Genomic DNA, 57671 nt, shown 5'->3' with positions numbered 1-57671 from the left:
TTGTTTTTTAGCTTCTCTTTCGATTGCGTCAATTTGAGCATCCATATCAATTTTTTTTCCTGTATAGCCTTCTATTTCAGTTTTGATATCAAACATCACTTCCATTAACTTGCCATGTTCTAGCTTATCAATATAGCGTTTAGCTTTTTCATAAAGCTTTTCAATCCTAACGATAAACGCAATATCATTTAGGTTAACATTGACGCCTTTTGCTTGAACTTCATAAGCATAACAAGGCATTGCTAACGCAGAACCCAGAATAGCCCCCGCAACAGTGCATAAAGTGAAATTGTGAAGCAGCCCAATAAAACGAATATTTCCCATTGTATTAATCTCATTGTTCTTTTGTTTCTTTCTTGTTTACATAACTCATAAATTTTAAAGCTTTGGCATCTAATTACCCATGCCATAAACCAAAGTAAAACCAGAAGCTCAACGCCTAAAGCAACATACCACATAAAAATCCTTTACTTACTTTATCCATTCGTTACCCTCACCTTCTCATGTTCATTGATATAATAGTCATTTGTTTTATAGCTTAAATAGCCTAGCCCATCGAAAAATCGGGCTTGATCCTGTTTACTAAATGTTTGACGGCGCTATCAATTAATATATTTGTGAGAGCATGGCCTAACTCATGATATTTAGCTAGAAAGTTTATAAAAACTCTATTCATTATAGCAGCTTAACTCAACAGAAAAGAGAAAAATAAAAGAAACTATTTCTCAGAAAGATTGAAGCTCACTTATCTCAAATTATCCAATCAAAGTTGATTGTTCATCGTTAAATTTTAGTGAAGCAATGCATGTTGCAGAACACCTTTTTTATGATGATATACAAGATGATGAGAAGCAACAATATGGGTTAAATATTACGTTTAAAATAAAAGATCACTTTAAAAAACAGTGGGATAGCAACTGGGAAAATGACGTTATCCTAGGAGATCTTTGCGAAATGCTTTGGCTTTATGATGAACGATATCTTTGCTATAAAAGAGCTTATGATAATTTAAAAGAACATCCAACTGAATTACTATTACTTCTATCAAACTGTAATAGAGCTCCCGGTATTCCGCCTATTACAGATGAGGAGTCTGAATTCTATTTAAGGTAAGCGGTGACATTGCCCCATAATTAGGTCCATTTTAAAATAGAACATTCCACTACCTATGCATTAATTGTTTTTAGCTCATAAGTCTTTCTAAATTCTTCCGGAGAAAGACCATCTAGCGCGCTATGAGGACGCCATTTATTATAGTCTTCTCTCCATCCTTTTGCTAAGTTTTGCGCTTCTTGCAAACTTATAAACCCATGCTGGTTTAAAAATTTATCTCTGACTCCTCCATTACAACTCTCTATTGCTCCATTTTGCATTGGTTTACCAGGTTCTATGTAATGCCATCCAATAGATGCTCCCTCCGATATTTTAAATAGCCTGCTTGTGAATTCAGTTCCATTATCAAGGTCATTTGTCTTAAGATATCCTCTATATTTAATGAACTCTTCCAACTTCCTTACCATTTCTAATCCCGAAAGAGAGGTATCTACATTCATTTTTAAATTCTCCCTAGTAAATTCATCTACAATATTGAGTCATCTGATTTTCTTTTCATTTGCAAGTCAATCCGACATAAAATCAAGGCTCCAAACTTCATTGACTTGGGAGCTTTTATTCGCGCAAGCCCTATCCCAACTCCTCGTCTTCGAGCTCCTCTTTTTAACTTTTAGCCCCATTTCCTGATAAAGCCTAAAAAGCTTCTTATGGTTAATCTTAAAGCCCCTTTTTTCAATATAAAATGAATGCGCCGATAACCAAATCGAGGTCTTTCAAGAGCCACTGCTTTAATGAGTGCTTTTACTAGTTCATCTCCTTGCCTTTTCGACAACTATCGTCCAACTGATCGATGGAATACCAACAATTTAAAAGCCTGTCTCTTTAAAAATCAAAGACAGGAATTCATCCCGGAATAAAGGTGGCAGTAGACACGGGTGATCAAGGCTTGCAAAAGGTACATACTCAAACAGTTTTACCCAAAAAGAAAAGTAAGAAAAATCCTCTGACCAAGGAAGATAAAAAGAGAAATACCGTTTTGGCTAAAGAACGTGTTCTTGTAGATAACGTGATAGAAATGTTAAAGCGGTTCAAAATTATCTCAGATTGTTATCGAAATAGGAGAAAAGATTTGGATTACGCTTTAATCTTTTAGCAGGATTATACAATGATGAACTTAAAAATTCTAAAAATGTAAGGGAATTGGAATGAGTGGAATTGGTATGTGTTTATTATTTTTACAGGAGAAAATTTTTAGCCCACTTTCGGACCTTAATCCGTTTCCTATTCGAGGTCAATTAAATTTTAACTTACAATAAATAGCTTTTTTTATTTGAATCTATTTTAGCAAAATCTTACTGAGAAAATTGACTGTGAGGGTGAGGAAGATGTTCTTGAATGATTGTTTTTATAGCTTCTATCCAAACGGGATGGCTGTTTAGACCCTCCACTAGATGCAGAGTATCCCCTCCCAAATGTTTAAATTCTTCAGCATATTCGATAGAAACTTCACACGTGGTTTCAAGACAATCACAAACAAAAGCGGGGCAAAAAACAAGGATTTTTTTTCTATTTTTTGCGAGACAATCTTTTAATAAATCACTTGTATAAGGCTGAATCCATGTCTCTTTTCCGAGTCTAGACTGAAAACAAACGGTATATTGCTCGAGTTTAATCCTAAGTTTTGAAGCAATGGCTTTTGCTGTTCTATAGCACTGGGCTTTGTAACAAAATGCATTGTCCGAGCAAATCACTTGACAACAGTTTTTTGTTAAACATTTACCTGTTGGATCTCCTTTTCGAATCTGCCTTTCCGGTAACCCGTGAAAGCTAAATAAAAAATAATCATAAATATTTAAATCGTATTGCTTTGCTCTTTCACAGAAAGCTTCTATTAAACCAGGATGGTCTGGGTAACTATTGATAAATGTCAGTCTTGGGATATTTTGCCACTGCTGTAAATGTTTCATAACTTCTTGATGTACAGAGCCTGTTGTGGCAGACGCATATTGAGGAAATAAAGGAAAAATCACAATTTCTTTTACATTTGCTAATTTTAAGCGTTCTAAGCCTTCTTCAATTGAGGGATTTTGATAACGCATCGCCAACTCAACTTGAAATGATTCACCTAAAATCATTTGCAGTTTGGATTGAACAGCTATTCCATGAACAAGAAGAGGAGATCCTTCAGCTGTCCATAGTTGTTGGTAGAGCATGCTTGATTGTTTATATCTAAAAGGAACAATAATGCTTCTTACTAAGAGCTGTCTTTTTAGCCAGGGTAAATCAATTACTCTCCCATCGGTTAAAAATTCATTCAAATAACGATAGACATCTTTAGGTCGAGGAGTTTTAGGTGTTCCAAGGTTAACAAGTAAAATTCCTGTTCTTTGATTCATTTTTTTCTCATTTACCGAGTTTATAAAATAGGCGTGTCGGGCAACAGTGCTATTGATTCATTAAAAACTTGTTGAATCAGTGAAGCATTTACTTGGATGTGCAATTGAGAATGGATAGTATCGATTTTTTGTTGTAAAACCGATTTAAAGGCATGAATAGCATAAAAATAAGATAATAGGTAAATTTTTTGCTCTTTTTCCTTCTTTCCCGTATATCTATTCTCTCTCTCTCTAATCGAACTATTTTGTGAAAATACTTTGGCAAGTTGATGTGTTAATCTAAAATAATTTTCTTTTAAGGACAATTGTTGTGAAATTAAAAATTTAATATTTTGAATTTCATCCTTTAATTTCTTTTCTTTTTTTTCTAACTCTTCTATGCGTCTCTTTAGGTTGATATAAGTTTCCATTTCTAAAGCAGTTTCTCTAATCGCTCTACTTTGACGAGAATTCATATGTTGAAGCTCTTGCTTAGCAAGTTCTAATTCAAGCAAAGTAAAGTCTTTGCTATAAACCCATCGACATTTACCAATTGCATCTTCCAGTAATTTAATAGCTTTTGCCGGTGCTCCAATATTTGGTAAATAATTTTGCCGCTTGGAAAGCTCTAAAACTTTTTCAACCGCTTCATCTTGAATAGGAATGTCGATAGCTGTACGGTTAATCAATTCTTGAATCATGTGTCGATTTTGATTTTCGTCATCTCCATCAACAATAATTTTGACAATTTTTCTTCTAAATGCCCCATCAGTATCGAGACTTTCTATTTGCTGTAATTTTTCAAAAGTTGTGGTTGCAATAAATAAAGGACTTGGGCGATCAGTCAAAAATCTTTTCTTAAAAGCTTTAAAAGCAGAATCATTGGTAGCTAATTGATCGAGTTCATCAAAATGGAATAGAATTTGATCTTCAAATCCGTCAATTTGATTTTTAATTTGATTAATCAATTCTGAATGTCCAAAACTATAATTCGAAATTAATAACCCGCAATCAACTTCATAGTTCGTTCTTTTAAGCAACTCTTGGGGTAATTTCTTTTCATGTTTGAGTTGGATAAGCCGTTGTGTAACAGCAGTTTTCCCATCTCCAGACTTTCCCACCAGAAGAATATTAGATCCTGTTAGCAATGCGGAAATGATTTGATTAACTGTTTTAGTCATGCCAACTTTAGGATCTATATTCCCTCTTTCAAACTGTTTATCTAAATTAGTACAATTCACAATTTCATCAGGTAAAGGCTTTAGCCACTTTTGATAGCAAGCGGCCAAAACCCCTCCACAGACGATAATCGCTGCTGCAATTGCATAGACTCTTACTGTCACCCCAACAATCGGCTGTAATACTTGTACCAAAAAAAAAGGAATAGCAAAAAACTTATAAACAATATCCAGTAATAAATATTTATCCCATAAAGTAGTAAATTTTTTATGCGAATCTAAAAAATTAAAGGCACCTAAAAAGAGATTGATTAAGTTTGGAAAAAAATAAATAGCAATAGGTCGAAAACGTTTCCATTCTCCGTAAAATTTATCAGCCATCGCTGTGGTATTACGTTGTGTACATAAGGAAGCTCTTAAAAAAGCGAATTCGAAAGCACTGCGAAATAGAGGAAGCTCTTCCTGTTGACTTTTAAAATGAGCAATTTCATTCATTAATTCTAAATCGATGACTTCAGAAAGAAAATTCAAGGCTTTTGGCAGGTCTTTTTGGACCATCCCAAAAACAATAGTTGACAAAAATCGATCGAAATTTTCTTTATCTTGTGAATGCTCACGTATAAATTGAGTAAGTTGTGTTTGCCATTTTTCCCATTTATCCATCCCCCATTCTTCAGACAACATCAATTCTGCTAAATCTTCAAGTGAACGCAAATTTTGTAAGGGAGAAGAAGGTGGACTAACTAAAGTTGAATGTGTGTTAAAAAGGATAAAAGAGGGTAAAATCGATATATTCCAAGGCATCATTTTCTCTTCTAATCAAGTTTAAGTATGGGAAATTACAAAAGTTTTTTAAATGTGATTTTCTATCATATCTATTGAAAAATTTTATCCAAAAGGAATTGTTTATTTTTTACTAAGCTTATTCTAGACAAATATGTATCAAAACTGATCAAAAATTTTATAATACTTATTTAAGTTTAGTAAAAAACCATTTCTTCAAAATAAAAATAATTTTTGTTTTTTATATAAAATAAAGAATAAAAATTTAGATCTTTTTTAGTTGTCACATCAACTAAAAAAGATCTAAGATTAATTAAATAGAACGTGTACGTTCTTTAAAACCAGCTGCTGAACTGGGTACTTTACTTGGGTGATTTGCACGATTTTTTTGCCCAAAAGTTTTTTTAAAGCCTTTATCATGCTCTTTTTTGAACCCGTTAGCTTTCCCAAATTTTTGTTGGGGTCGATTAGCTCGGCGACGCTCATCATTAAATTTGTCAGTGCGTTGCCCTCTCGTATCCCTTTCTTGACCTCTTGGCTCTACACCAATTCGATCTGGACCTTGAATAGTCTCTTGCTCCAAAACAAATGAAATAAACTTAGAGACCAAAGTTGAATGATCGACTTCTTTCATCAGTTCTAAAACTAATTCAGTTTCTTGATGAAGGGGTTGATTTTGAATTCGACTTACAAGTTTTTGTCTCTTTAACTTTTTTACATCTTCAAGAGTTGGAATAATTTCTCGATTAATAGGAGCACCAGTCACTTTTTCATATCTTTGAAATTCTCGCCATTCTCTAAGTGTGACGAAAGTACTCGCCACCCCTTTATTTCCCGCTCTACCTGTACGCCCAATTCTATGAACATAGCTGGCAGGATCAAAAGGGAGATGGTAATTAAAGACATGAGAAACGTCTGAAACACTTAAACCTCTAGCGGCCACGTCAGTTGCGACTAAAACACGAATTTGTTCAGAACGAAAATGGCGAATAACCTCTTCTCGTTGTGGTTGTTCCATATCACCATGTAAACCTCGAGCATGATAGCCATTAGCCACTAACGTTGTTGATAAACGATCAACATCTTTTTTTGTTCGGCAAAAAATAATTGATTTAGCAGGTTCTTCACTGTCTAATAAACGTAAAATTGCATCGTCGCGTTCATCTTCACGAATAACATAATAAACTTGCTTGATATCTTTATTTGTCGTCTCTTTTTGTGTGACGCTGATGAAAATAGGCTTTTTTAATATTTGATGAGCTAATTTTTGAATAGCTGAGGGCATTGTCGCCGAAAAAAGTAAAGTTTGTCTCTTTTCTGGCAAAAAAGTGAAGATTCTTTGGATTGCTTCTAAAAATCCCATGTCTAACATTTCATCCGCTTCATCTAAAACAACAATAGCGGGTCGAAAATCAGGTAAGCTATCAGATTCTAAAAGATCTTGTAATCGACCGGGTGTAGCCACAATAACTTGAACCCCACGCTGTAAAGCTTCAATTTGAGGTCTAAAGGATTTACCACCACAAATTGTTGCTGTACGAATTCCTAAATGCCTCCCTAAACGAAATAACTCATCACTTACTTGACTGGCTAATTCGCGCGTGGGGGTTAATACTAAAAGTTGAGAGCCTGGATTATCATGGATTAGGTGTAAAGCTGGCAAACCAAATGCAGCTGTTTTTCCTGTTCCTGTATGCGCCTGAGCAACTACATCATGCCCTGCTAATACGACGGGAATTGCTTGTTTTTGAATAGGGCTTGCTATTTTAAAACCAGCTTCTTGCAATGCTTGTAAAATGGGGGCTTTTAAACCAAATTGCTCAAAAGCTAAATCTTGCTCAATAATTGAATCTTGGGTCATATTTTTCCTATTATATTCTTTAAAAAAGAATAAAGTGATAACTAGCGTATTTCATTAATAAAATAAAAAGAGCCATCTAAGATCAAATCTTCAACGCTCTAAATTACTCAAATAAAATAGTCAAAAGTTGGGTTAATAAAATTATCAACGATTAGTTATCTGAAAAAATTGAAGGGGCTAAATCGCTTCAATAGCACCCAAACCGCAAGATTTTTGATAATCAATTTTGATTATTGCTCTTGAATTTCAGGTTAATATCTAATTAGACAAATGACTTTTCATTACACTGATCGTTATTTGTCCATGCGCGCCAATGGTGGGTAACTTAACATTTTAAGCTATGAAAGCTAAACAAGCTTTTGTAATTCAACGAGCTTTTTAAATCTTCTTTCATTTACCAGCTTAAAAGCGCCCTTAGAGGGTGCGATTAAGTTACTCCATCATTTAAAACTCGACCGATTTATCCTTAAATTAAAGGATAAAAGTTTTGGTGCAGTTAAAGAATGACAAGTTTCAAGCCTCTACCATATCAGGTAGATTTTTTAAAAACTTCTTAAGTATATTTAGCGTAAAAGGACAACATAAAACATTATAGCAATTAAATGATTTAAAAACAAACCATAAGTAAAAGATTTTAAATTATAAAATTTTTGATCTATATTTGAGTTTGAAGATAATTTGCCATGTAATCACAAAATGCTGAAAAAAATAACACTCCTTACCCTACACTTTATTAAGTCTAACGCAAGGAGTATACAGACAAAGATAGTAACTGACTAGCGAGAATGAGGAAGAGCAAAAACTTCTTTTTTCTCAATTCGATTAACTTCTTCTTGATCTTCTACTTCGCTATCATCTAGGGGAATAGCCAAAACATCTGTATCGTCAATTCCATTGCGGCGCATAATTTCGTATTTCGCATCAACTCTGGAATTGGAATCTGCCTGAGTAGATGAACTAGCGGGCTTTGAAACCGCTGCTTCAGCTGTTGTGACTAATGTAAACAAACTAAGTACGGTAAGTAGTTTCATTAATTTCTCTTTACTACACATATAAGTCTCCTAAAATTCAGTTCAAGAAAATGCATTTCAAAATAATGCTGGAAAATTCCCCTAACAAACTTTTTGGTTTGAGTCAAATCGCTAGTCCAAAGACTTTCTTCTTCATTTATTTATATATAGAATGCAAACTTTTTGTTCAATTTGTTCGAAAAAAAACTTTTTTTATAAAAATGTGATATTCAAACTAAACAATAGGTATTTTCTGCAGCAAAATCACCAAATAAAATCTTATTTAGATTGGAAATTCATGGAACTTTTTTATGTCCTAAGAGCGATACTGATCTCGGAGTTTATGTCATAAATTTGTGAAAGATATACGCAACTCTCTTTTAAAATTATCAAACCTATTTGCACATCATAGAAAAGCTTTATTTGCTTGAAAAGATAGTAAAATTGAAGAAACTTTAGTACTATCTAATAAATAATTTTGTCACTTTTAGCAAGCTCTATATAGTTAATTGAATTTAATCGTGCATGTATAAATACAGTTTGAGTTAAAAAATTATGGCACACTCCAAAAATTTAAGACAAAAAGCACTCAGCTATTTAGAAACTGGACATTCTGCAGAAGAAGTAAGACCAGTTTTCGGTATAGCATTAAGAACAGTGTTTAACTGGCTGAAACGTTAAAGAAATGGATGTTTAGAAGATAAACCAAGAAAAAGGCATCCAATTAAAATTGATAATGACTAACTAAAGAACTATATTAAAAAATATCCTGATAGTTATTTTAAAGAGATAGCAAAAGAATTCAATGTAGACCCTTCCTCTATATTCTATGCTTGTAAGAGGCTTAAAATCACTTTAAAAAAGGCCTTATTTTACAAAGAAAGAGAAAAAACGTAAGGAGTTAAAATTAGGAAAGATAGCAAAAGAAGATTGTGTTTATATTGATGAAAGTGAAATTAATGAATGTCTAGAACGTCATAATGGGTGAGTTTTAGAGGAGAGAAAGCTTATTCAGCAGTATCTGAGCATCGTCTTGCAAGAGAAAGCTTTATAGCAGCTAAATGCCAATCTAAATTTTTTGCTCCTTTTTGCTATATAGGAACGTGTCATACTACCTTGTTTAATACACAGTTAGAAAAAATATTAATTCCAGAGCTTAAAACTGGACAAGTGATTATTTTGGTTTTTTAGATGGATAATGCTACTTTTCATCAGTCTAAAAAACCAAATATCTGATTAAACAAGGCGGATGTAAAATTTTATTTTCTCCCTCTTATTCACTTGATTTAAATCTAATCGAAGCTTTCTGGGCAAATTTTAAACAATTAGCCCGGTTAAGTTTAAACAAATTATCAAGTCTTGCAAAAGCCATTGATTATTCTTTCTGTCAAATATGCACATAAGTGCACAATTAAATTCAATTAACTATAAATGCTCTGATGCGACTAAGGGTTTCAAATGCGCTAATCCAGCGTCCGTGAGATTAGGGCATCTATTTAGATCTAAACGCTATAAAACCACTAAGGAAGTCAAATGCGCTAATCCAGCGTCCGTGAGATTAGGGCACCAACCCAGATTTAAATGTTGTAAAGCCACTAAAGGTTTCAAATGCGCTAATCCAACGTCGGTGAGATTAGAGCATGCAGTTAGATCTAAATGCTGTAAAGTGACTAAGGGCATCAAATGCGCTAATCCAGCATCCGTGAGCTTATCGCACCCAGCCAGATTTAAATAATGCAAAGCCACTAAGGGCGTCAAATGCACTAATCCAGCATCCGTGAGCTTATCGCACCAACTCAGATTTAAATGCTGTAAAGCTATTAAGGAAGTCAAATGCACTAATCCAGCATCCGTGAGCTTATCGCACCAACTCAGATTTAAATGTTGTAAAGCCACTAAAGGTTTCAAATGCGCTAATCCAACGCCCGTGAGATTAGGGCATCCATTTAGATCTAAATGCTGTAGAGCGACTAAGGGTGTCAAATGCGCTAGCCCAGCGTCCGTGAGCTTACGGCACCCAGCCAGATTCAAATGCTGCAGAGCCACTAAGGATGTCAAATGCGCTAACCCAGCGTCCGTGAGCATGTAGCAATCTTGGAGGTGAAGCTCTTTTAAATTTTTACAATTTTTCAACGCTAAGAGATGGGTGTCAGTCAGACTATCCTTCTCTGAAAAATTGAGTCCTTCTATTTCATTTGAGAAGTGGCTTAAAATTTTTTCAAATTCGGTTAAATAAAAAGCCTGCTTTAATAATGAACTTACAACTGTGAGTTCTAAATAATTTTTTAAAGCATTTAATTGGTATTGCTGCGTGAAATTTAAAAGTTCTTTTAATTTTACTAGGCTATCTTCGCTAGAGTTAAATATCTTAAATTTCTTGGATTTATATGCGTCAAGCAACTGTTGTTCTAAATTCTTCACAACTCCTGTCAGTTGATAATAATCGGCTAATTGAATAAAAAAAGGGATATCTTCTTCAGAAACTTTAAAATTAGCATCCATCAGGCAGTTAAGCAGATGAATAAACTCTTTTTGTGTCAAAGTGAGAGGATCTCGAAGAGTTTCTTGAAAATTTCCCGACCAAAGACTCTTAAAATAGAGCGATTTTTCCATTAACAAAGATAATTGAGAACTAGGGATAATTAAAGAAGTTCCATCTTGAAAGCTCAATTTAAATTCTTCTTGGGGAAAAGACGAAGGAGTGGAAGATTGAATTGTGGATACCTCAATTTCCTTTGGGAAAAGGTCGTTTAAAGTATTTAAGTTTGCTATGGCAGTTAAAGGATTTACTAAGGGTGTGTTTTCATTTCCAGGTTTATCATTAGGATTATCAATAGTTTTCTGAGTGTGAGTTTTAGTTAAAGAAGGAGAGGCAAAACTTAAATTTTGAGCCGAACTTGATAAAGATACGCTAGATTCTGGACGAGTTGTGACAACTTCTTTTCGCCCCAAAAAAATCTCTCTCCATTGAGACTGAAGCTGATCTCTATTGATATAGTTAAAGAATAGGTTCAAAAAGGACTGAAAAATTGTTTTGCATAATAAACTAATACGTTCAAAAAATTTTAAACGTTCATTTGATGGAGAGTAAAATTGAGTATCTGGATTGACAATGGGAGTGTGCTGATGAGAATTTGAATTATGGATATGCATAATTACCCTCCAAATTAGCTAAATAATTCTAAGTCATATCACACAATTCATATTAGTGAAATTAAATAGATAATATTAATGCAATAAAGAAGGAAAGCTGGTACCGAAAATAGAATTTGCCTGTTCTAAGAAAATAAAAGATGAAGTTTTATTAAAGTTTATTAAGTCTTATGCAGATGCCTATTTAAGAAAGCTCTCTGCTCATTTTGGCGTCAATGCATAAGCAGTTTTTATGTTTGTAAATGACAAAAAAATCCTCTTAAAAGAGAAGAAAGAAATAAAAGCAAAAGAGCAGATTTTCAAAAAAGTAGAAAATATCAATAAAAGAATGAAAGATAGATAGAAGCGAAGTCCATCCATACGTTTGTAAAACTTTTGCCAGGTCTCAATTAGCGAAACCTGTGCTCAAGGTAGCAGTATTAGGAAAACGAGATCAAAGAAAATGTTTCCTCGTTACAAAAGTTGATCCTAAATTCATGACTCTCTTTTGCTCACTCATAAATATAGACATTTAACTTGGTAATATAACTATAATCAACAAATTTAAACTAAGTTGATTTTATGCGAAATCATTCAATAAATAGATGTTATTAAATAGTTTTTTGTTTTATGTGTGCATTAATTAAATCCCAATCTGGGTTTAAACTTAACAAATGGAGAATATCGTTTAAGCGAAATTTTGGACAATGAGGGTAAAGATTTTCTAAGATTAATTTTATTAATTCGAAATCTTCTGGTGTATCGACTGTCCAACGATATAGATGGAGAGATGGATGATGTGCAATATTCTTTAATTTAAAAAGATTGGGGTTTTGATAAATAAAAGGAGTGACGTGTTCTTTTTGGATGAGACTTGTTGCCATTTTAAAAGCTGTTTGAAGCGCTTCAAACGTAAAAACTTCTACGTCAAGCCCTCTTGGAAAAGTTCTTTCGAAGCTATTAGAAATATAATCATATTGAAAAATTTCTTTTTTAAATAATCCAACTACTTGATCAATAATGTCTGGATCAATTAAAGGACAATCGGCAGTGATACGAACAACCACATCTACTTTGCGAATCAAGGCTGCCTGATAATAACGCTCTAATACATCGTTTTCAGATCCACGAAAACAAAAAATACCTAGTTGCTGGCAATAAGCTTCAATTACATCATCTTGTGAGTTAGTTGTGGATAATATGACTATCTCATCAACTTCTTTAACGTCTTTTAATCGTTCAAGAAGATAACCAAGTAGAGGTTTTCCTAAAACAGGTTTAAGAACTTTTCCAGGAAGCCTCGTTGATCCCATTCGAGCTTGAACAAATATTTCAGTACGCATTTTCCTCGATTTTTTTTAATAGCGCATCGTTCAATTCTGCTAGGTGGCGAAGAGTAATAGAAGCATCATACTTTTCATCCACAACTATATCTTTGTAAGGACCTGTTAACATCCTGATTGTTTGAAATCCAAAAGGTTTGATGCCTACAAAATCTTTATTAGGATTATCAGCCACATAGACGACTTTTTTAGGGCTCACCTTTTCCCATTCACAAATTTTTTCAAAGCAATAGGGGGAAGGCTTGCTATATTTTAATCCGTAAGTATAAGTACATAAGCATTTTTTTACATAATGCTCTAAATGTAAGGCCAAAAATTTTCTTTTTTGAACTAACTTATTTCCATCTGTGACAACATAAATCGGATAAGAGCTTAAACGTTGAAGACAATCCAAAGCTTCAGGAAACAATTGAATTTGAGGAGAATGAGCCCGATAAATAGCTACACATTTTCTTACCAAGCTTTTGCTGTACAGACCGAACTTTTGTAGGAGTCGATCAAAAACATGTTCTCTTTTAATTTCGAACTCATTTATTAAAGCTTGATAAATGTCTGAAGATTGGCTTCTAAAAGTTGAACTTAAAAACTCCGAAACAATTTTAAATCCACTTAAAACAAACATTTTCTCTTCATAAAGTGTATCATCTAAGTCAAAGACGAAGACCATGGAATAATCCTGTCTGCTGGGTATCGAATTTGGCGAATTTCATGTTTGGATCTATTAAAAGGATAACTTTGCAAATTTCCGCCTAAACTTTCAAGGAAAAACCAAAAAAAAGAATCTAACCCGACTGCTAAACTAGCTGTCGATGCCCCTCCAAAGCGGGGATTACACTCAATCACGTGGAATTGACTAAATTCATCTACAATCACCTGAAAAATAGCATGGCCGCTGACATTCAATTGGTTTGCAATGTTTATACAATAATTTTCCAATTCAGGATAGTTGGTAGTTGTTGTAATCTGCGATTCCCCTCCTACTGTGTAATTTCTCAATCTAGCCACACAACCTTGTACTTTCCCTTCTGCTGAGCGATAAAGATCAATACTCCATTCTTTACCAATCATGTAAGGTTGAAAAATAGGATCATCCAATTTTAAGGCACCTTGCATCGCTTCATCTTTAGAGACTTTTAAAAGCATTTTTAAAGATCCAGCCCCCTTGCGTTCTTTGACTACATAATGCACAGAGTCAATATCATCTAGTTTTACACTGGTTAAAATGGGTTGAAAATGATGCTCTAATAAAAACTCAGCAAATTTTTTCTTGTCTTGACAAATCAAAACAGTGTCTAAAGAAGAACACATGATTTGAATTCCTTCGGCTTGCAAAAGTGATTTATATTGGGCAAAAAAAAGCAAATCTCCATCCCGCGTAGGAATGATCATTTTAATAAAATACTCTTTGCAATATGCGATAACTTCTTCAATCGTTAAATGAGAAAGAGAAGGACAATGCCAAAATTGATCTACACCATATTTGCCAATACAGTTAACATCTGCATCACAACCGTGAATAGATTTGATTTGCCCCGTCTTACGAGCTGCTTCGCGAACAGCTTCAATCAAAGGCATTTTCTTCGAAATACTCGTGATAAGTATCGAACACGTATCTTCGTGAAAAATAGGAGCTTCCCATTTCTGTTTCTCAAATTCAATTAATTTAGGGATGGCTTGCTCTAAACGGTTTTTGGGTCGCCATTTTATCCACTGTTCTAATCGATCAATATTGGCTTGCGAATGTTCGAAAAGAATGTTTTGGTGAGAAGATTGGACTTGAAGGTTGGGAAAATATTGATGAAGAAGGTCTAGGATAGTTTGAACCGAACGGGCTTCCCCAGATCCAACATTTACAACACCGCTATGCTCAGTTTGAGATAACTTCAATAAAGCTTCTGCAACATCATCAGAAAAAATATAATCAAACTGCCCTTCTGGACGATAGACAGTCAGAGGCTCTCCTCTTATCGCGGATCTAATCCATCGAGAAATAACGTCTTTAGATTGGTAGCCATAAACTCTAAAAATCCGAGCAGAAATAAACGAAGCCTGATGGCCAAGAAAATGATTTAAAAAGCGAAGTTCTAGCTCATGAAGAAGCTTCGCTCCCCCACAAATATTCCTGGGATATATTCGACTCTCTTCATTTAAGATTGAAACTTGTTCTTGTTTCGAAGTGAACTGATATTGCGTAGGATCATAAATTAAGTAACTAGAAGCAAAAATCACCTTTTTTAAAGATAATCCATCTTTGAGAAGATTGATTAAATAATGACTCAAACGAACGTTATGGTGAAAATTTTCCAAGAAAAAAGAATAAGTTTCCTCTGACCTTTCAAATGTTGCAGCAAGATGAAAAAAAATTTCAGGATCAAAATTTTGCAAAATTTCAGGGTGGATTGCATTTAAGTCTCCCTGCCAATATTTAAGCTTTCCCAACCATTCTTTTGGACAAGGTTTTAAATCTCCAACAAAAAGACTTACTTTTTCTTTTAATAGAGAGTTAACAAGGGCTGTTCCAATAACTCCAGCTCCACCGCTAATAAAAATCCGTTTATTATTCATGAATGACCTCATGAGCTAATAACCCATGCATCAATGAATCTATCCAGCGCTGTTTTTTATATATGTGCTCTCGCAGGATCCCCTCTTTTTTAAATCCAAAATTTTCTAAAACTTGCATGTGAATTAGCCTAAAAGCAAAGGTTTCTGTGTAAATACGATGAAAATTTAATTTTTTAAATGCAAACTGAGAGATGAGAGTAAGGAAATGCAAAAAATCTTGAATGTAGATCGTCTCAAAACTAGCTCTTTCTGTTTTTACTAAAAAGGATAGCTCTCCTTTTTTTGATTGCCAATCCACATTAACAAGCCCTCCATATCCAATACATTGACCTTGATAAAGATAACTAAACAAAATTTGATTGGGTTGATAAAGATCAAATAAAGGTTTGATAACCTTTTCAAAGTAAATAATTTGATCTTCTTTTGAAATAGGTTTTTGTTGCCGTAAAATGTCTATTTGTTCATTGCGCCAAAGACGGATTTGTTCCATATCTTGTTGTCTAATAGCAACAAGTTGGTAATGATTAAAAATTTGACTTTCTAACAAAGAATAAAGAGGCTTCATTTGCTCTCTTCCATTTTTGGATTCAACCACAAGGCTTGAATAATTTCTGGATCAGGCAGAGGTGTTAATTTAAATCCTTGTCTCTGACAAATCTTTAACATTCCCTCATTCTCAGCTAAAATATTTGCGTAAACTTGCTCAATATTTTCTTGATTGGCAATTTTAAGCAATTGTGTAATAAATTGAGTTCCTAGGCCTTGATAATGATAAGCATCAATAATTGCAAGCGTAAGCTGAGCATAAGTAGTTCCTGGGATGCGAGATAAACGGCCTACTCCAACAATCTGCTTTTGTTGAAAATTCACGACTTCAGCGACAAGTGCCCATTCTCTGTCATAATCATTAAAACAAATACGAATTAAACGTTCATGAGTGACTCGTTGATCTAAACTGATAAATTCTAAGTATCGCTGACGTACACTTTTCTCAGATAAATCATGATGAAATTGCACAATAAGGGGTTCGTCCTCAGGCCGGATAGGTCTTAAAATCACCTGTTTTTGATTATTTAATTCCGTTTTTAAAACGTAATTTGAAGGATAAGGACGGATGGCTAATTTAGGTAATTGTTGATCTTGAACATCGTTATCATGTAAAACGATACGTCCATCTAAAGCAATAATTTCATTGTCAGATACTAAAAGAGGATTAATATCACATTCCTTAATCCACTTATTGCCTACAATAAGTTGAGAAAACCGAATAAGAATTTCTTCTAAATGAGATAAATTAATTGCCTTTCTCCCCCTTACACCAAGCAATGCTTCATAGATTTTTGTTTTTTGCATAAGCTGTTGAGCAAGATTTCTATTAAGAGGAGGTAACGCTAAAGCACGATCTTTAAATACTTCAACAAGCTGTCCCCCAGTTCCAAACAATAAAACAGGTCCAAATTGAGGATCGGTTGAACTACCTAAAATCAATTCATAGCCTGATTGTTTAATCATACGTTGAACAGTGACTCCATTAAAATGCTGCACTCCTTTTATTTTTGATATAGATTGAAAAATTTCTTCGTAAGCAATTAAAACTTCCTGAGAAGTTTTTAAATTAAGCTTAACGCCTCCCACGTCGGTTTTGTGAGTAATTGTTTCAGAAAAAAGCTTGAGAACAACTGGATAACCAAATTGATCGGCTAATTTAACAGCTTCAGCTGCGTTTTTAGCAACTTCTGTTTGGACAATAGGAATTCCATATAAGCTCAATACTTGTTTAGATTCAAATTCAGTTAAAATTGTTCTTTTCTCTTCCTGAGCTTTTAAAATAATTTGATTAACCAGTGCTTGTGCTTGCTCATTCTCACCCCAGATCGATGAATCTGCCTGAGGCGTTTCGTAAAGAGTTTTTAAATTTTGGCTATAACGCCACATGGTTGCAAAAGTTTTTGCAGCATCATCCGGATAATTAAAAACAGGAATTTTAGCATGCGATAAAATATTTGCTCCTTCTATAACAGAATCTCCCCCCATCCAACTTGTTAAAAGTGGTTTTTCATTGAGGATCGCAAACTTAGTCAGTATTTCTGCTGTTCCTTTAGCATCTGTCATATCTTGAGGAGAAAGAATCACTAATAGTCCATCAGAATTTGCATCATTTACGATAATTTCAACCGTTTTCGCATACCGTTTAGCATCTGCATCTCCTAAAATGTCAATTGGATTGCTATGGCTCCAAGCTTGAGGTAAAAATTCGTTTAAACTATTGATAGTTAGAGGTGTTAATGGCGCCATTTCAGCATGATTTAATACAGTAGCATCCGTAGCCAGGACCGCAGGACCTCCAGCATTCGTAATAATTGACAGATTGGGGCCTTTAGGAAGGGGTTGACGTGCTAATACGGAAGCCATGCTAAAAAGTTCAGAAATATGATTAACACGTAAAACGCCTATTCTTTCTAAAGCTGCATCAAAAACTTCATCACTGCCTGCTAAGGAACCTGTATGAGAGGCTGCTGCATTAGCTGCTGCTTGACATCGTCCAGCTTTGATAACAATAATCGGTTTTTCTAAAGCAACTTCTCGGGCAGCTGTCATAAAAGATCGTGCATCGCCAATCGTTTCCATATAAAGTAAGAGGCTACTAGTATGAGGATCGCTTCCAAAATAGTCGATTAGAGTTCCCCAGTTAACATCTGCCATCGAACCGATAGAAACAAATGAGCTAAACCCTACTTTTTCTTGCCAACTCCAATCTAAAACAGCTGTACACATGGCTCCAGACTGACTAATAAAAGCGAGTTGACCCGGTAAAGCTAGCCCTTTTGCAAAGCTAGCGTTTAATCCAGTGTGAGGATTCATGATACCTAAACAGTTAGGACCAATAATTGATAAAGGGCCTTGTTTCGCATAAAAAAGGATTTCTTCTTCTAATTTTTTCCCTGCTTCTCCTAATTCTTTAAAGCCTGCTGAAATAATAATTGCCGATTTAACTTTAGCATTCACGCATTCCTTGATAATCTTCGGAACCGTTAACGCAGGAGTCACAATAATGGCCAAGTCCACAACTTCAGGCACAGAAGAAATTGAGGGGAAAGATATGAGATCTAAAATACGATCTCTTTTAGGATTAATAGGATAAATTTTTCCTTTGAATAATCCATTAGTCAAATTATTCATAATGGTTGCGCCAACGCTACCAAAATCGTCTTTTGCTCCTATCACAGCAATCGTTTTGGGATAAAAAATCGCATCTAAACGCTGAGGATAACGATGAATAAAATTTTGAGAAGGATCAGTTCGATGTAATACCCTTTCATTCATTGAATCTCTCCATTCCTTACATAATTATGCTTTGGCAGTTTCAAAAAATCATTTTCCCATTTCACTTGTGTATAAATCATCAACCACATTAAAAAACATAGAAAGATTAACATATCCATTCAATAGGATTTTTATGGCAATTCAAGAGCTCAAACCGACTTTTGACTTAACAGAAATCGCCAAAAAAACAATGCGCGAAAAAAATCTTCTGACGGAATTTTTACTGGATGTCCAAAAAGCGACAGAAAAAACTTTCGACCATGGTGCCATTTCCCCCGCTACAAAAAGAATGACAGATTTTCTTTGGTGTTCAATTGATAACGATGATTCAAAGTATCTAGATCAGTTAACATATGCGGAAAAATTGGATGATGAAACGTATAAAATCTATATTGCTATTGCTGAAGTCGATCACCTTGTTCCTCAAAATTCTGTCATTGATAGACATGCCCAATATAATACTGTCTCGATTTATACTCCTACAAAAGTTTTTCCAATGCTTCCTGAGAAACTATCGGCAGGTTTAACTTCTTTAAATGAAGGTGTAGATCGCTTAGCGATAGTGGTTGAAGTTGAAGTTAATGATAATGGAGCTTTAGGAAACTTCAACATTTATTCAGCTCTTGTACACAATCATGCTAAGCTCGCTTATAATAGTGTATCGACATGGTTAGAAGGAAATGGGCCTATCCCAGAAAAAGTTGCCAATGTAACAGGAATGGAAGCCCAATTGTATCTTCAAGATACTATTACTCAACTTTTAAAAGAGTTTCGACATCAAAAAGGAGCATTAGCCTTAGAGACGATTAAACCAAAAACTATCGTTGAAAAGGAATATGCTATTGATATTAAAATTTCTAAAAAAAATCGAGCCCGGGATTTAATTGAAAATTTTATGATTGTAGCCAACACAATCACAGCTCTTTATTTAAAATCTAAACAACTCCCTTCATTTCGCAAAATAGTCAGGGTACCAAAAAAGTGGGATCGTATTGTAGAAATTGCACGCGACCTTGGTGAAACATTGCCAGATCAACCAGACTCCAAAGCTTTAGATTTATTCTTAATTAAACAAAAATTATTAGACCCTGTCCATTTCCCTGATTTATCGCTGACAATTATTAAGCTTCTTGGAAATGGAGAATATATCGTTGAATATTATGATGATATGCCGATTGGTCATTTTGGATTAGCTCATGCTGATTATACACATTCTACAGCTCCTAATCGTCGATATCTCGATTTAATTACACAAAGAATCATCAAAGCTGCTTTAGAAAATAAAGAAATGCCTTACACTTTAAATGAACTTGAAAAATTGGCTAAACATTGCACAATTCAAGAAGTCGAAGCTGATAAAGTAGAGCGTAAAATGAGAAAATCAGCAGCCATGATGCTTTTATTTTCTAAATTTGGTGAAGTTTTTGATGCGATCATCACAGGAGCTGGAACTAAAGGAACTTGGGTACACATTTTTAATCCCTCAGTTGACGGGAAATTAGTTGGTGGATTTGAAAATAAGGATGTAGGCGATTTAATTTTAGTTAAGCTTATCCATTTAGATATTGAAAATGGGCATATTGATTTTACAAAAGTATAAGTTTTAGTCATTCGCTTGACTTTGTAAAATTTAAATTTTTTAGTTCACTTGTGAATAAAGTCCGCTCTGAATTAAAATAAGTGTACCATGCTTTTTTCTTATATTCCTATGTCAATTATCATCAAATTTTGAATTTATTTTTTTATATGACTTTGCTTTTAAGTTGCCAAGAACTCACCAAATCTTTTAGTTCTCGTCTTTTATTTAAAGATATGTCATTAGGCATATTTCGAGGTGATAAAATAGGTTTAATTGGACCCAATGGCTCAGGTAAATCAACCTTATTAAAAATTTTAGCAGGGCTTGAATCTCCAGATGAAGGTGAAGTGGCGCGTAATCGTTCTTTACGAATCGGTTATATTCCTCAAGAAACAATCTTTGAGCCCATTTCCATCCAAGATATTGTCAGTCATTCTTTAATAAATGATCATCGTTTAAGTGTTGAAGAAAAGCAAACCCAAGCTATTATCACATTAAGTAAATTGGGATTTACAAATTTTAATATTTTGGCAACTAATCTATCTGGTGGTTGGAAAAAAAGACTTGCTTTAGCAGTTGAATTGGTGAAATCTCCTGATATTCTTCTCCTTGATGAGCCGACTAATCACTTAGATCTTGAAGGAGTTATTTGGCTAGAGAAATTTCTTAAAAATTCCTCATTTGCTTATATTGTGATTAGCCATGACCGCTATTTTTTAGAGCATATCACAAATCGCATGATGGAGTTAAATAGAAGCTACCCTAAAGGTTTATTTGTCGCAGAAGGAACTTATAGTATCTTTTTAGAAAAAAGAGATGAGTTTTTAAGTGGACAAATGCAACAAGAACGATCTCTTGCTTCAAAAGTAAGACGGGAAGTGGAATGGTTAAAACAAAATCCTAAAGCGCGTACCACTAAATCTCAATCACGTATACAAGAAGCAGAACGATTAATTAATGAGTTAGATGAACTCAAAACACGTAATAAAGATAGCCAAACACAAATTGACTTTTCTGCAACGAAAAGAGATACGCAAAAACTCTTAGTTGCCACTAATTTAACAAAGTCACTTGGTGGCCGTCTTCTTTTTTCCGGAATTAATCTTACATTATCTCCTGGAACTCGACTAGGTATTGTCGGACTTAATGGAAGTGGAAAAACCACTTTATTAAAACTGCTTATGAATGAAGAAACACCAGATAAAGGAACCATTAAATTTGCTGATGGAATTAAAATTGTTTATTTTGACCAACATCGCACACAACTCCCCTCAGATATACCTTTAAGAAGAGCACTTGCCCCAGAGGGAGATACTGTATACTATCGCGGACAACCTATCCATGTCAATTCTTGGTGCCGAAGGTTTTTATTTAGCCCCGATCGATTAGATCTTCCTTTTGGCCAATTATCAGGTGGCGAAAAAGCACGCGTCCACTTAGCACGCCTTATGCTTAAACCTGCAGATATTCTACTTTTAGACGAACCTACAAATGACTTGGACATCCCTACCCTCGAAATTTTAGAAGAAAGTTTAACTGATTTTCCTGGAGCTATTGTATTAATTTCCCACGATCGATATTTACTAGATCAGATTTCTAATCTTATTTTAGGGTTAGGAACTAACAGCGATACCATTTTATTTGCGGATTATCGCCAGTGGGAAACCCATCAACTTCAACTTGAACAAACAACCTCGCAAAACAAAGAAAAAGAAAAAAAAGAGCTTCCTAAATCTGAGAACCGTTCAAAGAAAATGAGCTATTCAGAAAAACGTGAATGGGAACAGATGGAAGGTAAAATTTTGGACTTAGAAAAAGAAATTGGACAATTAGAAGCTGTAGTACAAGACTCTGTTCTAATTAATCAGCCTGATAAACATCAACAGGCATGCGAAACACTCAACCAAAAACACAAATCTTTAGAAGCCCTTTATTCTCGTTGGGAAGAATTAGAATCCAAAGCATAAATCACTACATGTAAAAAATGCTATACAGTGATATACTTGTGCGATTAATTCACATTAGATTTTAGGAAGCGCATTATATGGCCTTAGAACAAGAACAATTAGCCGAAGCTTGCGAAAAAAGGCGAACTTTCGCCATTATCAGCCACCCGGATGCAGGCAAAACAACTTTAACTGAAAAACTTCTTCTATATTCTGGAATGATTCATACAGCAGGAATGGTTCGAGGGCGTAAAGGACGCAAAGCTGCAGCTTCCGATTGGATGACAATGGAACAAGAACGAGGGATTTCTATTACAGCTTCAGCCATGCAATTTACGTATAATAACACGATTATTAACGTATTAGACACCCCTGGACATGAAGACTTTTCCGAAGATACTTACAGGACTTTGACAGCTGCTGATTGCGCGATCATGGTTATTGATGCTGCAAAAGGGGTTGAAAGACAAACGCGTAAATTATTTGAAGTTTGCCGATTACGTAAAATACCAGTTTTAACATTTATTAATAAAATGGATATGCCAGGCCAAGATCCTTTAGATTTAATGAATGAAGTTGAAAACGTTTTGCAAATTCACTCTTCTGCCTTTAATTGGCCTATTGGAACTGGTAAAGAGTTTTGTGGGGTACTCAATTGTGCCACCAAAGAATGTTTATTTTTCACAAAAATAGCAGCTGGTGGGGCTCAAAAAGCTGCAATAACGCGTATTCCCCTTTATAATGAAGAAACGAAAGAACGTCTTGGCAAAGAGTATTTTGAAAAGCTAATCCAGGAACTAGAACTTCTTGAAATGGCTGGGAATCCTTTTTCTCAAAAAGAATTTTTAGCAGGAAATGTCACCCCCATCTTCTTTGCCTCAGCTCTAACCAATTTTGGAATAGAACCTTTTTTTGATGCCTTTGTGAATTTAGCTCCAGCTCCACACACCCGAATGGCAAATAATGATAAAGGAGAAGAAATTGAAATTGACCCCGTCCAAACTCCATTTAGTGCTTACGTTTTTAAACTTCAGGCTAATATGGATAAAAGGCATCGAGATAGCATGGCTTTTTTACGCATTTGTTCGGGCCGCTTCGATCGGGATCTTGTCGTTAAACATCATAGACTCGGCAAAGAAGTTCGTCTTTCAAGGCCCCATGGAATGGTTGCAGGAGAAAGAACAACATTAGATATTGCTTATGCAGGTGATGTAATTGGAGTGATCAATCCTGGAGTTTTTGCCATTGGCGATACCATCTCACTCACAGGAGGATTTAACTTTAAACCTTTGCCTCAATTTCAGCCTGAAATTTTTGCTCGTGTACAACCAAAAGACGTCGGTAAAAGAAAGTCTTTCGATAAAGGTGTTTTGCAATTAACTGACGAAGGTGCGATTCAATTGCTCCGTCCTTATGATTTAAGTGGGGATTTAATTTTTGCTGCAGTAGGCCAACTTCAATTCGAAGTCATGCAATATCGTCTCAAAGATGAGTATAGTGTTGAAACAATTATTAATTCTCTTCCTTATCAATGCAGTGCTTGGCTGATAGGAGATAAAGAGACTTTCAAAAAGCCTACAACAGCGGTCATTGTTCAAGATCGTTTTGATCGACCGATTATTTTATTTGGAGAACAGTGGGAAAAACAATATGCCATCAAACAAAATCCTGATCACCAACTAGTAGATATTCTTTCTTAGTGCAAACACGACACGATTTATTAAATACCATATTTTAAAGTTTCTTGGACGCAATACAAAAAAACCGGTGTTTTATAAATGTCTTTAGCGTAGTAAATCTGAATGGGTTTCCAACCTGGGATGGCAAATGTATGTGACAAAACATATGTTCCCGCTCTTAGCTCTTGCTCAAATTTAATCTTTAACTTTTGCATGGCATTAGAATAAAGATAACAAATGATTATCCCAGAATCCTTAAAATTACATTTAAAAAAATCTTTCCTATATGTTTTTATTTTTTTTAGTCCTATTAAATAGAAAAAAAATTTGGAAGCATAATAAGGAATAGGGGATATTTCATAAGCGATAATTTCTTTTTCCGGGTAGCTCTGTGCTAAAGCTACAGTCAAATTACCCCAACCCGATCCCAACTCAACCACCTTTCCATTCAATTGTTTAGGCAGTAAAGCAACCATACTTTTTTGAACTTTAAGAGAAGTTGGTGTAGGAGTAATTCCGTAAAAATAGGAATACCAAAAAATATGAATGAGAATAAAGAACAAGCTAAACAAAAAACAAATGATTATCAAAAAAACTCTCATTTTAAGGCTAAAGTAGCCTGAATCATTTCAAGCCATTAGCAGCAAAATTTAGGTTATAAACTTGAGAATTAGCAAAAGACATCTCTGCTAATTCTCAATAATAATTGTTAAGCAGCTAAAGAAAATCTAAAAATATTTTCTTCCTCACCTTCAGTTTCGAAATCCTCATCGTCATCATCGTCGTCATAGTCTTCGTCATCATCATAGTCCTCGTCATCATCATCGTCATCATAGTCTTCGTCATCATCATAGTCCTCGTCATCATCATCGTCATCATCATCGTCGTCATAGTCTTCGTCATCATCGTCTTCGTCATCATCGTCATCTCCGTCGTAAATTTCTTCATTGTCATCTTCGTCAGAATTGAAGATTGATAAATACATATCAAGACAGAAATGTTCTTCAACGTCATCAAATATTACATGTTTTGCAATCATTTCAATAAAACCTATTTGGTAGAAGGAGATTTTAGGGTATGGCATAGAAGCTTGACGACATTTAGCCATGATTTCATTTCTTGAAAACATCCTAAACCTCACGTTAATGTTTAGTTAATGTTTATTGGAATTGAATGAGCAAACGATCTTGATAACTCATTGATAAGAAAATTTTTTATCAATGGACCAAGATATTAATTCAATACCAATCATTTTTAGCTTACGTCTTATTTTAGGGCATCTTGAGGATCACTCTTTTTCTACTTCATCAAACATAGATAAAAAAATTTATTCTCTCAACAACAATTGATAAACTTAGCTTATTTATACTATTTGTTATCATCCTAAAGCTGGTCGAGATGCAAATTTCGAGGTTTTTACCTTTAAAGAAAAGTTTTTATATGAAAAAATAAATTGGATGGACTTGCTATAACATAAAACGATACATAACATGAAAAAATTTAAGCAGTGATGGCTTAAAGAAAGGCGTCTTTTGAATTGAATAAAACTAAATATTTCTCAAACATGACGGTTGCCCTTCCCATGGGGAGATTATGAGTAAAAAGAGTTATTAAACAAAAACTGAGAAATTCATGAATTTACCTTTGGGTTTATCCTCTCTTGCCCTAACAGCTAAAGAAGCAGCTTTAGAAGCTGCGAAAATCTTAAAAAATGGCTTTAAACAGTCAATAAAAGTTTCAACAAAGCCAGGAAGACAAAATTATGTGACTGAATATGATAACCAATCAGAAAATTGTATTATTTCGTCTATAAAAAATCAGTTTCCAAGTCATCAGTTTTTAGCCGAAGAAAGTGGTCTTTCTTATCAGATTGAACCAGAAGAAGTGCTTTGGATTATCGATCCTTTAGATGGAACAACTAACTTTATTCATCATATTCCTATTTTTACAATTAGCATTGCTGCCATGATTAAACAGGAAATCGTTTGCGGTGTAATTTATCAACCTTTTACAAATGAGCTTTTTATTTCCGAAAAAAATCAAGGAGCTTACTTAAATGGAAAAAAATTACAAGTTAGTTCTACAAAATTTATTAAAGATGCTTTAATTAGTATCAATTTTCCTTACGATGTAAAAGATCACCCTATTTTTTCTATTGAACAACTTAGAGAATTTACCCTATTGGGCGCTTCTCTAAGAAATTTAGGATCCTCTTCTTTAGCTTTGGCTTATTTAGCAGCCGGTAAATTAGATGCTTTTTGGATGAACCATCTCTATCCTTGGGACTGGGCAGCCGGGAAGCTGATGATTGAAGAATCTCAAGGCAAACTGACTTTTTATCCTGAAAAAGAAAATCTTTTTACAACTTCAACTATTTTAGCCACTAATAGCCAACTTCATCCTAAACTTCTTAAATGCATTAAACATTAATAGTTTTCATGTTGATGGACAAAAAAATTTTATGTTAAAGTAATATAGTTAATTTCATTTTCATTTTTCCGAAATTTCACCCCATGGTTTATATGTTTAATCATTTAAAAAACACTTTTTACCGTTTTTACGGCTTAATATTTTTGCTTTTATTTGCAGTAATAATAACTCCTTGTGTCGCTATTGACCAAAATCAAGATAATTACATCCAAGCATTGGGCTCTTTAACTTTTCACACAAAAATCCAATCTCGTTTAGATGAAACAAATTTAGAAGAAAGCGTCATCTTTGACGAACAAGAAGCTCTTAAATTGTGGGAATTAGCTTTTCAAGCGCAAGCTTCTCTCAACAATCAGGTATCCAATGCATTTATTACGCAGCTTTATCAAGCTTATTCTTTTTACGAGGAAGGTAAAAGCAATCTTCAATTGTATCAACTGAAAGAAGCAGCTTTAAACTTTAAGCAATCTTTTAACTTACTTTGTTTTTTATGGGAAACAGCCATTGATCAGGAAGAAAAGCTTGATCTAAACAATGTAACTGCTTTAATTAGAACAAAACAAACTGTTATCAATCAAGATTTTGAGAAAAATAAAGCTATCCCACAGAAAGTAAGAAGAGCAATTGCTCCTTATCTTATTGCTGATAATCACCCTATGAAAAATGCACTTGATACAATTTTTTTAAAAAAACGTGTGACTGTAGATAAAAAAACTTTTCATGCTAATGGATTTAAAACGCTAAGAAAAGGTCCTCGTTCTTACGTTTATGTCGCAAGACACCCTAGTATAAATGGTTATTTAGTTAAAGCTTACATGGACAATGAATTGGACCAAAAACAAAACCATCCAAGCTGGTACTGGCTGACTAAACGTTGTGAAGGAGCCGAAAAAATTGCTAGAATTATAGCTAAACGAAAAATAAAACACTTTACAGTTGCTTCAAAATGGATTTATCCTCTTCCAGAGAATCCAGCGCCACCAAAAAATGCTTCACACACCCGTCATTATGCTTTACTGCTTGTTAATGATATGGATTTAGTTCCCCATGATGTGAATTTACAGGTTTGGCAATCGGGTATCACAAAAGAGCATTTGCATGAACTTTATGTCATTATTACCCACGCCAAAGGTTCAAGTTATCGGCCAGATAATATCGCCTATACGCATAAAGGACAATTTGCTTTCATTGATACAGAATATCCATCCAAAGGACCTGACTATGACCGCATTAGAAAATACTTAAGTCCTGAAATGAGGGCTTACTGGGATCGTTTAGTTAAAAATGGAGGGTGTTAAGCTTCCTCCTTACCTAAGAAAATTGCAAGAAAGAGATTTAATGGGACAATTATTCATCAATTCTACAGTTATGATTACTGGGGCAAGCTCTGGCTTTGGAGCCGAAACGGCCCGATTATTTGCTAAAGAAGGGGCTCGTTTGATTTTGCTCGCAAGGCGAAAAGATCGATTGGTAGAGTTGCAAAATGAGTTGAAAGAAAAATTTCAAACAAAAAGTTACTGTATCACTGCTGATATTGGAAATTTTGAGCTTTTAGAAGAACAAATATCCAATCTTGACAAGAATTTTGAACGACCAAACATTTTGATTAATAATGCAGGAATGGTTAAGGGATTGGATAAACTGTGGGAAGTTAAACCTCAAGATTGGAACACGATGATTGATACAAATATCAAAGGTGTTCTTAATGCAACAAGACTCATTGTCCCATCCATGTTAAAAGCTGATCAAGGACATATTATTAATGTAGGAAGTACCTCTGGTCACGGAATTTATTCTGGAGGTGGGGTTTATTGTGCTACAAAGTTTGCTTTAAGAGCTTTGACAGATACTCTCAGGACAGAACTTATTTCGACTTCTATTCGCGTATCCCTTATTTCCCCAGGAATAGCAAAGACAGAATTTAGTCTGGTTCGTTTTGCAGGAGATAAGCAAAAAGCTGATAAAGTTTATGAAGGATTAGAAGCTTTAAATGCGACAGATATTGCCGAAGCAATTTTGTTCATTGCATCGCGTCCTGCCCATGTTAACATTGCTGATATGGTGATCTATCCAAAAAGTCAAGCCTCTTCTTCGATCATTCATCGAGCATAAAACAAGGAAAAGTTTTTTTTATGAAGTAAACCTTTGATCTGATATTACTTATTGAAAGTGAATCAGATATAAGAAGGTTCAATTTATTAAATTTCTCCCATTAAAATTAAAGCAATTAGGACTAAGAAAACAGCTCCCATCGTGCCGCTTAGGCCGTATCCTCTTTCCCCAACCAAGCACTATAAGGCCAGATAAGCAAAATATCTGGAAGGATTAAACTTAATAAAATCAATGGGGTAGTACTCAATATACCAACTCCCTTGTGAACAATTAACGAAATTTAAATAAAAAATTTTTATCCGAATATACGTCACTTATTATTGAACTACTACAATTAAATGTATTAAATATGCCACATTCAATTACAACGATAATTAGACGTCTAAGCTTACAAAATTTTAATTGGCTTCCATCCAATCTTCTTGGTAGTTTTCCAAAGCAAAAGATAAAAAACTTTGGGCATTTACCGTCTGGTGAGTAAGAATTTTTTGTTTTTTTTCTCTTAATTTACTATTAAATTTAAATAAAAAACTCATTAATTGTTTTAACTTATTAAGCTGTCCTTTGACAGACATTTCTTTTAAATCTTCAGTAAAAACGTCGATATAGCGGCTAAATACATCCCATTTTTTTTCAAAGGGTTGAGCGGAAAAATGACTTTTAATTTCATGAAAAATAAAAGGATTAATCACACTCCCCCTTCCAATCATTAAACCATCACATTTTGTCTGCTTAAGCATGTTCAATGCATCTTGGACAGTTAAAATATCGCCGTTTCCCACAACAGGAATTTTTAAGAGTTGCTTAGCTTGTGCTATTAATTCCCATTTCGCAGGAGGTCCATATCCATCAACTTTTGTTCTAGGATGCAGTGTCAAATATTTGATGCCGCTGGCTTGCGCTGCAAGGAGATTATCATGAAATAAAGAGGTGTCTGTAAAACCTGAACGAAGCTTTGCTGTTACAGGTACATTTACAGCCTCTACCATTGATTTAGCAACTTTATATAAATGATCAGGTTCTTTGAGTAGACTAGATCCAGCCCCTCTTCCGGTTACTGTATTAGAGGGACAACCACAATTTAAATCAATACGCTGAGCTCCTCGCCTTTCTACAGCTCTTGCCATTTCTGCCATAAGCTCTGGATCCGAACCCATCAATTGCGCAGCTTGGGGAATGGGAAAAGTTTCATTCGCTTCATAACGATTGGCTAAACTAGGAACATGAGCATTACTGGGCACTCGCATAAATTCTGTGCAAGCTTCGTCAAATCCCCCCACTGATGCCATAGCTTTTCTAAAACTGCGATCTCCGACTCCTTCCATAGGGGCAAGGATCAAATAAGGACAACCAAAAGAATTTTTAGGAAGAAAAGTCATCATTACATCATAAAACGAGTGTTGAATTAAAAAATAAAAAAAACGCAATATTCAGGATAATATCAATGTTTAGCTCCAAATGTGAATGCATATACCTTAATTCCTTGAGGAATTGTGAGTATTAATTCGTGTCTTCCTAATCTACTTTTTAAATCTAAAAGTTGATAAAGACGCTCCTGATTAACAAAAATTTCACCATTTTCATTCATATCTTTCGTATAGTATTCTGATTTTAAAGGTTTCCCGTCAATTATTAATTGGATAGGGGACAAACTTTTTCCTCCTAGCAAAACATAAACTTGTTCTGCTTGAAAATTAACTTTTAACTGAGAAGACTGCGATTGTGAAAGAATATCCCGTTCATGGGCTTCCCATTTTCCTCGCAAAGCCACCTGATTTAAACTTACTGCATCAAAAATATCCTTATAAAAGTAAATGATATTTGGAAGAAGTTGGGGCATTTGCATGAAAGAATTCTCTTGTTCATACCCTAAATAAATATCAGGGGTGATTTCAACAGAAGTTTTAACCAGTTTATTGGAAAAAGGGTTACTAGAAAGATTAGGAAAATTTAGATGATCAATATCAAAGGATCTAAGTTGCTGATTAGCCGATTGTTGATTCTCAATTTGCATATCAGGTAAATCATGTAACACTGTGCGCCCGAAAAATGTATTCCAATTAAAGGCTAAGATAACCGCTAAAATGATCAATCCCAAACCCATTCCCAACCTCAGTTTTTCTCCTAACTGAATCATAGTTAATTGATTGACATGTAAGTCATATAAAAAAAGGCATAGAGAAAAAGAAACTCCTAAGGTGTAAACCAACGCAAGAATTAACAACATAAAAATTGTATCAGTTGATGTTACAAAAGTAACTAAAGGAGCTAAAAAAAACCAAGCAATAGGACTCCATAAAAAACCTAATAACCCTCCCCATAATCCATTATATTTCGAGCTTACTGAAAAAATTTGAGGAAAGCTTTGAAGAGAAATTTCTAAAAACTTAGCAAATAAAGAAGTAAAAGTCGGAAAAACTAATACCAATCCACAAAAAGCAATCCATAAAACTGCTGTGTAGCGAAGTGTGACAAAGGAAATCTCAAAGCTTGCTACTAGGATCGTCAATAGCCAAAAGCCGACTAGAAAAGTTCCCATCCATGACAGAGTCACTACCATCAATTTCTCTTTTTTATTTCTCTCTGGAAGGTCTAACCTCGATAAAATAGAAGACATAGGAATAGAAAGGACAGTAACCATCCCAATCAGAAATGCAAATAGAGTTAACAATAACATATTAGCCCTGGGTTATCTTTTTTTAAACATCTGGAGCAATTTAATTTTAAAAAAATCACATCCATAAAAAAACAATGTTGTTCCGTTCTAGAAATCTTATTTACGAAAAACTTTTATATTGTTAATAACTCTTCTGATTATAAAAGATTCAAGACAAATGACGGGGAGCTTGTATGAATAAACGCTTATTATACATTTTATTTTTCATGTGTATAAATATTTTTCTCTACGCTGAAAAAAAGGACTCTCTCAAAAAAATCTATCCTCTTAAAGCCGATCCTATCGATGTCGTAATTGTTTCTCATCCAAAAGATAGAAATACCCTAGATTATTGCATTCAAGGAATTAAAGATAATGGTGCTTTAATTAGACGTGTGATTGTGGTTTCCGAAACTAAATTAACAGACTGTGCCGAATGGTTTGACGAACGTCAATTTCCCTTCAGCAAAGACACTATTACAAAAGTCATTGGGAGAGGAGACAAAAAAAAGGCAGAGACTTTTTTTAAAAAAACGGGACGAGGAGCTGGCTGGTATTTTCAACAACTTCTCAAACTTTATTCTGCTTTTGTTATCCCCGATATTTCTTCTAATGTGTTAGTCATCGATGCCGATACCCTCTTTATGAATCCTGTAAGCTTTATTAATGAGAGGCATGGAGGTTTATTTTGCGTCAGTCCTTTTCCAGGTAAAAAACCGTATTTTAGACATGCAGAAAAACTACTTCCCGGTTACCAAAGAATTTATCCAGAAGTTTATAGTGTTTGTCATCATATGCTATTTCAAAAACCTATTTTAAAAGAAATGTTCAAGACAGTTGAGAATTACCATAAAAAAGCTTTTTGGATTGCTTTCTGTAACTGTGTGGATGTGGAAGCAGAAAAGAAAGGTGCTTCCGAATACGAAATTTATTATAATTATGCTTTAAGGCACACTGATCAAGTTCAAATTCGCCCTTTAATATGGGCTAATAGTGCTCATTTAGCTGATTGGGTTTATTATAAAAGAGATGGATATCACTTTGTCTCTTTTCATACTTATATGATTGGTAAATGGCCAAGTATTTATGGAACTCAATAATAATTGATAGAAAATGCATTTCTCGTCTTATGTTTCTGTAAACTAAGAAATGCATTGAATATTTTTTGAGCCCCAAAACAAATTTAAGGACGAACTCTCTGGAAATGAGATTTTTCTTGCTCCTCTTGCTCAAGCTTATTCCATAAAGCAACAGCATAAGCTTGCATATCAGGATTTAAAACTGGAACGATATGCTTAAGAAAATGTCCTTTCATTTTCCCTACATGCTCAGTATCTACAAAGGCAATTTTTCCAGATTTTGTAAAAGGTTGATTGCGAGGAAAGGCATCGCATCCTCCCACCGCATGTAAAACAGTACAAAGCTCTGTCAATACATCGATGTTTATATGATAGTACATTTGCATGCACATTCCGTTCGGATTTTTGTAATCATTATAAATGTCCATGTTTTCAACAATTAAAAGGTAAGATGGATCTTTATCACCCTGAGAAAATGATTTAGGTAACCTATAAAGCCATTTTTTTGGCACCACCAGATGGTTAAATCCATGTTTTAAAACGTATTGACGCAAAATTTCTGCCCCTTGGAGACGCTTAATAAAATTTTCGAGTTGTCTCTCTTGCGTCATACTATTTGGGAATTTCTTAAACAAATAACCTTGTACATAATAATGGGATCCCACCATAAGTTTACGGTGACCATGAATGACTTTAAAACCTGCTTGTTTAAAATGATCAGAAGATTTAAACATTTTTGAATCTTTAAAAATCATTTTTAAAGCATCGTGTAAAGGATGTCTGCGAGGAAGTAAATATGGTTCGAGAAATTTGTTTTGACAAGTGTTTTTTTCTTGTTTTTGGAGATCTAGTTGGGCAGGTAATTCGCCAAAAACAATCAGAAAAAGGAAAAAAAAATGAAAAAATGAAAGTTTAGACTGAAGATTTAACATACTAAAACCTAATGTGAGATTTACAACCGAGTTACTTGCTTTTTGAATTTATATTTTCTAAACACTTAATTTGAACCCTAAAAATTAAGCTAAAAAAAATTCGCGATTTAATAGATAGTTTAAAAGTTTAATCCTTTAGTGCAATTAATACTATCGAATAAAAAATAAAACGCTTATTCAGAAATAAGTTAAAAAATTGATCTTTATTATTTTTTCGAAAATAACAAGGATAAATCGTTAACTTACTTAAATAGCACAATAAAAAAATAAATAGAAAATTTGAAGGAATGACTTTATTTCCAGTACCTGTTATTAACTTTTACCTTATAAAAAATGCTGATGGACAAAACTACCTTTTCAAAAAGAGGTCTATGAAAAAAACAATAATTTTTTCAATCTATGTAATAATGATGGTATCTTTCTGTTATCTTTTCCCAGCTTTAAATGCTAGAGAATATGAAATAAAGCAATACTTACTACCTAAAAATCACCCATTACAAATTCCCTTAAAAAATCTTTTTCAAACTCCAAACATGTTTGATTCTCCCACAGAGTGGCATCTCTCAGGATTCCAAGTGCTTGATCGCGTTCATCGCAAGTTAATGGTAGCTCGCCATCCAACTGTAAAAAATTATTTATTTAAGAAATTTCAAAATACAGTTTCAGCTAAAAAACAGTTAAACAATTACTTAAAGAGAGCATCAGGTGCGAAAGCACTGAGTCAATTTATTATACGCAATCATATAAACCATATTATCGTTCCTAAAAAATGGCTATATCCTCTTCCAAAAAAGTTTTCTGATTCGAAAACGAAAGAGCAAACTTATATTTTAATTGTGGAAGAAATGGATATTTGTGAAGGTGGGGTAGATCCCATGGGAGAAGTCGCACTTCATTACCAACATATTCAAGAAGAATTATTGAAAGAGCTTTGCTTTGTAGTTTTTTGTTTTAGGGGTTTAGACTCTATGCTTCACAATATGCCTTTCACCTATCAAAACAAAATCACTTTCATTGATACTGAAAAGTGGAAGGAAAAAAGAGAAGGTTATTTACAAAAAGCGATGCCATTTCTTCGACCAGAAAGCCAAGCTTACGCCTTAGAAATTTTTAGAGCGTTAGAAAATCAAGAAATTAAACTAAAATAAAAAGATTCTTTGCAATCAATTATCCACTCTCTATCCAATAGAATTTTAGAAAAATTTGCTGTTGGCAAGGGATTTATGGAATATTTTCAAGAAAATTAAAAAAAATGACTTTTACTTTAATGTTTCAGTTTTGGAAAGAAGCGGCGATAAAGGAAATAAAACCTCCTCTGTTTTTTAAAACAATTTGATTCTGCTTACTCTACCCAATATAAAAAACCGCTATCTTATTTAATCTGAAATCTTTGTCTTTGATAAATTTCTGAATCATGAAGCAGAAATGGAAACATTAAATTACTTCATGTTCTTTTATACCATAATGCTCAAAGATATTTTCACAAACTGTTGAATTATTAAGAATAGTAATCTGACATCCTAACCCTTCAAAAATTTCTCTGCGAATAGCTTTTTCAAAGGTTTCTCCAAATTCTACCCCACCTCCTAATGAACACCAATCTTTAAGCAACCCCCTCATTATTTAAAACTTCACAAACAAGGAGGCGATTTTCAAAGCAAATGATACCAATAGCTTTGGCTCGAATAACATTCTTAGGGCTCCCAATAACTTTATCCAACATCCTTTTGCCTAGTTATTAAAATAATTAGGAAATATGGATCAAATCCCTTGGCGAAAAAAATCCGAAATTAAAATTTCGGATTTTAAAGAGCTTACTTTTAACCAAGAAAGTTTACTTTACTAACTGAATTTTTGGCGCAGACTGTATACACGCTTCTTCTTCTTCTTCTTGATCTATGCACAATTGTGCACCTTGTAAAAGATAAGAAGCCAACGTAACATCACCTTCATAAGTCATTTCGACTTGCATTTGTCCATCTTCTGTTGGTTCTCCGCAGGTAATGAGCACATAACAAGATGGATTTTTATCTAAAACCTCTTGTAAATGCTTTCGACTACAATTGCTCATATTTCTCCTGATAAATAGATTCAATTAAGGAAAAAGATCAAACTAAACTGACATTGAAAGGGTCTAAAAAAAGAGGAAAACATAAGCCAGCCCCTTAGTAGAAGTCACATTAGCGGATACGCCAATTTATACACAAGCGAATTGAAAAGTTGATTTTTTCTTTAATGTAAATAATTTTTAAATCATTCACAAATCTAATGCAATGAAGACCATAGACAAATAAATAGAGAATTACAAATGGATATTTTATTCCGCCCTCATCCTTATTCTTTATTTAAAGTGAATTGAAAAGCCAGTCTGGTTACTTGCAAAATCCGCGTCAAAATTTAGTCTTCCATTCATTCTTTTTCTTATTACACGAAAGATTTGAAAAAACTAACAGTTCTATTATGACGTAATTTCCTGTGTTTAGGAGATGAGATAGAATTAATTTAGCTTCCTGCTCGACAAGGTTAGGATCTAAATGAGAGCCAATTCAATCGCCCTGCAAGTAAGTTTTAAGAATAAGAAAACGTCCTCCAGCACCAATTAAAATTTTATTCGCTAGACATTTTGATCCTGTTCGCTCTCCTTATAGCCCACTTTAAGTAGTTGTAGAGAAAAACCACTATACTTGGATTGGCCCAAGAGTGACTGGCATGAAATGGACTGACTATTCTGATCACGATGTTAATGATGGCATTGGAAAATTCTTCTTATGCTGACTAAATTAGTTGAGAAGTGATCCTAAATTCGGATGAAGAAATTGGATCAACGGTGTCTAGATATTTATTTGAAGAGGCGAGCAAAAGAAATTTAAGCGAAATGATTTTTAAGCTTGCGCTTCCAGATGGAGCTTTTGTCAGGGCTCGCCAAGTTTTCTTCTATTTTTATCATTTTTATCACTGAAAAGTCTGCTCACGCAGGACCGAGACTTCTCATTCAGTCGATATGTTATTTATGCCTTATTTATCAAGTATATCGGACTATTCAACTTGAACGCTGGATTTATTGAAGGTAGGGCCCTGTGAATATTCTGCCAGAGTTTAGCTTATATCGTTTGAATGTGAAAAACTCAAATTCTATCTATATTTCAATTATTCAAACTCACATAAAAAAATAGCCATAATTTGCGAACAAAAATACTGCCGACTCTTTTGGTTGTTAAAAAAATATCCAATCATTTCCATTTAAAGTTAAGAGATAGCTGAATGGAATAGAATAACTTTTTCAACAATCTCTAACATCCAATTCTTAGCTTTCAGTTGACATTCCCATTGAAAAGCTAAATTGATTTGATATTCATGCTAAAACCCTCTTGCAAAAATAAATACCTGTTAACACAGTATAGCGTTTATTTGAATATAGGATTGTTTACAAAACCATCACTCATATTTATCAAAACATGTAATCAAAAATTAAAAAATATAGAAATTCCTAAATCTTGTTAATTCAAAGTGACTGGAAGTTTTAAATCGTCATGCAGCCAAACATTTAAAAGATAAGATTCAGGATCCACACATTGAAGGTGATGACCATCATAGGCATATGATTTAGCAGGTTTTACATCGCTGCATAAAAACTTTAGATTATCTTGCTGGATAAGTATAAAACTAACCTCTTTTAAAGAGGCAAGCATATCTATTCCCAATCGAGAAAGCTCGGAATCTATTACATAAATTAAAAGAGGTTGCTCGCCAACTGTCAACTCTTGAATCGATTGAAAAAGAGATAAAGAGATGCTTTCAATACATTGTATAATTAGCAGATTGAAAGGATTTTTCTTCAGGACTTCTCGAAGTACAAACACTTGCTCATGATCAAAGACTTTATGTTTCATATCATGTTGAAATAATCTGTAAGCGACATCTGATAAAGTGACTCTTGCGCATCCCACCTGCTCAATGGCAATTCCAGCTGCGACATTGCAAAGTTGAGCTGCTACTGAATAAGTAGTTTTATTCGCCAAAGCATAAGTGAGCATAGCCAACACGGTATCGCCAGCACCCGTAACATCTTTAACTTCTTTTGCGTGAACAGGGAAATCCTGCCGAGTTCCCGACGATTCAAAAAGGGAAATACCAGCTTCTGAACGGGTAATCATTAACAAGCGTGCTTGAGTGATATGCAAGATTTTTTGAGCAACTAAATCAAGTGGTGTTGAAGGCGGTAACCCAGCTGCTGCATAAGCTTCCGAAAGGTTAGGTTTAATTAAAGTTGTTTGAGTATATTTAGAAAAGTCGTGTCCTTTTGGATCTGTTACAACCAAAATGGCATTTTTATTAGCATAATCAATGATAGCTTTAAGGAGCTGATCTGTTAGAAAACCTTTACCATAATCGGAAATCGCGATCGCTTGAACATCATGCATAAAGGTTGGGATAGCAAGAATGATTTCTTGCTCTAATTGAGTATCAAGGGAGACAATTTCTTCAAAATCTATGCGGACAATTTGTTGATTTTCTGCAATAACGCGGTTTTTGACAGGTGTTCTGTATCTTTGTTGGTTGAAAATAGCTGACGTATCAACTCCTTCTTGACTTAAGATATTGCAAAGAACATCGCCCCCCCAATCCTTACCTGTTCTACCTATCGCTGTTACCTGTGCACCTAACGAAATTAAATTGAGCACAACATTTCCGGCTCCTCCTGGTTTATGCTCTTCATGGTGAACATGAATGACAGCAACAGGAGCTTCAGGAGAAATTCTTTTAGCCCTTCCTATAGTATAAGTGTCTAATAAGAAATCTCCAATTACTGCTACCTTAACAGGTTTTAAATCTCGCAATGTATTTGCTAACGCTACCATATTTTCTTCGTCACCAAATAGTTTTTTACATAATCTTCAATAGCAGCTTCCAAAAGCATGGGATGAGATTGATCTTTTAGTATCGTTTCAAGTTTTTTTGTATCTGCACGACTGTAATTTTGATATTTCCCAACCAATTCTTTTGGCATGTCAACATATTCAATTTTGACAGGACAATCGAGAGCTTTAAAAACAGCATATGTTAAGGAATTCCATGTAGAAGCTTCCCCGCTACCAACATTATATAAACCTCCAACGTCGTTTTCTAAAAATGCACACGTGATTCTAACAACATCTTTGACATAAATAAAATCTCTTTTTTGCTCTCCGTCTGCATAAAGATGAGGTTCGCTTGATTTAAAAAGTTTGACTGTTTCACCCTTTAAAATTTCTGGCACCATTTTATTCACAGCTGAGGCCATTCGCCCTTTGTGATATTCATTAGGACCAAATACATTAAAGTATTTTAATCCCACAATTTTTTCTAAGGCTCCTTCTGTATAAGCCCATTGATCAAAAAGCTGCTTAGAAAAGCCATACATATTTAAAGGTTCAAGCGAGTACAACTCGTTTTCTTTATCTTGAAATCCCTTTAAGCCATCTCCGTAAGTGGCTGCTGAAGAAGCGTAAATAAAGCGATGTTCATGTTTTAACGCATACTCAGCTAATTGAACTGTATAGCGGTAATTATTTTCTAAAAGGTAACTAGCATCTTTCTCTAATGTATTTGAACAAGCTCCTAAATGAACGAACGCTTCAATCAAGGATTCTTTTCCATTTAACCAATTAAATAATTGATGTTTAGGAATGATGTCGACAAATTTTTTACCAACAAGATTTTTCCATTTTTCACTGTGCCCAAGTTCATCAACAATCAGGAGATTCGTCATTCCTTTGTTATTCAAATAGCGAACAAGACAAGAGCCAATAAATCCAGCTCCACCTGTGATTACTATTAATTGATCATCATATATTTTCATTATTCGAACTCATCAAAAAAAATAAATAAATCTATAGTCTATCATAAATAAGACAAGAAAGAACTAAAAATTAAATTTTGGAAAAATAAATTTGGCATTCCTAGGGCTAATGGAACAAGCGTCAGGTTAATTTGGGCAGCGTAGAATACCAACGATTGGATGAACGGTTGATAAAGTACGCAGAAAAAGCTTTAAAAGAAGCAGGAATTTGCCCTTGACCAATACAAAAAAAAGAAGATCCTGACCCAGACATAAGCACTGTATCAAAACCAGAAGACAGAAGAGTATTTTTTAGTATTTTTAATTCAGGTTTGATTTCAAAAGCCGAAGCTTCTAAATCATTAAAATAAGGTTTTTCTTTAAAGCTTGCATAATCGTTATTATTTTCATTAGACTGAGAGAAATTTAAGTGCTTATAAACTTCAGGAGTCGAAAGTCCAAAAGGAGGCTTAACAATCCAAATTTTACAATGAGCTAAAGGGTCTAAAGAATTTACACATTCTCCTCTGCCAGTACAATGAGCAGTTCCTTTGGAAAAGAAAAAAGGAATGTCTGCCCCAATTTCGGATCCCCATTGCATTAACTCTTCTGTTGTTACGATTTCTCCTGCTAGTTGATTACAAGCCCAAAGAGTAGTCGCAGCATTACTGCTACCTCCTCCAAGCCCTGCTTGAGAAGGAAGTCGTTTATCTAAATGAATGCGTAAGTGTAAATCCAAACCAGTTTTTGAACGAAATAAACGCATGGCTTTAAGAACTAAATTAGAATCATCGGTGGGAAGATAAGGATCTGAACAGGTGAGCGTATCTACTGTCTGCCTTTGAAATGTTAAAATATCCCCAGCAGAGATTGTTTGAAAAAGTGAGGAAAGCTCATGATACCCATCCGCTCTTTTGCCAATAACTTTTAAAAATAAATTTATTTTTGCCGGTGAAAATAATCGAATGGAAAACATACTATTTATTAACTCAATAATAGATAGGCGCAATTAAATTTAATTGCGCCTTACAAATTAGAACAAGAAAGCTTAAGCCGCCTTAAGCTTTTTGTTCTTCTAAACTCGCACGATATCCTTCTTCAGACATCACTTTTAAATTAAAGTTTGCCGTTACACCTTCTTTTAATTTAACAACGAGAGAATGCACTCCTGTTGTCTTGATCGGATGCTTTAATTGAATGTCTTTTTTCTCAAGTTCAATTTTTGCGTGATCTTGAATAAGGTGGACGATTTCCGCCACTGTTACAGAACCATACATATGCCCTTCTTGGTCCACTTTAACAACCTGTACTAAAGTCATTCCTTCAATTTGCATAGCAACTGCTTCTGATTCTTTCTTATCAGCAATCGCCCGTTTTTCACGTTCAGATTTTAAACGCTCTTGCATACGCAAGGTGTTTTTATCAGCGATAACGGCTAAACTTTGGGGAAGTAAAAAGTTACGAGCAAAACCAGGCTTCACGTTAACGATTTCACCACTTCTACCAAGTGCTTCCACATCTTTTATTAACAACAACTGTGCCATACTGTTATCTCCTCGTATGATTCTTAAACTTCAGCAACAAATGGCAACAACGCCACATGACGGGCGCGTTTAATGGCTGCTGTCAATTTCTTTTGATGATAAGCAGATACGCCTGTAATTCGTCTTGGTAAGATTTTACCACGTTCAGTGATAAATTTTGTCAAAGTATCTATATCTTTGTAATCAATTTCTCTAATTCCTGCCGCAGTAAAAGGGCAACGCTTACGCTTTTTAGAGCGGGCATCAGAGTAGTCAGAATTATATTTTGGTTTTCTTTGTAGCATAAATCTACTCCTTACTGCTGTTCATCTAGAGTTTTAAATTCAATTTTCTCCATCACTTCGTCAGTGCGTAGAGTAATAAAACGAATAAGGTCTTCATTCAAATGATATTCTTGCCAAAGATCAGAAATAGCTGCAGAAGGAGCTGTAAAATAAACGAGATAATAATAGCCTTCGCGGTGGCCATCAATTTCGTAAGCTAAACGGCGTCTTCCTTGCTCATGAAGTTTTTTTATTTCTCCTCCACGACCAGTAATTCCAGTTTGAATTCTATCTAAAGCCTTATGGCGAGCATCATCACTGAGCGTTGCGCTAATGACATACATTCCTTCGTAAAGGTTTTGTACTTTTTGACTCATGTATATTCTCCTAACCCTGCAAAGGGGGTTTTGTTAAATCTATTGACTCCTTTTCTAAAGCTTTTTTAAGCTTTTTAGGCAAAGGCATTAATCTGTCTTTGCTAGGAGTTGTGTTAACCGCGTTCATCACTTGTGAAACGCTCTCTTTAATTAAGCGGAGTAAAACTTCTACTCCACGATCAACAAAAGTCGCTAAAACTTGTAATTCTTCTTGAGTGAAAACATCTAAAACATAACTAGCAAATTTTTTTTCGCCAGGATGTCCAATTCCCATTTTTAAACGATTATAGTGAGAGGTTCCTAAATGAGTCTCTACACTTTTTAAACCGTTATGCCCACCCGCACTTCCCATTGTTTTCAATTTCAACTTTCCAAATGAAAGAGATATATCATCTGTCACAACAAATAGATTTGTCATGGGCAATTTAAAAAAATCTAAATAACGCTTAACAGCTGTTCCACTTAAATTCATATAGGTAAGTGGCAAAATTAGGTGGATAGATTTGTTTTCAACCATTCCTTTCGATATTAAAGCATTAAAACGTTTATCTTCTTTAAATGACCATCCCAACTTGTTCGCTAAACTTTTTATAACAAGATAACCCATGTTATGCCTTGTTAATTCATATTGAAGCCCTGGATTACCAAGCCCTACAAAAAGATACGATTGCGAAGTTGAAGTTGTCACATCTTAAAAAAGCTTAACGTTTTACAATAACAGCTACAACCTCATTCATATCAATAAGAGGGCGTACTGTTTCTGGAATATTCATATCTTTTAAGCGCTTAGACTGCTTAAGTCCCAGCTCTTGCACATCTAATTCAAAGAAAGATGGCATATCTTTTGGTAAACAACGTATACGTGCATGCCGAATGACTTGACGAAGTACACCACCTAATTTAACCCCCACACAATCTACAGTTCCTGTACACTCAATAGGAACTTTAACATTAATTTTATGGTCATCGATAAGTTCTTCGAAATCAAGATGCATTACTTGATAAGTTGTAATCGCATACTGAATGTCTTTCACTAATACACGACGTTCTGAACCCTTTTCATCAACTAAGGTAAAAATTGTTGTAGGAAGATGACCAGATTTCACATGACGTAGATAAGAATTAAATTCAGCACTGTTAATTGCTAAGGTTTCGCCTTCTTTTCCTCTCACATATAGAACAGCTGGAATCATTCCTTCACGGCGAAGGCGATTGATTTCGCTTTTGCTTTTGCCTGTTCTTAATATTGCTTTCAATTTCATGAATCCCCCAAAAAGGATAAAGTTAAATAAATTTTAAAAAGATAAACTTGAAGCCTGCCTACTAAAGATAGTTTGAAATAGATTTTTTTCTTATTTAAAACTTACGTTACTAAATTTTTCAGTCATTTTTTCAAAAAAAAGTTTATCACACATTTATATATGTTATAAAGAAGAAATGGACTCATCCGATACAATGCATTGGATGGCATGAGTCAAAAGAGAGGCTATGGAAACGGTTTTAAGCTTAGAAGCTTCTTTTAACCGTTTAGTATGAGGAATGGTGTTCGTCATCCATACTATTTCGAGCAAACTATTTTCTATCTGCTTAACTGAATCATCCACAAGTAAACCGTGGGTAAATGCAGCAAAAATACGATTTGCTCCCTTCTCTTGGCATGCTTTCGCTGCTGACATTAATGTTGCTCCAGTTGAGCAGATATCGTCAGCGAGAAGTACATCTTTTCCGTTAACATCCCCGATTAGGTGATAGTCTACAACTTCTATAGCACTTTTCCGGTGCTTATCAACGATTGCAAAACCAACACTGAGCTGACTTGCAAAAGTTTGAGCTGTTTTGACGCTTCCTATATCGGGAGCTACAACAATACTATTAGTTAAATCTAATTTCTGTAATTCATCAATCAATAGTTGACGTCCACTAAGATGATCTACAGGAATATCAAAAAACCCTTGCAATTGATCTACATGAAGATCCATTGTCAAAATTCGCGTTATGCCGGCTTCTACCAATAAATTTGCAACGAGTTTCGCTGTAATTGACACATCAAACTTATCTTTACGGTCTTGTCGGCAATATCCATAATAAGGAATCACTGCTATAATATTTCGCGCTGATGCTCTTTTGAGGGCATCAACAATAATTAGTAATTCCATCAAATAAAAATTGGGATCAAGAGCAATCGATTGTAAAACAAAAGTATCTTTACCACGCACACTCTCTAAAAGCTGCACCCCTATTTCCCCATCAGGAAACTTGCTTAACTGCATTTGACCAAGAGAAATTTTGAGTTGTTGGGCAATTTCAGTTGCAAGAATGGGATGTGAAGATCCAGCAAATAATAGTGGTTGGTGGCAAAAGGGCATCTGAATTGCCTATAACATTGGGGTGGAAGGATTCGAACCTCCGCATGGCGGTACCAAAAACCGCTGCCTTACCGCTTGGCTACACCCCATCGATGAACCGATCGCTTTAACAAAGATAACATAATATTCTTGGTTTGATTTTTTTGCAACAAGAAAAACAAGAAAAAAATATTAAATTAAGCAGCTAAACATAAATATTTAGAGATTTATGAATTCAAAAAAAATAGATAAAATAGCTACTTTTAAAAGATTGTCTTTTCAAAAAATTCAGAGATAGACAAATTTCGATAAAAATCTAAATCAAATATTCGAAGTCTAAACTTCAAAAATATATTTGTTTGTGGAAATATTTAATCATTATCCGTTATTGATTGAAATAACCAACACTAAACTGCCAATAGAAAGTAAAAAATATTAAAATTCAATGAAAATGCTAATTCAGAATCGGAGCTTGTCATGCACATCATTCATATAGCCTCAGAACTTGCCCCTTTAGCTAAAGTTGGAGGATTAGCAGACGTTGTTCTAGGTCTTTGCCGTGAGTTATCTTGGAAAGGGCATGATGTTGACATCATTATCCCTAAGTATGATTGCATGGATAGCGAGCAAATCCGAGACTTGACAGTGGATTATTTTGAACTCCCCTCATTTTATAATGGAGAATGGTTTTTCAATACAGTTTGGATGGGATGGGTGGAAAATTTAAAAGTTTATTTTATTGAACCCCATCACCCCCGCTTCTTTTTTAATCGCGGCTGCTTTTATGGTTGTGAAGATGATCTCGAACGTTTCTTATACTTTTCTCGTACAGCTTTAGAGTTTTTGTATAAAAAGTCTATTTTGCCGGATATTATTCATCTCCATGATTGGCAAACAGCTGTTATTGCGCCTCTGTACAAAGACATGTATCAAAAGCTTGGGTACACAAAACCAAAAATATTGTTTACAATTCACAACATGGAATATCAGGGAAAATGTGCAGCACATGATTTGAATTACATTGGCCTCGATGGCAATCGATATCAGCAACATAGTTTTATGCAAGACAATCTCTACCCTCATTTAATTAATTTGCTCAAGGGCGGCATCGTTTATTCAGATTTCGTAACCACTGTATCTCCTAATTATGCAAAAGAGGTTTTAACACCGAAGGAAGGAAGAGGACTTGAAGCCACCTTAGTAGAATATCAGCATAAATTCAAAGGGATTTTAAATGGAATTGACTACTCTTATTGGAATCCAGAAATTGATCGATTTTTGCCCGCTCATTATTCTTTAAGAGAAATGCCTAAAAATAAAAAAGATCGAAATACCGTTGATAAAAAAGGTTTTATCAAAAAATTTTTAAGAGAAAAACTTTATTTAGCCGAGGAACATAGACCTATTATTGGATGCATAACTAGACTTGTCCCACAAAAAGGAATCGATTTGATTAAACATACGATTAGACATATCGTTGAAAAAAAAGGACAGTTTATCTTACTAGGCTCAAGTCCTATCCCTAGTATTAATGATGAATTTCATCGTTTAAAGCATCAATACACCGACCATCCACATATTCACTTAATTTTGCATCATAGCGAAGAACTTGCTCATCTCATTTATGCGGGCTCTGACATGTTTATTGTTCCCTCACTTTTTGAACCTTGCGGCCTTACACAAATCATTGCTCTTAAATATGGCACTGTTCCCATTGTTCGTCGCACAGGAGGATTAGCTGATACAATTATCGACGTCGATCATACAGATCAACAACCTGATAAAAAAAATGGATATGTTTTTGACAATCCGGATGCTAATGGAATAGATTCTGCCATCGACCGCGCTATTCATTGTTGGTTTGAAGAACCTGAAAAATGGCGTCAGTTGATGCTTAATGGAATGAAAATGGATTTTAGCTGGAATCAATCTTCAGATTGTTATCTGAAAATTTATCAAGCTATCTCAGCAAAAAATTAAAGGGACTCTTGAATTAATACAAAAATATAGCTATTCTCCCTTTCTCGTCTGAGTTTTGGATTTCTAATATAACTATCAGCGATGGTTGAAAGGAAGATTATCTTGAGTATTCCTAATTGTCTGACTTTTTTTCGTATTTTTATTAGCCCCATTTTTCTATTGGTTTATTTAGAATATGAGTTTTTAAATATCCAAATGACAACTTTGCCTTATATTTTACTTTTCCTTTTAGGTATCTCAGAATTATCTGATGCCTGTGACGGATATCTTGCACGTAAATATAATCAAGTTACGGATCTGGGTAAAATTTTAGATCCTATGGCAGACAGCATCTATAGAATTTCAATTTTTCTAACTTTTACACTTCCTCCTGTCCAGCTTCCCATGCTTTTGATTTTTATTTTTATTTATAGAGATTCTGTTGTAAGCACTTTAAGAACTATTTGTGCTTTAAAAGGATTCGCACTTGCTGCTAGACCTAGCGGTAAAATTAAAGCTGTCTTTCAAGCCCTAGCTTCATTTACTGTCATTATTTTGCTAATTCCTTATTCGCTGGGCTATTTACCTCTTCATTCGCTACAATATATTAGCATGATAGTTGTATTAGCAGCCGCTCTTTATTCCTTACTTTCGGGTGTAGAATATGTCTATGCCAATAAACAATATATTATGAAGCTTTTGACATCTAAAAATAGCCTAAAACGAGATTTAATTGATTAAATCTCGAAAAATTTCCTTTTTACAGTTGATTTATAAACATTAAAAATGAATAGATTATTCTGTTGAGAACAAAATACTCATCTAATTGGAAATCATCTCAACAAATGATAATTTGAAATAAAGTTATTATGACTCCAATTCCCTTATTTGCGTAAGACAACTTTTTGGATATTCCTCAAAAAAATAATTCCTCTATAAATTAAATAACAATTTCAGAAGTAAGAAACATCAAATTTTTAGTTACGAAATTTCTGCAAGGGGATGGCTTTCAGATAAACGTGCCTCTTCTCTCACAAGATTGAATGAAATTTCATGTCTTAGCATGAAAATTCCATACCCATTAATAATCAATAAAGAAACACCAGCAATAGCCATTGCTGTTTGTGCTTGGCTTGTTCCCATAAAAGAAAACAGAACTAAGGCTACCATCGCGTAAATATAATAGACGCCCCGGCCAAATTTAGGTGAGAGGTATTCTGCACATTTTAATCCAACACAAAAATAAGCATTGATTGTGTTATAACCAAGCATAAACAAAAAAATAGGCATGAAAAAATGCATATAAGGGAAATATTGCCCTAGAGATAGTTGAACTAAGAGACCTGCCTCTATGGGTTCCTGCCAAAATCCAGTGGTTAAAATCAAGAAAAGACTGGTTGTACAAACTATAAATGTATCGAGAAAAATATCGAAAATAGCTAATGAGGCTTGTTTTTCTGGAATTTGCACGCTAGTTTCACTATGAATGACAGATGCATATCCCACTCCAATATCACCTGTATAGCACCCTCTTCGAATTCCATACGACATAGTACTCATAATTCCAGCTCCAGCAAACCCTCCAATAGCGGCATGCCCTGAAAAAGCAGAAGTGAATACTTGCTGAATTACTGTAGGTAAAGCGGAAAGATTATTGAACAATACCCACATTCCCATTCCTACATAAATCACAACAAAAACTGGTAAACTCGTACTTGAGATAGTTCCTACCCGACGAACTCCTCCACTTCCCGCAAAAACCACAAGCATCAGTAAGGTCGCTGTTACCAAATAAGGATTGATGCCTAAGTTTGTTGTAATACTAGTGGAGATGACACTAAATTGATAAACTTCTACTCCGTAAACACACAGCAATACACAAACAAGTTTAGGAATCCAGCTAGTTTTAAAGACTTTTTGCAAAAAATACATAGGTCCCCCATTATATCCCCCACTTGCATTGGGAACTCTATAGCGCAAACCCAAGTAAACTTCTGAATATTTTAAAATCATCCCTGCTAAAGCAGTCATCCAAATCCAAAATAAGGCTCCAGGCCCGCCAAGTTGAACGGCTGTACAAATCCCCACGATATTACCAATTCCTACACATCCACCTACTGCAGCAAAAAAAGCTTTGAGAGGATGAACACCATGTTGATTTTCTGAACTGCGTAGTCGCATAAAACTGAAAAATGTCTTAAAAACGGTGGGTAAATGTCGAATTTGAAAAAAACCTGATTTTAAAGATAAATATAGCCCCAACAATATGACAATGGGAACTCCTGCATAAGTCCATAGAATATTTTCCAGCTGATCTAATTGACTACTTAAAGCTGTAAGCATTTATCGCCTAATTTTAATTTAATAATTAAACAATTTTAATAAAATTATTATTTCTTTTGTTTTAAAAGTCAATTAATTAGTTTATTTATTTGAACAAATTGTTCTTTCCAGAAATAAAAATCTAATAAACCTGAAACAGAGCGCCCCATTAAATAATAGCTCAGATAAATAGCTTCTATTGATGCAAGTCCCCTCTCTGGATCTGGACAATCATCCTGATAACGAGGATAAGCTGTCCGAAAATGATGCGGTAGACTTCGGTATAGATAATTTGTTTGATTTTCAAATGGCTGTATCATCTTTCTTGCATAACGCCAGGTCGCGTCTAAAACAAGTAATCCTCTGTTACAATCTTCATTAGTGAGAGGTGGAGCATTGACTGATAAAATAATATATCCTTGTAAATCTGGTAATTTTTCATAAGGATATTTCAAAAAAACAAAATCTTTTCTTGTTTCCAAACCACGCAAACTACATTTTTTTAGATTTTCAAGCCGATGTCGAATAATAACAGTGGGAGGAAAAGGTTGCATTATTGAGTTAATTGCCTTAAGTTGGAATTTGAACAAATAGCAAACAAAACATGACTTTCTTCTTTTTTGCAAAATGATACTGATTTAAGTTTAATCAAAATTAAAGCCCATTACCCATAGGTCTACACAACATTGCTATTTTTAATCGATTTTAATTTTGGTCTAATTGTGCAATAAAATAAGAATTTAGCCCAATATTTTAATATTCATTAAGCATAAATTCAAGAAAGGAATGAAAAATGAAAAAAATAACCACTTTCTTAATCAGTGGCACCTTAACTTTAACTGCTATTATCCCCTTATTTGGCCAATCTCCCTCCAATCAGCAGGCTTACCCTAATCAAACATATGCCCAGCCAACGACAAAGGGACAAATGAATCAAAGCAAAACCTATGATCAATCTTCTCGTCATTTTGGCTCACAAAACCTTAATGAACACTCTTTGACTTGGATAACAAATTATCATGAAGCTGTTGCCCAATCTCAGTCGACAGGAAAACCCATCATTTTATTATTTACAGGCACAAATTGGTGTCCAGCTTGCATGAAATTAGAAAAAGAGGTGTTAACTAAGCCTGAATTTGCACAAGGTGTGGGCAATCAATTTATCTTCTTCAAAGCCGAATTTCCAGACTATGGTGAAGATGCTATTATGTCATCTCCATATAGTACTTTATTACAACGCTATAACATCAATGCATTCCCCACTCTTGTTGTGATCAACGCAAGTGGACAACTTTTGTTTACCGTTAATTACAAAGCTGGTGGGCCTGCTGTTTATATCAACGAATTACTACAAAAACTCAATCCAGGCCAATTCTCGGGTTCTATGAACCACTTTAACACTTATTATCGATAATTATTTAAAGTTGATTCTGGATCACGATAAAAAAATCAGGATTCAGAATTATTTTTTTAATTTCTCCAGTCCGTCATTTTCAATAACTCTTTCGGAATTTCAAATAAAAATCTCGATGGGCGACTAGCCATATCCTTACCCATACGTTTACGTTGCTGAGCCATACTTATTGTTAAATGCTGCTGAGCACGAGTAATTGCAACATACATCAATCTTCTTTCTTCTTCGATTCCTGTTTCTTTCATACTTTTTTCATGTGGAATGATATGATCTTCCATACCAACTAAAAAACAAACTGGAAATTCAAGCCCTTTTGCACTATGAAATGTAAGTAAACTTACGCGGTCTTCATGACGATTATTTTTTGTCGATTGATTAAATTTATTATCTACATACATATTTCCCAAAAAATTTTCTAAAGAGCTTTCTAATTCGGGGTTGAGTTGTGCCTGCTGTTCAAATTCAGCTAAAGAAGAAACAAATTCTTGAATATTTTCCCATTTAAAGTCCCTCATTTGTTGACTTTTCACTTCCTCTTTAATGGCTTTTTGATAATTTATTTGCTCTATTAGCCATTTCAAATTTTCTGCTAAATTACCTTCTTGGAACCGTTTTTTTGCTTCGCTAATTAAATGAGTAAACTCACAAATTCCTTTAAAGGCTTTTCCATGATAAATTAATTTAGCTCCTTCCCCTTTTTGATTTGCAACCTCTTTTAAAACATCCCAAAGAGGCCTTTGAAACTGCCTATTATGTGTCGTCAATAGATCTAAGCTATCTTCGCCAATTCCTCTTCTTGGTTGATTCACAATTCGTAGCAGAGCTTCTTGATCAGCCGGATTAATGATTAATCTCAAATAAGCACATAAGTCTTTAACTTCTTTTCGTTCATAAAATTCTGTGCCTCCAAAAATTTCATAAGGAATTCCTTGAATCCACCGATTCTGAAATTTCCAAACCTGTCTCATGAGAGCCGTTTCAAATTGACGAGATAGAGCATTAGATCGATATAAAATGGCAAAGTCTTTCCACTGTAAATTTAAACTCTCTTTCATTTTTACAATTCTTTTAACTACTACTTGAGCTTCTTCTAGCTCATTCGGTGTATGAAAGACCTCAATAGGATGTCCCTCTCCTTTCTCACTCCATAATTTTTTTTTATGTCGATATTGATTGTGATCAATAACTGCATTTGCAGCTTTTAAAATAAAATTTGTCGAGCGATAATTCTGTTCTAATTTAATGACAGTTGCTTTTTCAAATTCTAAAATATTTTTAACATCTGCACCTCGCCAACCATAAATAGACTGATCGTCATCACCAACAACACATAAATTTTGGTATTTAGAAGTAAGTAAAGAGGCAAGTCGATATTGAATCGGATTCGTGTCTTGATATTCATCAATCATCATATAGCGAAATCGTTCTTGATAAGCTTCTAAAACATCCGGAAATCGTTCGAACAACTCAACAGTCAAACTTAAAAGATGGTCAAAATCGACAGCATTATATGCTCTCATACTTGCTTGTAAACGGCGATAAACATCTTGAACAAATGAATTGTGCCATTTTGACTCAGAAATTTCGATATTTTCAGGAGAAATTCCTTTATTTTTTGCATGTCGAATGGCGTTGAGCGTAGAAGTTAAAGAGGGAAGTTCCCCTTCATGCTGCAAAATATCGCGAACAATCATGTTGATTAATCGTTGCACATCTTGTTCATCGTACAAACTAAATTTAGTTGTATAACCAAGCTTGGCAATGTCTTGGCGCAGAATCTGCATACAAAATCCATGGAATGTGCACAAGGTCACTTGCTTGGCTAATTTTGAATCTACAAAATTTGCCAATCGATGACGCATTTCTGCGGCCGCTTTATTTGTAAAAGTTAAGCCTAAAATAGCTCTGGGTGAAACATTTAAATAACGAATTAAATAAGCCATTCGCATTGTTAACACGCGAGTTTTTCCGCTTCCAGCTCCAGCTAAAATTAATACTCTTCCATTAATGAGCTTAACTGCATGCTTCTGCTCTGGATTTAAAGTTTCTAATTCTTTTTCCATCGATACAATTTCTAATTTTGCTCATTTACATATGAGATAAGGACTAAGTTTACCAAAAACAATTCAAAAGGTTGACAGATCGGTCTTTTATTAACAACAGCCGTTTTCTTAACAAGGGTTAAATATTATCTTAATCGTTTAATCCGCTCATTTTTAAATACTTAATAATGTGTAATTGATTTAAATAAAAATTTTCTTAACAAATAATTTTAGTTTAAAGTAAACAGAGGATTAGATGCACATTTGATATCTGCTCACCCCCCTAACGACCTTTTGCTCTTATATTTACACAAGCTAGAGCTTCTTAATTAGCTAACACTGGATATAAAACTGACAAATGATCGCTTGTCTTTTTCCTGCTTTAACAAACTAGGAAAGAGTCGATTCTTATACTTGTTAAAAAATTATTTTTTGGACGTTTTAAAAACAAAAAAGTTAATAAGATTTCCGTCTCCAATAATCAAACAAGGAGTTATTTTTATGCATATAGTAGATTTAAGATCATCATCAACTACTCACGATGGAACAAATCTACAAGGAGAACAATCAAGTCAAAATCTAGCAATCCCACCCCATCCCCCTATTCCTCCATTCATTTCTCCCTTACCTTTACCAGAAGCTTCTCCTCGCGCAAATGGCATTTTATGTACTCAAATTTCTCCTACGCCAATGACTCAAAATTCAGGGACTCCCCCTCAAAACAGATTTAGAGAGACTCATTCAGATAGCACAAGTAATTTTTCTGCGATTCCCACAAGCGAAGCAGAGCAATCTGTTGAAGCAGATCCAATTTCTGCTCCTACTTCTCCTTTAATTTTAGCTCATGTTTCTCATCAAGCTGAAGGTCCTTTAGTCCAAACATTAGCAACTAAGATTATGGCGTTTATTGAAAGGCAAACTCCTATTCGTTTAAATACTTGGTTTACTCCTGAGGATCAAGCAGAAATGGAACAAATTATTAGAAATACCTCTGACAGAAGCCAAACTATTACGATGTCATTTTTGACATGTCTATCTGGAATGGTAGCCAGTTTTGCTCTCGCTGTTTCCCAAAAAAATAAGTCTTATGAATTAGATGCGAGCAGATTATCGATCTTACAAAGAGAGGCCTACAGCCAAATAAAGGAGCAAGATCAAGCCTCTTACGAAGTTTTAACTGAACAATCTCTTAGAATAGAAGAATTAATGCAAACAAGAAAAGATGTTTATAGAATTCAGTATGAAAAGATGCAAACAGAGCAAATGCATTTAAAAGAAATACACCAAGGCAATACTAGAGGGTGGTTTGTCCCTCATTTTGGGATTGCTCACCGCGCAGAAACAGTGTTTAAATTGCTAGAACAACGACGTCTTAATTTAAAAATTTCTCTTAATGATTTAAACAGACTTCCAGAAAATTCTCCACCTCGCACTTCACATGAAGTAACTCAAATTGTAACTACAATAAACACTAAACTTGCAGAATTAGAAGAGCAAATTTTAGTTCATCAAAAAACATTAAAATCTTTAGAGGGTGAATCTGCAGACCAATTTAGATGTGAAAGTTATTACCTGCATTTTAACAGAATGAAAAAACAAAGTAGATGCTACGATGAAAATCAAAGAAGAATAGCACAGCGTCTTCGTGAACTAGAAGCAGAAACAAACACTGAACTTTTGCCAAGCCAGATGGCTCAACGAAAATTTGAGATTGCTATGATCAGGGCTTATCAGAAAAAAATTGAGAAAAGATTAGTTAATCTCAGAACGCTTTTAAGCGGCTATAAAATTATGGAGGGAGAAAGAGTGACTGTTAACGTAAGAAGAAATAATTCTAGATCAGCTGAATTAAAAAAAGGGGCTGATCTTTTAAACAGTCTTGTTGCTCTTCAAGAACGAGTGACTATACACTCTTCATTAGCGCACATTTCAACCCCCGAAATAGAAAAAAATTTGCTTAAACAAGATTACTTGAAATTTCTTGAGTTACAATCTAGTTTTAGTGTGGTGCAAAATACTTTCAAAGAGAGAACAGTTAGTTTGGAAAGCAACATGATTAAGTGTTTTTCAAATGTTAAAAAAATTGAAAGTTGTTTAAAAACGTTTAGACAACAAATGGCTAATCTTACAGTTGAAATTAAACACAGAACATGTTGGTTCAAAGCAGAGATTACACCTCCTGCTCAACCCTGGTGGCGTTTTATTATCAATTTCTTATTCCTTCAAAGACGCTTTGATTAATCTTGTTTGATACCGGTACTGAAAAAACTTTAAAGTTTTTTCAGTACAGAAATTGCTAATACTAAATTTATGGCATTCAAAATCTTAAAAAAGTTAATGTCTTGATGCTTTAAACTTCATCTAATCAACCATCATTCAATGACTTAACTTAATTTTTGATAGTGCCTGTAAGCTTGGTCGATCAATTCTATTAATTCTGCTTGAATATCTTGCATTTTAGCTTGATGAGCAAGTGTACGAGGTTTAACATTTAAAAGAAGTGCTTGAGGAAATGTATGATAGGAAAGGCGAAAAGCTTCCCTAACTATTCTTTTAAATCGATTTCGGTGATGAGCTTTACCAAATCGGCGTGTGACTGTGATTCCTAATTGAGAGTGAGAGCGATCATTGAAACGAAGATCTAAAATAATCCATCGTCCAATGTACCGAGAAGATCCATTAGCCATGCGCTGGTACTGCTTACGCGTACGCAAGCGCATTGACTTAGGAAAACGATAAGTTAAACGCGTGTTAATTGTTTACGTCCATGTCTACGACGTCTACTAATAATTTTACGTCCGTTGGCTGTGCTCATTCTTTTCAAAAAGCCATGCTCAGAAGAACGGCGACGTTTGCTGGGTTGATAAGTACGCTTCACGGCTAAATTTCCTTAAATTTAAATTCAATGTTAATAAAAGCTTAGCTTGCTTTTAAACGTTTAAACATGGCCAGAATAATATTGATTTTTAAGAATAATTGCAAGGAATAATTCTTTATAGGTATTTAACAGAAAGGTAACATTCTTATTCTTTTATCCTTGAATGGTAAGCTTTAGCTTGATTAGAATTTTAATTTCAGCCATTCACCAACAAACGCTTTTTAAGCCTTATTTGATTGAGAAAATTCTTGAATAAAATTGAACCTTGATTTATAAACAATGCTTACTTTATAACCTTCACTGATTAACTCAATAGGGAATTCTCATGAAAGTCAAAGCATCGATCAAAGCTGATCCTTCTAAAGGCGATATACTTGTTCGTCGCAGTGGTCGTTTGTATGTTATTAACAAAAAAGATCCTAATCGCAAACAGCGCCAGAAAGGCCCAGCCCGTAAAAAATAAGGAATAAAACATGGCGAAGAAGTCATCGGTAGAAAAGCAAAAGCGCCGCGAAAGGCTCGTCCAATTAAAATGGGATAAAAGAAAAGAGCTCCGCGAAAAAAGTTACAACATAAATCTTAGCGAAGAAGAAAGAGAGCAAGCTCGCATCGCGCTTAACAAAATGCCGCGTGATTCTTCCCCTATACGTTTAAGAAATCGTTGCCAAATGACTGGCCGTGCTCGTGGCTTTATGCGTAAGTTTAAGCTCTCTCGTTTGACATTTAGAGAACTAGCTTCTATGGGAATGATTCCAGGTGTGACTAAGTCAAGCTGGTAATCCCCTATTCTTTAGAATTTAATCTGCATTCTCAAGGATGACTTTTGTCATCCTTTTTTTATCCCTCAATTTAATCTGTAAATAATTTTTAAAAAAAATTGAGGCTTACTTTTAATTCTTTGCATAAACAAATTAAACTTTAAGCCTATTTAAAGGCTATGTTTGCTTAACGCTTCTTTGAGATTAGTCAGTTGATCAACTTTTTGCCATCGGTCCATTCCCTCAGCCCAAACATAGCTATTGAATCCCAATAACCCACTATTCCACAAATTCCGTAAAGCAATGATGCTAACAGGTCCAACTTGTTCATGGTTTTGATCTAAATAATACCACAATTTATTTTCTTCCTCTTTCCAATTAGGGGGGGGAATGGGTTGTTGTGGCTGTGAAATAGAAATAGCAGGATCTGGTTTTGCAATAGTCATCGTTGGCCTAATATTTTCCTCTTTCTTGATAGAGGGAAGAAAAAATAATAGGATTGTTGCGAAGAAATTAAACAGCAATCCAAGGATAAACCAGGTAGTAAAATCTCTTCCTTTTTGATCTGCGTAATACCCTGTCAAATAGCCAATGATTGCAGATAAAACAAAACTCGTCATTATTTGTGTTGCGTCTAATTGAGGCATTCTCAAACCTTTACTTATAAAATCGTTAAATTCTCCTTTTAATTCGCTGAGATAACTTTCAAAATCTGCAGAGAAGTCTACAAGAGTGGTGATTATTTTTTGAACTTAACACCTCACATCATTTTTCACAAAAAATTTATCATAGCATCTTTAATTTGCCTACTTATAAAAAAAGTTTTGAATAAAATTATAAATAATATTTTTAAATGATAAAGGACTAGTCAGATTAAAATTTAACTGCTAATGTTGCAACCTAGATTGCATCAAATTAATGAGATGTAATGATAGGTTAAAAGGTTAAATCAACCAACAAAACCTACTTTAAAAATTATATTTATACAAATATGCTCAATTGATACGTAAATGAAGCGGATCTAATTGCTACAAGGAAAAAGTTCATGATAGACCCTAAAGTTGATAAAAAGAAAGTGGATACAAAAGAATTTGAACTTCCAGAAACAGTTTTTATTCGAGATATTGAAGATAAAGTTTTTCAATCTATTGCTTTGCAATGTCTTGCACAAATTGATGGAATTAGTCTAGTTGAGGGAAATTATATCGATCATCTTCTAGGCCGTATTGCTGAAGGTGTAAAAGGCATTTACGCCGAACAAGATGATAAAAATCAATCCGTAAATATTAAAGTAGAAGTAAACATTTTATTTGGAACCTCAATTCCAGAAAAAGCCGAAGAAATTCAAACAAAAATTGCAGAAGAAATCACAAAGTTAACAGGCCTACACGTTTCCTCTGTTCATGTCGTGTTTAAAAATGTCATTTCTCCTGAACAAGCACAGAAATTAAGCCAAAGTTTTACACAAGGTCCTCCCAAATTAATGGGAACCAACTTAGATGAAGATTATTCCGATGAATTTTAAATTTGAACGTTTTTTCTACGTAGCTATTAGCTTTATTTTTGGAGCTTTCTTTTTTGTTGTTGGTGTATTCAGTATTGCGTTACCTTGGTCCGAACTTCTTCAAAATGCAATTATCCGTTTTCTAACAGAAAACACCCTAATCTTATCACTATTTGGGCTTGGCTTTGCTCTGATAGGTCTTTCAATATTTATTTACACAGCGATTAGCACCAAGCACCGTTATACATTTATTAAAACAGGAAATCGTTCGATTTCTATTGATGAAAATTTAATCGAGCAATACTTGAAGAGTTATTGGAAAGAGCAATTTTCTCAAAGCGAGGTCCCTTTTCAGCTCATGATTCGTAAAAACTTTCTTCAAGTAGCCGCAGATCTACCCGCCATGCCTGAAGAAGATCAAAAAAATGTTTTAGAAAAAATTAATCGGGATTTCTCCTATCTTTTTGGAGAAGTTCTTGGCTATCCACACGAAGTTCATTTAATAGCTAGCTTTAATAGAAATCTTGGAACTAAATAATTAGAATTTATTAAAATTATTGTTTAATAAAATCATTTTTTTATTTAAATAAGTGTTGTAGCTGATTTACCATTACCTAATATTAGTCATATAATCATTCCCAATTAAAAATTTTAATTTAGTCAAACTATTTATTGAAGAGGTTTTAACAACCTCGAAGTAGAAGCTAAATATTTAGTATGTCTGCTGTTCTGCTTTTCTTTTATTTTTTAAGGCTTTTTTTAGGTTTTTTTTCTCTTACTTTGTAAGCTCGCTTTCAACCGTATCTACCTGTTTTCCTAGATCAATGTTAATGCCACAAGAAGATTTAATTTCGCTCCTGATATTTACAATAGGCGAATATATCTTGTCTTTGTCTTGACTTTTTTCTAATTTCTATAGCTTTTCAGCCAACTTCTCCATCCTAACCATAACGCTGATTAAATTGTTAATGCATTACCATTCCAATTTTAGGAAACCTTTGGAAATCTAGATCCATCTAATCATCCGCCTTTCCCAGTAAGGCATTCATTCATGCTTTCCAGATAATCAGCTTATTCTAATTAAAATGGTTATAATTATAACTATTTGTTTTCTGAGTAAAAAATTTGATTTAAAAGTCATTGCTTGTTTTGATAAGGGCCAGTCTAAGGAATACTTTCATCACAAATGAATGAAAACCAAGCCAGCGCTATAACCAATCATCTTAGAACCTGTTTAAAATCTTTTAATCGTGTATAATTGTTTTCAAAAAAAATTTGTAGGCAATAATGACGCATTCTTATCCAAGTGATATTTCTAGAGAACAATTTGATAAAATCAAGCCAATCCTTGAATCTATCCGAAAGAAAACACGTCCCCGAAAGATAGATCTTTATGATGTTTTTTGTGGG

At 34.3% G+C, this 57671-nt stretch carries 51 protein-coding genes, 1 tRNA gene and 4 pseudogenes (1 of these 56 running past the window's edge); 20 read left to right on the top strand and 36 right to left on the bottom strand.

All coding sequences use genetic code 11. From position 1 onward, the window contains the following. Window positions 1–324, bottom strand: partial view of a hypothetical protein gene (locus TY19_RS08645; protein ID WP_042281807.1) — the 5' end (the start) only. 402 nt of this gene lie to the left of the window's left edge; the window shows 324 of its 726 coding nt (coding positions 1–324); the start codon lies at window positions 322–324; its stop codon lies beyond the left edge, outside the window. A gap of 477 nt (window positions 325–801) precedes the next feature. Between TY19_RS08645 and TY19_RS08640 the strand changes: the two genes are divergently transcribed. Then, on the top strand, window positions 802–1113 hold the full coding sequence (locus tag TY19_RS08640; protein WP_042281804.1) for a hypothetical protein: 312 nt from the start codon (window positions 802–804) through the stop codon (window positions 1111–1113). 53 nt (window positions 1114–1166) lie between these two features. Here the strand turns inward: TY19_RS08640 and TY19_RS11825 are convergent, their stop codons facing one another. Continuing rightward, window positions 1167–1553, bottom strand: coding sequence for an integrase core domain-containing protein (locus tag TY19_RS11825; RefSeq protein ID WP_052354869.1), 387 nt, complete (start codon window positions 1551–1553; stop codon window positions 1167–1169). A gap of 386 nt (window positions 1554–1939) precedes the next feature. On the opposite strand from TY19_RS11825, the pseudogene TY19_RS08630 reads away from it, so the two are divergent. After that, a pseudogene (locus tag TY19_RS08630) lies at window positions 1940–2262 on the top strand (transposase family protein); the annotation flags it as partial. A gap of 143 nt (window positions 2263–2405) precedes the next feature. Here TY19_RS08630 and hemH read toward each other — a convergent pair. From hemH to TY19_RS08610, 4 genes are all read right to left on the bottom strand, one after another. Continuing rightward, window positions 2406–3449 carry a ferrochelatase gene (gene hemH, locus TY19_RS08625; RefSeq protein ID WP_042281802.1) on the bottom strand — a complete coding sequence of 348 codons (1044 nt, stop codon included), beginning with the start codon at window positions 3447–3449 and terminating at the stop codon, window positions 2406–2408. Window positions 3450–3469: 20 nt separating this feature from the next. Then, window positions 3470–5413, bottom strand: a complete 1944-nt coding sequence (locus TY19_RS08620) for an ATP-dependent Clp protease ATP-binding subunit (protein ID WP_148300660.1) — start codon at window positions 5411–5413, stop codon at window positions 3470–3472. 289 nt (window positions 5414–5702) lie between these two features. After that, window positions 5703–7250, bottom strand: coding sequence for a DEAD/DEAH box helicase (locus TY19_RS08615; protein WP_042281797.1), 1548 nt, complete (start codon window positions 7248–7250; stop codon window positions 5703–5705). Window positions 7251–8026: 776 nt separating this feature from the next. Beyond that, a complete protein-coding gene (locus TY19_RS08610; protein ID WP_042281795.1) occupies window positions 8027–8302 on the bottom strand; it encodes a hypothetical protein in 276 nt (91 codons plus the stop codon). Between the two features lie 513 nt (window positions 8303–8815). On the opposite strand from TY19_RS08610, the pseudogene TY19_RS26890 reads away from it, so the two are divergent. Beyond that, a pseudogene (locus TY19_RS26890) lies at window positions 8816–9157 on the top strand (IS630 transposase-related protein). Between the two features lie 528 nt (window positions 9158–9685). On the opposite strand, the pseudogene TY19_RS08600 reads toward TY19_RS26890, so the two are convergent. The 6 genes and pseudogenes from TY19_RS08600 to TY19_RS08575 all read right to left on the bottom strand — a co-directional run bounded on the left by TY19_RS08600 (window position 9686) and on the right by TY19_RS08575 (window position 18624). Further along, window positions 9686–11413, bottom strand: a pseudogene (locus TY19_RS08600) (hypothetical protein). A gap of 590 nt (window positions 11414–12003) precedes the next feature. After that, the gene (locus TY19_RS08595) at window positions 12004–12735 is read right to left on the bottom strand and encodes a cytidylyltransferase domain-containing protein (RefSeq protein WP_042281790.1); all 732 of its coding nucleotides are present in this window, start codon (window positions 12733–12735) and stop codon (window positions 12004–12006) included. Continuing rightward, the gene (locus TY19_RS08590; RefSeq protein WP_042281788.1) at window positions 12725–13402 is read right to left on the bottom strand and encodes an HAD family hydrolase; all 678 of its coding nucleotides are present in this window, start codon (window positions 13400–13402) and stop codon (window positions 12725–12727) included. Before TY19_RS08590 ends, TY19_RS08595 begins: the two co-directional genes overlap by 11 nt. Further along, window positions 13381–15300: an NAD-dependent epimerase/dehydratase family protein gene (locus TY19_RS12930; protein ID WP_158383164.1), complete on the bottom strand. Its 1920-nt coding sequence runs from the start codon at window positions 15298–15300 to the stop codon at window positions 13381–13383. The genes TY19_RS08590 and TY19_RS12930 overlap by 22 nt, the downstream gene beginning before the upstream one ends. Beyond that, a complete protein-coding gene (locus TY19_RS08580; RefSeq protein ID WP_039358311.1) occupies window positions 15293–15865 on the bottom strand; it encodes a GNAT family N-acetyltransferase in 573 nt (190 codons plus the stop codon). The genes TY19_RS12930 and TY19_RS08580 overlap by 8 nt, the downstream gene beginning before the upstream one ends. Further along, complete coding sequence (locus TY19_RS08575) at window positions 15862–18624, bottom strand: bifunctional acetate--CoA ligase family protein/GNAT family N-acetyltransferase (RefSeq protein ID WP_042281785.1); 2763 nt, start codon at window positions 18622–18624, stop codon at window positions 15862–15864. Before TY19_RS08575 ends, TY19_RS08580 begins: the two co-directional genes overlap by 4 nt. Before the next feature lie 133 nt (window positions 18625–18757). Between TY19_RS08575 and TY19_RS08570 the strand changes: the two genes are divergently transcribed. From TY19_RS08570 to TY19_RS08560, 3 genes are all read left to right on the top strand, one after another. Then, window positions 18758–20224: an RNB domain-containing ribonuclease gene (locus TY19_RS08570; protein WP_042281783.1), complete on the top strand. Its 1467-nt coding sequence runs from the start codon at window positions 18758–18760 to the stop codon at window positions 20222–20224. Window positions 20225–20370: 146 nt separating this feature from the next. After that, window positions 20371–22170, top strand: coding sequence for an ABC-F family ATP-binding cassette domain-containing protein (locus TY19_RS08565; protein ID WP_042281826.1), 1800 nt, complete (start codon window positions 20371–20373; stop codon window positions 22168–22170). A 77-nt stretch (window positions 22171–22247) separates the two neighbouring features. After that, entirely contained in the window at window positions 22248–23849 is a 1602-nt protein-coding gene (locus TY19_RS08560) for a peptide chain release factor 3 (protein ID WP_042281780.1), read from the top strand. A 20-nt stretch (window positions 23850–23869) separates the two neighbouring features. Here TY19_RS08560 and TY19_RS08555 read toward each other — a convergent pair whose 3' ends face one another. Further along, window positions 23870–24418, bottom strand: coding sequence for a methyltransferase (locus tag TY19_RS08555; RefSeq protein WP_158383162.1), 549 nt, complete (start codon window positions 24416–24418; stop codon window positions 23870–23872). A gap of 119 nt (window positions 24419–24537) precedes the next feature. Continuing rightward, window positions 24538–24936, bottom strand: coding sequence for a DNA primase (locus TY19_RS17820; protein WP_162831836.1), 399 nt, complete (start codon window positions 24934–24936; stop codon window positions 24538–24540). 524 nt (window positions 24937–25460) lie between these two features. Here TY19_RS17820 and TY19_RS08545 point away from each other — a divergent pair. The 3 genes from TY19_RS08545 to TY19_RS08535 all read left to right on the top strand — a co-directional run bounded on the left by TY19_RS08545 (window position 25461) and on the right by TY19_RS08535 (window position 28370). After that, complete coding sequence (locus tag TY19_RS08545; protein ID WP_042281778.1) at window positions 25461–26258, top strand: inositol monophosphatase family protein; 798 nt, start codon at window positions 25461–25463, stop codon at window positions 26256–26258. A 92-nt stretch (window positions 26259–26350) separates the two neighbouring features. Further along, window positions 26351–27556 (top strand): hypothetical protein, encoded by a 1206-nt coding sequence (locus TY19_RS08540; protein ID WP_042281776.1) that lies wholly within the window; start codon window positions 26351–26353, stop codon window positions 27554–27556. 40 nt (window positions 27557–27596) lie between these two features. After that, a complete protein-coding gene (locus tag TY19_RS08535) occupies window positions 27597–28370 on the top strand; it encodes an SDR family oxidoreductase (RefSeq protein WP_039358457.1) in 774 nt (257 codons plus the stop codon). Between the two features lie 86 nt (window positions 28371–28456). Here TY19_RS08535 and TY19_RS26885 read toward each other — a convergent pair whose 3' ends face one another. The 3 genes from TY19_RS26885 to TY19_RS08525 form a co-directional block, all read right to left on the bottom strand. After that, window positions 28457–28546, bottom strand: a complete 90-nt coding sequence (locus tag TY19_RS26885) for a DUF3309 family protein (RefSeq protein ID WP_148300658.1) — start codon at window positions 28544–28546, stop codon at window positions 28457–28459. A gap of 222 nt (window positions 28547–28768) precedes the next feature. After that, window positions 28769–29749 carry a tRNA dihydrouridine synthase gene (locus TY19_RS08530; protein WP_011176125.1) on the bottom strand — a complete coding sequence of 327 codons (981 nt, stop codon included), beginning with the start codon at window positions 29747–29749 and terminating at the stop codon, window positions 28769–28771. Window positions 29750–29811: 62 nt separating this feature from the next. Continuing rightward, window positions 29812–31047: a hypothetical protein gene (locus TY19_RS08525; RefSeq protein ID WP_042281773.1), complete on the bottom strand. Its 1236-nt coding sequence runs from the start codon at window positions 31045–31047 to the stop codon at window positions 29812–29814. A gap of 173 nt (window positions 31048–31220) precedes the next feature. Here TY19_RS08525 and TY19_RS08520 point away from each other — a divergent pair, with 173 nt between their 5' ends. Continuing rightward, window positions 31221–32126, top strand: coding sequence for a DUF6492 family protein (locus TY19_RS08520; RefSeq protein WP_052354865.1), 906 nt, complete (start codon window positions 31221–31223; stop codon window positions 32124–32126). 83 nt (window positions 32127–32209) lie between these two features. Here TY19_RS08520 and TY19_RS08515 read toward each other — a convergent pair whose 3' ends face one another. Beyond that, window positions 32210–33037 carry a hypothetical protein gene (locus tag TY19_RS08515; RefSeq protein WP_042281771.1) on the bottom strand — a complete coding sequence of 276 codons (828 nt, stop codon included), beginning with the start codon at window positions 33035–33037 and terminating at the stop codon, window positions 32210–32212. A 371-nt stretch (window positions 33038–33408) separates the two neighbouring features. Here TY19_RS08515 and TY19_RS08510 point away from each other — a divergent pair, with 371 nt between their 5' ends. Continuing rightward, a complete protein-coding gene (locus tag TY19_RS08510) occupies window positions 33409–34185 on the top strand; it encodes a hypothetical protein (RefSeq protein ID WP_042281769.1) in 777 nt (258 codons plus the stop codon). A 286-nt stretch (window positions 34186–34471) separates the two neighbouring features. Here TY19_RS08510 and TY19_RS12925 read toward each other — a convergent pair whose 3' ends face one another. The 12 genes from TY19_RS12925 to TY19_RS08450 all read right to left on the bottom strand — a co-directional run bounded on the left by TY19_RS12925 (window position 34472) and on the right by TY19_RS08450 (window position 43494). Continuing rightward, the gene (locus TY19_RS12925) at window positions 34472–34648 is read right to left on the bottom strand and encodes an NUDIX domain-containing protein (protein ID WP_158383160.1); all 177 of its coding nucleotides are present in this window, start codon (window positions 34646–34648) and stop codon (window positions 34472–34474) included. 223 nt (window positions 34649–34871) lie between these two features. Further along, complete coding sequence (locus TY19_RS08500) at window positions 34872–35108, bottom strand: hypothetical protein (protein WP_042281767.1); 237 nt, start codon at window positions 35106–35108, stop codon at window positions 34872–34874. A gap of 1426 nt (window positions 35109–36534) precedes the next feature. Then, window positions 36535–37896: a bifunctional ADP-heptose synthase gene (locus TY19_RS08495; RefSeq protein WP_042281765.1), complete on the bottom strand. Its 1362-nt coding sequence runs from the start codon at window positions 37894–37896 to the stop codon at window positions 36535–36537. Continuing rightward, window positions 37890–38876, bottom strand: coding sequence for an ADP-glyceromanno-heptose 6-epimerase (gene rfaD / locus TY19_RS08490; RefSeq protein ID WP_042281763.1), 987 nt, complete (start codon window positions 38874–38876; stop codon window positions 37890–37892). The genes TY19_RS08495 and rfaD overlap by 7 nt, the downstream gene beginning before the upstream one ends. Before the next feature lie 121 nt (window positions 38877–38997). Then, a complete protein-coding gene (gene ispE, locus TY19_RS08485) occupies window positions 38998–39831 on the bottom strand; it encodes a 4-(cytidine 5'-diphospho)-2-C-methyl-D-erythritol kinase (RefSeq protein ID WP_042281762.1) in 834 nt (277 codons plus the stop codon). Between the two features lie 82 nt (window positions 39832–39913). Continuing rightward, entirely contained in the window at window positions 39914–40399 is a 486-nt protein-coding gene (rplI, locus tag TY19_RS08480; protein ID WP_042281758.1) for a 50S ribosomal protein L9, read from the bottom strand. A 23-nt stretch (window positions 40400–40422) separates the two neighbouring features. Further along, complete coding sequence (gene rpsR / locus TY19_RS08475; RefSeq protein ID WP_011176137.1) at window positions 40423–40683, bottom strand: 30S ribosomal protein S18; 261 nt, start codon at window positions 40681–40683, stop codon at window positions 40423–40425. An 11-nt stretch (window positions 40684–40694) separates the two neighbouring features. Then, window positions 40695–41039: a 30S ribosomal protein S6 gene (gene rpsF, locus TY19_RS08470; RefSeq protein ID WP_042281756.1), complete on the bottom strand. Its 345-nt coding sequence runs from the start codon at window positions 41037–41039 to the stop codon at window positions 40695–40697. 10 nt (window positions 41040–41049) lie between these two features. After that, entirely contained in the window at window positions 41050–41727 is a 678-nt protein-coding gene (gene pth, locus TY19_RS08465; RefSeq protein WP_079979277.1) for an aminoacyl-tRNA hydrolase, read from the bottom strand. Window positions 41728–41740: 13 nt separating this feature from the next. Next, on the bottom strand, window positions 41741–42301 hold the full coding sequence (locus tag TY19_RS08460) for a 50S ribosomal protein L25/general stress protein Ctc (RefSeq protein ID WP_042281755.1): 561 nt from the start codon (window positions 42299–42301) through the stop codon (window positions 41741–41743). Window positions 42302–42463: 162 nt separating this feature from the next. Then, window positions 42464–43405, bottom strand: coding sequence for a ribose-phosphate diphosphokinase (locus TY19_RS08455; RefSeq protein WP_042281753.1), 942 nt, complete (start codon window positions 43403–43405; stop codon window positions 42464–42466). A 17-nt stretch (window positions 43406–43422) separates the two neighbouring features. Continuing rightward, window positions 43423–43494: transfer RNA gene (locus TY19_RS08450), tRNA-Gln, on the bottom strand. 367 nt (window positions 43495–43861) lie between these two features. On the opposite strand from TY19_RS08450, the gene TY19_RS08445 reads away from it, so the two are divergent. Both TY19_RS08445 and pgsA read left to right on the top strand, forming a co-directional pair. Continuing rightward, the gene (locus tag TY19_RS08445; protein ID WP_042281751.1) at window positions 43862–45364 is read left to right on the top strand and encodes a glycogen synthase; all 1503 of its coding nucleotides are present in this window, start codon (window positions 43862–43864) and stop codon (window positions 45362–45364) included. A gap of 102 nt (window positions 45365–45466) precedes the next feature. Next, on the top strand, window positions 45467–46084 hold the full coding sequence (gene pgsA / locus TY19_RS08440; protein ID WP_042281749.1) for a CDP-diacylglycerol--glycerol-3-phosphate 3-phosphatidyltransferase: 618 nt from the start codon (window positions 45467–45469) through the stop codon (window positions 46082–46084). Window positions 46085–46324: 240 nt separating this feature from the next. Here pgsA and TY19_RS08435 read toward each other — a convergent pair whose 3' ends face one another. After that, entirely contained in the window at window positions 46325–47686 is a 1362-nt protein-coding gene (locus TY19_RS08435) for an amino acid carrier protein (protein ID WP_042281747.1), read from the bottom strand. Between the two features lie 68 nt (window positions 47687–47754). After that, entirely contained in the window at window positions 47755–48219 is a 465-nt protein-coding gene (locus TY19_RS08430; RefSeq protein WP_042281745.1) for a hypothetical protein, read from the bottom strand. Between the two features lie 239 nt (window positions 48220–48458). On the opposite strand from TY19_RS08430, the gene TY19_RS08425 reads away from it, so the two are divergent. Further along, on the top strand, window positions 48459–49079 hold the full coding sequence (locus TY19_RS08425) for a thioredoxin family protein (RefSeq protein WP_042281744.1): 621 nt from the start codon (window positions 48459–48461) through the stop codon (window positions 49077–49079). A 56-nt stretch (window positions 49080–49135) separates the two neighbouring features. On the opposite strand, the gene TY19_RS08420 is transcribed toward TY19_RS08425, so the two are convergent. Beyond that, a complete protein-coding gene (locus tag TY19_RS08420) occupies window positions 49136–51142 on the bottom strand; it encodes an ATP-dependent helicase (protein WP_042281742.1) in 2007 nt (668 codons plus the stop codon). Between the two features lie 480 nt (window positions 51143–51622). Here TY19_RS08420 and TY19_RS08415 point away from each other — a divergent pair, with 480 nt between their 5' ends. Next, a complete protein-coding gene (locus tag TY19_RS08415) occupies window positions 51623–53362 on the top strand; it encodes a hypothetical protein (protein WP_042281739.1) in 1740 nt (579 codons plus the stop codon). Window positions 53363–53505: 143 nt separating this feature from the next. On the opposite strand, the gene TY19_RS08410 is transcribed toward TY19_RS08415, so the two are convergent. Together TY19_RS08410 and rpmH are read right to left on the bottom strand one after the other, a co-directional pair. Then, window positions 53506–53808: a ribonuclease P protein component gene (locus TY19_RS08410; RefSeq protein WP_042281736.1), complete on the bottom strand. Its 303-nt coding sequence runs from the start codon at window positions 53806–53808 to the stop codon at window positions 53506–53508. 53 nt (window positions 53809–53861) lie between these two features. Beyond that, on the bottom strand, window positions 53862–53999 hold the full coding sequence (rpmH, locus tag TY19_RS12920; RefSeq protein ID WP_075882930.1) for a 50S ribosomal protein L34: 138 nt from the start codon (window positions 53997–53999) through the stop codon (window positions 53862–53864). A 325-nt stretch (window positions 54000–54324) separates the two neighbouring features. Here rpmH and rpmJ point away from each other — a divergent pair, with 325 nt between their 5' ends. Both rpmJ and rpsN read left to right on the top strand, forming a co-directional pair. Further along, complete coding sequence (rpmJ, locus tag TY19_RS08405) at window positions 54325–54462, top strand: 50S ribosomal protein L36 (RefSeq protein ID WP_011176151.1); 138 nt, start codon at window positions 54325–54327, stop codon at window positions 54460–54462. 10 nt (window positions 54463–54472) lie between these two features. Continuing rightward, window positions 54473–54778: a 30S ribosomal protein S14 gene (gene rpsN, locus TY19_RS08400; protein ID WP_011176152.1), complete on the top strand. Its 306-nt coding sequence runs from the start codon at window positions 54473–54475 to the stop codon at window positions 54776–54778. 149 nt (window positions 54779–54927) lie between these two features. Here rpsN and TY19_RS08395 read toward each other — a convergent pair whose 3' ends face one another. Beyond that, the gene (locus TY19_RS08395; protein WP_042281733.1) at window positions 54928–55404 is read right to left on the bottom strand and encodes a GYF domain-containing protein; all 477 of its coding nucleotides are present in this window, start codon (window positions 55402–55404) and stop codon (window positions 54928–54930) included. A 398-nt stretch (window positions 55405–55802) separates the two neighbouring features. On the opposite strand from TY19_RS08395, the gene TY19_RS08390 reads away from it, so the two are divergent. The 3 genes and pseudogenes from TY19_RS08390 to TY19_RS14195 all read left to right on the top strand — a co-directional run. After that, the gene (locus tag TY19_RS08390; RefSeq protein ID WP_042281730.1) at window positions 55803–56282 is read left to right on the top strand and encodes an Asp23/Gls24 family envelope stress response protein; all 480 of its coding nucleotides are present in this window, start codon (window positions 55803–55805) and stop codon (window positions 56280–56282) included. Further along, on the top strand, window positions 56272–56799 hold the full coding sequence (locus tag TY19_RS08385; protein ID WP_039358375.1) for a hypothetical protein: 528 nt from the start codon (window positions 56272–56274) through the stop codon (window positions 56797–56799). Before TY19_RS08390 ends, TY19_RS08385 begins: the two co-directional genes overlap by 11 nt. A gap of 749 nt (window positions 56800–57548) precedes the next feature. After that, window positions 57549–57671 (top strand): annotated as a pseudogene (locus tag TY19_RS14195) (IS5/IS1182 family transposase); the annotation flags it as partial.

It is taken from the genome of Candidatus Protochlamydia sp. R18 (assembly GCF_000648255.1).
Lineage (GTDB): Bacteria > Chlamydiota > Chlamydiia > Chlamydiales > Parachlamydiaceae > Protochlamydia > Protochlamydia amoebophila.
The sequence above is the reverse complement of the archived record's forward strand: the minus strand, read 5'-3'. Positions and strand labels throughout refer to the sequence as shown.

Excerpts from the sequence above, each read along its gene's own strand:
- TY19_RS08640 (WP_042281804.1), top strand. The coding sequence starts at position 802 with ATGCATGTTGCAGAACACCTTTTTTATGATGATATACAAGATGATGAG.
- TY19_RS11825 (WP_052354869.1), bottom strand. The coding sequence starts at position 1,553 with ATGAATGTAGATACCTCTCTTTCGGGATTAGAAATGGTAAGGAAGTTG.
- hemH (WP_042281802.1), bottom strand. The coding sequence starts at position 3,449 with ATGAATCAAAGAACAGGAATTTTACTTGTTAACCTTGGAACACCTAAA.
- TY19_RS08620 (WP_148300660.1), bottom strand. The coding sequence starts at position 5,413 with ATGATGCCTTGGAATATATCGATTTTACCCTCTTTTATCCTTTTTAAC.
- TY19_RS08615 (WP_042281797.1), bottom strand. The coding sequence starts at position 7,250 with ATGACCCAAGATTCAATTATTGAGCAAGATTTAGCTTTTGAGCAATTT.
- TY19_RS08610 (WP_042281795.1), bottom strand. The coding sequence starts at position 8,302 with ATGTGTAGTAAAGAGAAATTAATGAAACTACTTACCGTACTTAGTTTG.
- TY19_RS08595 (WP_042281790.1), bottom strand. The coding sequence starts at position 12,735 with ATGCGTACTGAAATATTTGTTCAAGCTCGAATGGGATCAACGAGGCTT.
- TY19_RS08590 (WP_042281788.1), bottom strand. The coding sequence starts at position 13,402 with ATGGTCTTCGTCTTTGACTTAGATGATACACTTTATGAAGAGAAAATG.
- TY19_RS12930 (WP_158383164.1), bottom strand. The coding sequence starts at position 15,300 with ATGAATAATAAACGGATTTTTATTAGCGGTGGAGCTGGAGTTATTGGA.
- TY19_RS08580 (WP_039358311.1), bottom strand. The coding sequence starts at position 15,865 with ATGAAGCCTCTTTATTCTTTGTTAGAAAGTCAAATTTTTAATCATTAC.
- TY19_RS08575 (WP_042281785.1), bottom strand. The coding sequence starts at position 18,624 with ATGAATGAAAGGGTATTACATCGAACTGATCCTTCTCAAAATTTTATT.
- TY19_RS08570 (WP_042281783.1), top strand. The coding sequence starts at position 18,758 with ATGGCAATTCAAGAGCTCAAACCGACTTTTGACTTAACAGAAATCGCC.
- TY19_RS08565 (WP_042281826.1), top strand. The coding sequence starts at position 20,371 with ATGACTTTGCTTTTAAGTTGCCAAGAACTCACCAAATCTTTTAGTTCT.
- TY19_RS08560 (WP_042281780.1), top strand. The coding sequence starts at position 22,248 with ATGGCCTTAGAACAAGAACAATTAGCCGAAGCTTGCGAAAAAAGGCGA.
- TY19_RS17820 (WP_162831836.1), bottom strand. The coding sequence starts at position 24,936 with ATGGCTAAATGTCGTCAAGCTTCTATGCCATACCCTAAAATCTCCTTC.
- TY19_RS08545 (WP_042281778.1), top strand. The coding sequence starts at position 25,461 with ATGAATTTACCTTTGGGTTTATCCTCTCTTGCCCTAACAGCTAAAGAA.
- TY19_RS08540 (WP_042281776.1), top strand. The coding sequence starts at position 26,351 with ATGTTTAATCATTTAAAAAACACTTTTTACCGTTTTTACGGCTTAATA.
- TY19_RS08535 (WP_039358457.1), top strand. The coding sequence starts at position 27,597 with ATGGGACAATTATTCATCAATTCTACAGTTATGATTACTGGGGCAAGC.
- TY19_RS08530 (WP_011176125.1), bottom strand. The coding sequence starts at position 29,749 with ATGACTTTTCTTCCTAAAAATTCTTTTGGTTGTCCTTATTTGATCCTT.
- TY19_RS08525 (WP_042281773.1), bottom strand. The coding sequence starts at position 31,047 with ATGTTATTGTTAACTCTATTTGCATTTCTGATTGGGATGGTTACTGTC.
- TY19_RS08520 (WP_052354865.1), top strand. The coding sequence starts at position 31,221 with ATGAATAAACGCTTATTATACATTTTATTTTTCATGTGTATAAATATT.
- TY19_RS08515 (WP_042281771.1), bottom strand. The coding sequence starts at position 33,037 with ATGTTAAATCTTCAGTCTAAACTTTCATTTTTTCATTTTTTTTTCCTT.
- TY19_RS08510 (WP_042281769.1), top strand. The coding sequence starts at position 33,409 with ATGAAAAAAACAATAATTTTTTCAATCTATGTAATAATGATGGTATCT.
- TY19_RS08500 (WP_042281767.1), bottom strand. The coding sequence starts at position 35,108 with ATGAGCAATTGTAGTCGAAAGCATTTACAAGAGGTTTTAGATAAAAAT.
- TY19_RS08495 (WP_042281765.1), bottom strand. The coding sequence starts at position 37,896 with ATGGTAGCGTTAGCAAATACATTGCGAGATTTAAAACCTGTTAAGGTA.
- rfaD (WP_042281763.1), bottom strand. The coding sequence starts at position 38,876 with ATGAAAATATATGATGATCAATTAATAGTAATCACAGGTGGAGCTGGA.
- ispE (WP_042281762.1), bottom strand. The coding sequence starts at position 39,831 with ATGTTTTCCATTCGATTATTTTCACCGGCAAAAATAAATTTATTTTTA.
- rplI (WP_042281758.1), bottom strand. The coding sequence starts at position 40,399 with ATGGCACAGTTGTTGTTAATAAAAGATGTGGAAGCACTTGGTAGAAGT.
- rpsR (WP_011176137.1), bottom strand. The coding sequence starts at position 40,683 with ATGCTACAAAGAAAACCAAAATATAATTCTGACTACTCTGATGCCCGC.
- rpsF (WP_042281756.1), bottom strand. The coding sequence starts at position 41,039 with ATGAGTCAAAAAGTACAAAACCTTTACGAAGGAATGTATGTCATTAGC.
- TY19_RS08460 (WP_042281755.1), bottom strand. The coding sequence starts at position 42,301 with ATGAAATTGAAAGCAATATTAAGAACAGGCAAAAGCAAAAGCGAAATC.
- TY19_RS08455 (WP_042281753.1), bottom strand. The coding sequence starts at position 43,405 with ATGCCCTTTTGCCACCAACCACTATTATTTGCTGGATCTTCACATCCC.
- TY19_RS08445 (WP_042281751.1), top strand. The coding sequence starts at position 43,862 with ATGCACATCATTCATATAGCCTCAGAACTTGCCCCTTTAGCTAAAGTT.
- TY19_RS08435 (WP_042281747.1), bottom strand. The coding sequence starts at position 47,686 with ATGCTTACAGCTTTAAGTAGTCAATTAGATCAGCTGGAAAATATTCTA.
- TY19_RS08430 (WP_042281745.1), bottom strand. The coding sequence starts at position 48,219 with ATGCAACCTTTTCCTCCCACTGTTATTATTCGACATCGGCTTGAAAAT.
- TY19_RS08425 (WP_042281744.1), top strand. The coding sequence starts at position 48,459 with ATGAAAAAAATAACCACTTTCTTAATCAGTGGCACCTTAACTTTAACT.
- TY19_RS08420 (WP_042281742.1), bottom strand. The coding sequence starts at position 51,142 with ATGGAAAAAGAATTAGAAACTTTAAATCCAGAGCAGAAGCATGCAGTT.
- TY19_RS08415 (WP_042281739.1), top strand. The coding sequence starts at position 51,623 with ATGCATATAGTAGATTTAAGATCATCATCAACTACTCACGATGGAACA.
- TY19_RS08410 (WP_042281736.1), bottom strand. The coding sequence starts at position 53,808 with ATGGCTAATGGATCTTCTCGGTACATTGGACGATGGATTATTTTAGAT.
- rpmJ (WP_011176151.1), top strand. The coding sequence starts at position 54,325 with ATGAAAGTCAAAGCATCGATCAAAGCTGATCCTTCTAAAGGCGATATA.
- rpsN (WP_011176152.1), top strand. The coding sequence starts at position 54,473 with ATGGCGAAGAAGTCATCGGTAGAAAAGCAAAAGCGCCGCGAAAGGCTC.
- TY19_RS08395 (WP_042281733.1), bottom strand. The coding sequence starts at position 55,404 with ATGCCTCAATTAGACGCAACACAAATAATGACGAGTTTTGTTTTATCT.
- TY19_RS08390 (WP_042281730.1), top strand. The coding sequence starts at position 55,803 with ATGATAGACCCTAAAGTTGATAAAAAGAAAGTGGATACAAAAGAATTT.
- TY19_RS08385 (WP_039358375.1), top strand. The coding sequence starts at position 56,272 with ATGAATTTTAAATTTGAACGTTTTTTCTACGTAGCTATTAGCTTTATT.